The sequence below is a fragment of the Pseudomonas sp. MPR-R2A5 genome (assembly GCF_058793055.1).
On record NZ_JBXAFK010000003.1, the window covers coordinates 170,377 to 225,678 of the forward strand.

A 55,302-nucleotide genomic window follows, 5' to 3' on the forward strand; every position below is an offset into this window, starting at 1 on the left:
CGTTTGCCACATTAACCTGCGGCTCGCTGGTGTTGGCGGATGAACTGCAGGGCATGAGCCCGGCGGCTTCGTCCGCACCCACCCAAAGCCGCACACCGATCCCGGTACTGACCGACGCCGATCGCGCAGCGGTCTATAACGCGCCTGGCGGGCACAGTGTGCACGACAGCGCGATTCATTCGATGCTGCTGATCAACCAGTTGGAATGGCAAGGCGCCGACGATGGCAGTGCGCTGAACTGGGATATCAAGGGCTGGGCCGGCGGTGATATCGACCGACTGTGGCTGCGCAGCGAAGGCGAACGCAGCGCCGGCCGCACTGACAGCGCCGAAGCCCAGGTTTTGTGGGGGCACGCCATCAGCCCTTGGTGGGACTTGGTTGGCGGTGTGCGGCAGGATTTCAAACCCGGTCACAGCCAGCGCTGGGCAGCCTTCGGCATCCAGGGCATGGCGCTCTACAACTTTGAGGCCGAGGCGACGCTGTTTGTTGGCGAGTCGGGCCGCACCGCGGCCCGGTTGGAAGGCGACTACGACATTCTGCTGACCAACCGCCTGATCCTGCAGCCGACCGCGGAACTCAACTTTTATGCGCAAAACGATCCGCAGCGCCGCGTGGGCTCAGGCCTTGCGGAAAGCGAATTGGGCCTGCGGTTGCGCTACGAGGTACGCCGAGAGTTTGCGCCTTACGTGGGGGTCAGTTGGAACCGCACCTATGGGCAGACAGCACAGTACGCCCGCGCGGAGGATGAAGACGTCAGCCAACTGCGCTGGCTGGTCGGTGTGCGCCTATGGTTTTGACACTTTCCCTATACCTATAACTCGCCGCCTTGAGCGGCCTGGAGCCTTGCATGTCTCTGTTGAAAACTGCGTTAGCGGGTGGTGCGCTGTGGGCCGGATTAATCCTCAGCCTGCCGGCCGCGGCCCATCCGAAATTGCTCTCGTCCATTCCAGCCGCTGGCACCCAGGGCACGCCGCCCGCGGTCATAGAGCTGCGCTTCTCGGAGAACCTGCTGACGCAGTTTTCCGGCGCCAAGCTGACCATGACCGATATGCCCGGCATGCCCAACTCGCCGATGCCGGTCAAGGCCAGTGTGGCAGCGAGCACCGATCCCAAAGTGATGTTGATCAAGCCGGCTTCCGTGCTGAGCACCGGTACCTATCGGGTTGACTGGCGCGCGGTGTCGTCCGATACGCACCCGATCACCGGTAACGTAGTATTCAGCGTTCAGCCATGAGTGAATTGAGCCAAGTCGCCCTGCGGTTTGCCCTCTATCTTGACCTGATGTTGTTGTTTGGCTTCGGGCTCTTTGGGCTTTACGGGCTGAACGCTTCGCAGCGCACGCTACTGAACTTCAAGAGGCTGATGGGGTGGACGGCGGGCCTGGGGGTGTTGTTGTCCGTGGCGTCGCTGCTGTCCATGACCCAGGCCATGAGTGGTGCCAGCGATTGGCAGGCGTTATGGCCACATTTGCAGATGATGCTCTGGCAGACCGACCTGGGTGTGGCCTGGTGCCTGCGTATCGTGGCGCTGGTCCTGGCAGGGTGTACTACCCGCTTGCTGCCGGCCACGGTGTTGGGGGGCGTCGCGCTCGTGACACTGGTCTGGAGTGGGCACGGCGTGATGCACGAAGGGATGCTGGGCGCGTGGCACATCATCAGCGACGCGGCACATCTGCTGGCTGCGGGAGGCTGGGTCGGGGCGTTGGCGGCGTTTGGGCTGTTGTTGAGGCGCGCATTGTTTCGGGACCGTTATCGCGTCGAGGTGTTGGCCGGAGCACTTGCAGGGTTTGAGCGTATCGGCGCGGGATTCGTCGCGGTGCTGATCGTCACCGGTGGGGTCAATTATCTGTTGGTGGTGGGGCCGAACCTGGACGGCATCAACGGCAGTGTCTACGCGATCCTGTTGGGCCTGAAGCTCGGCGTTTTTAGCTTGATGCTGGGGCTGGCGGCACTCAATCGTTTCCATCTGGTTCCGTTTCTGCAACGGTCCCTGGCGGCGGGCGACACTGCCGCTGCGGGCCGCGTGCTGCGGCGCAGCATGGCCCTGGAGTTCGGCGCGGTGGTATTGATCCTGGGGCTGGTGGCTTGGCTGGGAACCTTGGCGCCGGGCTAGGGTTGCACGCTTTTCAGGCACTTGAGCGCCTGGAAGTCACTGCGGACCTTGTCGATTTTTTGCGAGAGTTTCAGCCGTTGCTGCACTGTGCTTTCAGCCGTCAGATCCACGAGCAGGCTACGGGCAGCTGTTTCAGTCTGGGCGTAGGCGACGCGATACTCTGGAGTCCATAGGCTTTCGCGGTTCACCAGCAATTGCTCGATTTTCTGCGGGAAATCGGTGCCGTCACGGTGTTGCACCGCTTCGATAAATTGCGCCTGCCAGCGGGCGCGGTTGCCGATCCACTGCTGGTTCTGTTCACCCAGGTCGATTGACCAGGTCATCACGCGGTTCTGCTGGCTGGCGCTGAGCGGGCCCATCCAGGTCTCCAGGCGCTTGTTCATGCGCTCGGCGCGTTCCTTGATCTGCTGGGGGAGGGGCGGCTTGAGGTATTCGTCCTGGCGTTTGCGCAGGTCTTTGGCCAGGGCTTGGTTCATGTCCTTGACCTGTTGGTCGTCCAGGCCTTGCAGCAATTGGATCGCTGACGGGGTGACCTGTTGCGCAATCTCGGCAATCGCCTGTTTGGCTTCGACGGTGCGGGTCTGTAGTGCGGCGTCGGTGACCTGGTGGTTGTCGACCATCTGTTGCAGGCGGTCGAGCCAATCCAGATAACCCGGCAGTTGTGTGGTGCAGTGCCAGGCCAGGTGTTCCTTGAGTGTGTCGTTGAACCAGGTCTTTTGCCCGGGGGTCATGTCCAGGTAGTCACTGAGGGTCCAGGGGATGATGACGTCGAGATTACGGTAGGCCAGGCCCACGCGATTGCAGCCGGCGAGCACCAGGCTCAGGGCCAGCAATACCAGCAGAAGTTTGAGCCGTTGCAACATGGGCGGGTCCTTGCGCGGGAGGGGTTAGTGCATGTGAACCCGCGGCAGGCACCACAGTTCAGCCCATCAATAAAACGACCGCGCGGCCTTCAAGGTCAACAGGCCATCGCATTGCGAATTGTGTCCGGAGTAGGCCGAGCAATCGCTGCCGGTAAGGCTGGAGCCGCTGTAGATCAGGTCTAGGTCAATGCCTTTCCAGGCGCGGGAAAACTGCACCGACCAGTCGCTGAAACTGCTGATGGCGCCGCCTTCCACCGACGCTGGCGTACCCAGTTGATGGGTGGTGTACTTCATGCTGACACCAATGCCGAAAGGCTGGGTGCCGCTGAGGTCGGCAAACAGCGTGCTGTCCTGGCGGTCGGGGTCGTTGCTGAAGGATGCACCGAAGCGGTTGCCCAACAGGTTCAGGCCGCCGTAGAACTCCTGGCTGTTCCTGAGGCTGAGCGTGGGGTAGCTGTAGTGGATCAGCCCTACTTCGTAGCCGAGGGTCTGGTCGAAAGGATGTTTGAAGCCCATGTAGGAATCGACCTCGAGGTTGCTGGTCGACGACAGGCCCATGTTCGGGGAAAACTGGCCGATGTACAGACCGCTGTCGTGACTGAGGTCCAGGCCGCCATGGAATGAATCACTGCCGGGCGATGTCGGCTTGACCAGGCCCTGGGCCATGCTGCGGCTGGGGGTGGTGCCCAATTTAAGGTCGAAGTCGCCCAATTCGCGCTGGAAGATCTGCGCTTGGGCAAGCGGGCTGGCGGCCAAGGCACTGACCAGGAAGATATAGGGTTTGAGCATGCTTCACTCCATGAAAAGCGAGGAGCAGTGACGGAAAAATCGGGCAGATGCCCGTGCTAGACGTGTGCAAGCATACCGGCGAATGCCAGGCGATGAGTCCCGTTCGTCGATTAACGTATTAGAGGATCAGGCAGGCGGGTATTTCGGGCTCTAGTCCTAGCGCCTTGAAGGCAAGACGCTTAGGGACCAGGTGCGTTGCGCGGGGGTTACTTCTTGCCCAGGCTGATTTGCTTGGACGGGCCGAAAGTCTGGCCGCTTACGCCCTTGGCAATCTGCTGGATTTCGCCACCGGATTTGAGGAACGCAGCAATCTGGCTGTTGATCGATTCGCTGGTTTCAACGGCGGGAGCTGGCTTTGCTTTGCTGTTGGATGCTTTTACGCGCATGGCGGCCACTAACCTGTAGAAAATTAACTTGGCCAGGCATCGTACAGGAAATACTTGACAATTGCTTGGTAAATATCCCCTTGGAATTATAAGTGGGCTGGAAAATCAGCTGGTTTTAACTTTGCAATAAGCGCCTAACTGACTGTTTTAACTCGTAACGCTGGGGGTGAAATGGCCGTTGTGCCGTGGAGCAATCGAGCCGTTTGATCTGACGAGCGGGGCGCTGCCAGTAGAACGCCATGCCAGCCGCGATTTTTCAGGCGCGCGCGCGTGCTGCACGCAACTCGGGTAGAATGCCGCCCACGCAATGAGGGTATTGGAAATGGCTTTAGTCGGGCGCTACAACAGCTTGCAAGTGGTTAAACACACTAACTTTGGTTTGTACTTGGATGGTGCGCAAGATGGTGAAATCCTCTTGCCTAATCGTTACATCCCCAAAGATATTCCCAGTGAAGATGAAGACTGGCTTAACGTTTTCATCTATCTGGACAGCGATGACAAACTTATCGCCACCACCGAAAAACCGAAAGTTCAAGTCGGCGAATTTGCCAGTTTGAAAGTCGTCGAAGTCAACAGTATTGGTGTGTTCCTTGATTGGGGCTTGCCCAAGGACCTGTTGCTGCCGTATTCGGAAGAAAAGCGCCAGTTGAGCGCCGGTGAATATTGCGTGGTGCACGTCTACCTCGATAAGCACACCAAGCGCATCACGGCGACTGCACGCCTGGATCGTTACCTGGACAAGACGCCGGCCAACTACCAGGTGGGCCAGGAGGTCGATCTGCTGGTGGCCGAAGCCACCGACATGGGTTTCAAGGCGATTATCAACAACAAGCACTGGGGCTTGATTCACAAGAACGAAGTGTTCAAGTTCCTGCGCCCGGGCAAGGAAGAGAAGGGCTTTATCAAGGAGATCCGCGCCGATGGCAATATCAGCCTGAGCCTGCAACCGGTTGGCCAGGAAGCGGCCTCCAGCCTGAACTCGAAGATCCTCGCCAAGTTGCGTGAAAACAACGGCAGCCTGCCGGTCAGCGACAAGAGCGACCCGGCGGTGATCAGCAACTTGTTTGGCGTGAGCAAGGGCAACTTCAAGAAAGCCATTGGTGCACTCTACAAGCAGGGCCAGATTGTGATTCACGCGGATCGCATTGAACTAAGCTGAGTTCGCTTGGCTCTCTGGTAGGAGCGAGCGTGCTCGCGAAAAAGGTACATCCGACGCAGCGATGCGCTTGGAATACATTCGCGAGCAAGCTCGCTCCTACAGAGGTTGTATCAATGTCCAAGACGTCTGTCTTCGCCTACCTCGGCACCTTGTTCGCCTTTCTGGTGCTCGACGGCCTCTGGCTCGGCGTCCTTATGGGCCCGACCTACAAATCCCTGCTGGGCCCACTGATGCTTGATCAGCCTCGCCTGTTGCCCGCCGTGCTGTTCTATCTCCTGTACGCCATCGGTTGCGTGGTCTTGGTGGTCCTTCCCAGCGCAAGCTGGCAACGCGCGGCGCGCCTGGGTGCTTTGCTCGGCCTGGTGGCCTATGGCACCTATGACCTGAGCAATTGGGCCACTTTGCAAGGCTGGTCGGCCGGCTTGGCGGTGATGGACATGGCGTGGGGCACTCTTCTGACCGCGGCGTGCTGCACGGTCGGGCACTTGTGTGCACATCGAGTGCACCGGTGATTGTGTACAGGATTTATGTGCACCGTTGCTGAGCGTCTTGCCAGCCTCTAGCCAAGCATAAATACCTTTGCAACCCCCGCTGCAGGGGGATTGTGTGCTATTGGCACGCATTCTGCTGACTCTATCGTATACAAACCATGCCGCCTCCCGTATGGATCCCGTTACGGCAGCGCAGGCCGGTATTTCGAGGAGCCCAGCGATGACCGAACAATTGCCCAAAGGCTACAGCCCCCGCCTGTATAACCAGGACCTGGGCCCGCAGCCGCAGAAGTGGACCTGGTACAACATCTTCGCGTTCTGGATGAGCGACGTGCACAGCGTCGGTGGCTATGTATTCGCCGCCAGCCTGTTCGCCCTCGGGTTAGCCAGTTGGCAGGTGTTAATCGCCTTGCTCGCGGGTATTTGCATCGTGCAATTGATTGCCAACCTGGTGGCCAAGCCCAGTCAGCAAGCAGCGGTGCCTTATCCGGTCATCTGCCGGCTGGCGTTTGGCGTGTTCGGTGCGAATATTCCTGCGGTGATTCGCGGCCTGATCGCCGTGGCGTGGTATGGCATTCAGACTTATCTGGCGTCCAGTGCCCTGATCATTGTGGTGCTGCGCTTTTTCCCGCAGATGGCCGTGTATGCAGAGCCGCACTTCGCAGGCCTGTCCTACCTTGGCTGGTTGGGTTTTCTGAGCCTGTGGGTGCTGCAGGCGGCCGTGTTCTGGGCCGGCATGGAATCCATCCGCCGTTTTATCGACTGGGCCGGGCCGGTGGTCTACGCGGTGATGTTCGTCCTGGCGGGTTGGATTGTGTGGAAGGCGGGTTGGGCGAATATCAGCTTTACCCTGTCGGAGAAATCCCTGTCGGGCTGGCAGGCGTTTGGCCAGGTCATTGTGGCGACGGCGCTGGTGGTCTCGTATTTCTCCGGGCCGACCCTGAATTTCGGCGACTTCAGCCGCTACTGCCGCAGTATGCATGATGTGCGGCGCGGTAACTTCTGGGGGTTGCCGGTGAATTTCCTGGCGTTCTCCCTGGTCACCGTGGTGATCGTCTCGGGTACCTTGCCGGTGTTTGGCGAAATGCTGCATGACCCGATCGCCACCGTGTCGCGAATCGACAACAGCATGGCCGTGTTGCTGGGGGCCTTTGCCTTTGTGACGGCGACCATTGGCATCAACATCGTTGCCAACTTCGTGTCCCCGGCCTTTGACTTTGCCAACGTCGCGCCAAGCAAGATCAGCTGGCGTGCCGGCGGGATGATCGCGGCGGTGGCGTCGATCTTCATTACGCCGTGGAACTTGTTCAATAACCCGCTGATGATCCACTACACCCTCGACATCCTCGCGGCATTCATCGGGCCGCTGTTCGGGATTCTGCTGGTGGACTTCTACCTGATCAAAAAGCAGAAGATCGATGTGGATGCGCTGTTCGATGACAGCCCCAGCGGGCGCTATTACTTCGACGGCGGTGTGAATTGGACAGCGGTCAAGGCCCTGTTGCCCGCGACGCTGGTGGGTGTCGCGATCACTTTTACCCCAGCCTTGCAGGGCATGGCCAACTTCGCCTGGTTTACCGGCTGCTTCCTGGGTGGGCTGTTTTTCCTGGTGCTGGCGCGGCGTGAGCAGGTTCGTGCGCCGGCACCGTTGGTCGCGGGCTGACCAACACCCCTCCCGCCACTAACAGGCCTGCACCGGCGATCAGCAACGCGGGTTGCAGGCCACCGCTCAGGTGGCTGCTCACCGACGCCAGCAACGGCCCACTCAATTGGCCGATGGCAAAGCTGGCGGTCAGCAGCCCGGTGTTGCGCTGATAGCCGTGGGGCGCAACGTCCCGCAGGCGCGCCATCACCAACTGCATGCAGGCCAGGAAGGGCCCGCCGCACAGCAACACCCCCAGCGCCAGACCCCAACCGTTACCCAGCAGGCAGGCAAATACGCCGGCCGCTTGCAGCCACAACGTGCTCATCAGCCAGCGGCGGGTGGTGTCCGGGTCCTTGCGCCGCAGGCTTGCGACCACCACGCCAATCGCCGCCGCCAAACCAAAGCAGGGCCAGAACAGATCGGCCTGCCAGGCGCCCTTGAATTGCGCGCTGGCCATCTGTGACAGGAACGTCGCCGGAATGATGTAGCCCAGGCCGAACAACACATAGATCCAGCACAGGTGGGTAATGCTGCCGTTGCTGGCTGTGTCGGCGTGGCTTGCAACAGGCGCAGTGACGGCGGACGGCTGAGGCAAGCATGGCAAGATTGCCAGCAGCATCACCAGCGCCACGACGCCATAGACCAGCCACAACGTTGCAGAGCTTTGGCCCAACAGGTTGGAGCCCAACGCCAGCAATCCGGTCAACAGAATCCCCAGCCCTGGCGCGGCGAACACCAGCGCCCCCAGGCGTGCACGTCCAGCGGCAATCGCCAGTGGCTGGCTCAGGCTGGTGATCATCACCAATACCCAGGCACTTGCAACGCCGGTACCGAAGCGCAACAGCAGGTGCGGCCAGAACCCATGTGCCCAGTACGAGGCCAGGGTCAGCAGCACGCACAACCACAGCCCGCCATACAGGCGACCACGCACATGGTGATGGCTACGGGCGAAGATCGAGTCCACCGCTCCCACGAAGTAACCCAGGTAATTGGCGGCGGCGATCAGCCCGGCGCCGGTCAGGTCGATCTGGCCTTCGCTGAGCAGATGGGGCATTTGCGGGGTGAGGGCGAAGCGGCCAATGCCCATGGCCATCATCAGGGCGATAAAGCTGGCGAGTAAGCGGATCAGCGCAGACATGGGCAGGCGTCCTGGACGAAAGCGAATGCCTGTAGGCTAAAGCGGATTGACTTTCTGTAAAAATGAATAATAGTGAGTAACTTGTTCAGTTTTGGAGAAAGGTGTGGAGTTCAGTCAATTGCGCATTTTCCAGGCCGTGGCGGAAGAGGGCTCCATCACCCGCGCTGCCGAGCGCCTGCACCGTGTGCCATCGAACCTGTCGACCCGGCTCAGGCAGATGGAGGAACAGCTCGGCGTCGAGCTGTTTGTGCGCGAACGCCAGCGTTTGCAGCTTTCTCCGGCGGGCAAGGTGTTGCTGGACTACAGCACCCGTCTGCTGGCGCTGCACGATGAAGCCCATGGCGCCGTGCAAGGCGGGCAACCGGCCGGCGACTTTGTACTGGGCAGCATGTACAGCACGGCGGCGGTGCACTTGCCGAAGCTGTTGGCGCGTTATCACAAGGCGTACCCGATGGTGAACTTGCAGGTGCAATCGGCGCCCAGCGGTGAATTGCTCGAAGGGTTGATTACCGGTCGCCTGGATGCTGCTTTTGTGGACGGGCCCATCACCATCGCCTCGTTGGACGGTTTAGCCCTGTGCGAAGAACGCCTGGTGCTGATATGCGAAGCCGATCACCCGCCGGTGCGCGGCCCCCAGGACGTTGCTGGCCGTTCGGTGTTCACTTTCCGACGCAGCTGCGCCTATCGCACGCGCCTGGAAACCTGGTTTTCCCACGAGCACGTCGCCATGGGCCGGGCGATTGAGATCGAGTCTTACCAGGGCATGCTCGCCTGCGTCATCGCCGGTTCTGGTGTGGCCTTGATGTCTGAATCCATGCTCGACAGTCTGCCGGGCAAGGACGGTGTGTCCGTTCATCCGTTGACAGGGCATTTTGCCACTGCGACCACCTGGCTGATGTGGCGAAAGGGTATGCTCGGCGCTAACCTCAATGCATGGATCGACCTGCAGCAAGAGGGCAAGGCCGAGTCCCTGCCAGGCACGCGCGCGATTGCTTGAGCGATCCGTCAGGATTGGGATCGATTCGGTAATAGTTCGTTGTGGTTTCGTTCAAGCAATACGTAGGACTTAGGGCTACTATCAATGTAGGAAAGGGCGACAGAATTTGCGCCTACCCGCATTACCCTCAAAGGGGGCAACCATGAAAGAGAAAATCCAAAATTGGCTCCACGACCTCGGCGTTGCACTGGGCTTGATCGAGCCACCGCTGCAACCGGTGCCGATTCGTACTGATGACGAGCAGCGTCGGCCGCGTCGTCGGTAAGACTTGGGAAGCGCTCACACGAAGCACGTTACGAGCTGTGTGAGCGTTGCGGAGTAAAGGTCTGTATAGGTGTTATTTAGAGCGGGTGATTTTTGTCTTCCCGAAGCTGCGATCATCCTCATTAACCGGGCTGTTTGGGGCGTACTCTCCAACGACGGAAAACTCGCCGGTGTAATTGGGATCGACTTGAAAGTAAATTTCATGAGCGTAGTTGCGGCTTATAGACAGAGGAAAAGCGAGGCTTCCTGTTGCGTTATTGAATAGGAGCCTACATAGGCCGGAGTAGACTTCCACATTTTTTCCGTTCAGATGCACCCTGTCACCGGTTTGCAAGTTGGCGGGTACTGTAGGTCCGGGTGGATGTGAAGCTTTCGGATTTTTCATTTCAACACCTCGTTCCGTAAAGGTAACTATAAGCCCAGCTGTTTCCAGCTTGACATTGCAGTGTCAAGCTAATGCTGCGTTCAGCCTCATATCTACTGTCAGAAATACCAGTCCAGACCAACGGAAACTCCAAAATCCACGCAAAAAAAACGGGTGCAACATCCGACGTCGCACCCGCTGAAGAAACCGCTCTAAACCCGTTATTTCTTACAACGCCCGAGCCACCTCCGCCTCCGGCTGGCGCGACAGCAAGCTCACCAGCACAAAGCTCACCAACGCCACCGCCAGGCTGTAGTAGATCGGCGTGTTCGCATCCAGCCCATCCTTGAACATGAACACCAGCGCCGTCACGAAGCCCAGGGTCATGGACGTGATTGCCCCCGATGTGGTTGCCCGCTTCCAGAAGATCGCGCCGATCAGCGGGATCAGCATGCCACCCACCAGCAGGTTGTAGGCCAGGGTCAGGGCGCTGATCACGTCATTTACCACCAGTGCGATACCCAGCACGACGATACCGGTCAACATTGTGAACAGGCGGTTGATTGCCAGGCTCGATTGTTTACCACCGCGTAAACGTGGCAGCAGGTCTTCGGTCAATACGGTGGCCGCCGCCAGCAAGCCCGCGCTGGCGGTGGACATCATCGCCGCCAGTGCCGCCGCAATCACCAGCCCGCGAATCCCATCCGGCAGCGACGCTTTGACGATCGCCGCAAACGCGTTATTGACGTTATCCAGATCCGGGATCAGCACGTGCGCCGCCATGCCGATCAAGGCACACGCCAGGCCATAGAGGATGCAGTAGAAACCAGCGAAAGTGCCTGCGTACTGGGCGACCTTTTCGTCCCGGGCGGTGAACACCCGCTGCCAGATGTCCTGGCCAATCAGGATGCCGAAGAAGTAGATCATGAAGTAGGTGATGATCGTGTCCCAGCCGATCGTGGTGAAGCTGAAGCTCGATGCTGGCAGCTTGGCCACCAGCTCATCCCAGCCGCCCACGCGGTACAGGCAGATCGGCAGCAGGATAAACATCAGGCCGACGGTCTTGATCACGAACTGCACGATGTCGGTGAGGGTCAGCGACCACATGCCGCCGATGGTCGAATACACCACTACCACGCCACCGCCCAACACCACCGAGATCCAGAACGGCAGGCCAAACAGCACTTGCAGCACCGTGCCGATGGCCAGGATCGAGGTCACGCCGATCATCAGCGCGTAGGCCAGCATGATCACCGCACTGGCCTGGCGAGCCATGGGGTTGTAGCGTTTTTCCAGGACCTGGGTCACGGTGAAGATCTTCAGCTTCAACAGCGGCTTGGCCAAAAACAGGTTCAGCGCGATGATCCCCATGCCCAATGCGGCACACAGCCAGAAGCCAGAGATGCCGTGCACATAGCCCAGGCGCACGGTACCGACGGTGGACGCGCCGCCCAGTACCGTGGCGGCCATGGTGCCCATGTACAGCGATGGCCCCAGGTTACGCCCGGCCACCAGGTAGTCTTCGTGAGTCTTGGCGCGGCGCATGCCGTAGTAGCCGAGCACAAGCATGCCGGCGGCGTAGATGAGTACGACGAATAAATCCAAAGCCATGACGGCGAGTCTCCGATTATCTTTTTTATTGGGGTCAGGCGGTCTGTTGCTGCGCTGATTGCGCGCGCGCGTCAGTGCGCTGGCTGCGAGGGTCCGTTGGCCCATAGACGGCAGCCGGTTCCGGGAACAGGCGAAGCAAGGTCAGGTACACCACCGAGGCCAGCCCCAGCGTCACCGGCAGGCTGATATCGATACCCTCGGCCAAGTTGCCCAGCGGCCCGACAAACTGCCCAGGCAAGTTGACGAAGCACAGGCCCACCAGCGCACTCGGGATCCAGGCTCCCAGCCCGCGCCAGTTCCAGCCATGGCTGAACCAGTAGCGGCCACCGGTTTCGCCGCGGGTGAACACCTGCAGGTCATCCGGGCAGTAGAAGCCTCGGCGTACGATCAGGCCGATGATCATCATCACCATCCACGGCGTGGTGCAGGTGATGATCAGCACGGCGAAGGTCGACACGCTTTGCACCAGGTTGGCGGCGAAACGTCCGATAAAGATGAAGGCAATCGACATCACCCCGATCAGCAGCGTGGCCTTGACCCGCGACAAAACGCGCGGAAACACGCTGGACATGTCCAGCCCGGTGCCATACAGCGACGTGGTGCCGGTGGACATGCCGCCGATCACTGCAATCAGGCACACCGGCAGGAAGAACCAGCTAGGTGCCACCGCCAGCAAGCCGCCGACATAGTTGTTGGCCGCGATGTAGTCCGGCGCCTTGATCGCCACGATGGTCGCGGTAGCCAGGCCAAACAGGAACGGAATCAAGGTGGCGACCTGCGCCAGGACCACGGCCAGCATGATCCGGCCCTTCGGGGTTTCCCGCGGGATATAGCGCGACCAGTCACCCAGGAACGCCCCGAAGGAGATCGGGTTGCTCATGGCCACCAGCGCGGCGCCGATAAAGGCCGCCCAGAAACCGCTCTGGCCCATCGCGACGGTGCCGGCGAAGTGGCTGTCGAAGGTTGGCGCGAACGCGAAGATGCCCAGCAGGAACAGCAGGCTCGCCGCCCACACGGCAATGCGGTTGACCCACAGCATGAAGCGAAAGCCGTAGATGCACACCGTCAGTACGAGAACAGCGAATACGCCGTAGGCCAGGCCCAGGGTCAGGTCGGTTTCCGGCAGGCCGATCAGGCGTTTCGCACCGCCGACCAGGGCATCGCCGGAACTCCACACCGACAGTGAGAAGAACGCAATCGCGGTCAGCAATGACAAAAACGAACCGACAATTCGCCCATGCACGCCAAAGTGCGCGCCGGAAGACACGGCGTTATTGGTGCCATTGATCGGCCCGAACAGGCCCATGGGCGCCAAAATCACGGCCCCCACCAGCACGCCCAGCACAATCGCCCAGACCCCAGCCTGGAACGACAAGCCGAACAACACCGGAAAGGAACCCAGCACGGCGGTGGCAAAGGTATTGGCACCGCCGAAGATCAGGCGAAACAGATCCTTGGGCCCCGCGGTACGTTCGTGGTCCGGGATCTGTTCGACCCCGTTGGTTTCTATTTTGCGAATACTGTTGTCGTTGTTTTTATTATTCATGATCAGCTCCGATCACATTGGCTAAGGGGGCGGCAGCCCTTCCGGCATAGCGGACAAATGTTCGTGACAGGCCAGCCATAGGCCTTCTTGTTGTTCTGCGCGCAGCCCTTGCCGTTTGAAGACAATGGTCTCGCGTTCCTGGCTAAAAAATTGCTCCCCGTTCATGCGCAGCTCGGTGGCCACGTCATGCATGAAAATCGCCACGTCGCCTTGCAGGCTGACAAAGGCGTTGCTCGAGGTGCAGGACAGCACTTCGAATCCCTCGTCCCGCCGCCAACTGTCCCACAACGCCTGGTAGGCATCGCGACTGAGCAGCGGCTGGGGGAGGGTGTAGAACACGAAGCTGGCATCGGCGCTGAACGCGCCGAAGTAAGCCTCGCGATCATTGCGCGCGAAGGCTGACACCAAGTCGGCCGCAGCTTTCAACACTTCATGGGCGCTCATCAGCGATGGGCCACGCCGGGCAGTACGCAGAGCATTTCGTACAGCAGGTTGGCGCCCAGCAGCGAGGTGTTGCCGGTGGTGTCGTAGGGCGGCGAAACCTCGACCAGATCGCAACCAATCAGGTCTAGGCCCTGGCAACCACGGATGATCTCGATTGCCTGGATCGTGGTCAGCCCACCAATTTCTGGAGTGCCGGTACCAGGTGCCCAGGCTGGGTCGATACCGTCGATGTCGAAACTCAGGTACACCGGGCCGCCACCGACTTTTTCGCGTACTTCGGCCATCAACGGTGCGAGGGAGTGGTGCCAGCATTCTTCGGCCTGGACCACCCGGAAGCCCTGCTTGCGGCTCCAGTTGAAGTCTTCGGCGGTGTAGCCCTGGGCACGCAGGCCGATCTGCACCACACGGTCACAATCGAGCAGGCCTTCTTCCACCGCGCGGCGGAAGGTGGTGCCGTGGGCGATTTTCTCGCCGAACATGTGGTCATTGACGTCAGCGTGGGCATCGATGTGCACCAGCCCGACCTTGCCGTGTTTCTTGTGGATCGCCCGCAGGATCGGCAGGGTGATGGTGTGGTCGCCACCCAGGGTCATGGGGATCACGTTGTGTTCGAGGATTTCGTCGTAGGCTTCTTCGATGATGCGCACGGCGTCGAGCAGGTTGAAGGTGTTGATCGCCACGTCGCCGATGTCGGCCACCGACAACGAATCGAACGGTGCGGCGCCGGTGGCCATGTTGTAAGGACGGATCATCACCGATTCGGCGCGGATTTCACGCGGCCCGAAGCGGGTGCCGGCGCGCAACGACGTGCCGATGTCCAGCGGTACGCCGATAAACGCGGCGTCCAGGCCCTTGGCCGACTGTAGGTGGGGTAGTCGCATCATGGTGGCGATGCCGGCGAAGCGCGGCATTTCGTTGCCGCCCAGTGGTTGGTGGAAAATCTTGTCCACAGGATTGCCTCAGCGTTGTTTTGTTTATTAGGGGTCGATTCTGCGAAAAGCCAGGGGAGGGAAGAATCGCCAGGGGCAAATACTTAGTTCAGATTTTTCTAAACTAATGGCTGAGGTAGACTCTGACGATTCTTGTAGGTGCGAGATTGCTCCTACAGTTACTGCGTTTTTGGAGGCCCGATGGCCAACGCCTTGCCCGACCTGAAACTCCTGCGCATCTTCGTCAGCGTCGTGCGCCACCAGGGGTTCGCCAATGCCCAGCACGAACTCAACCTGTCCACCTCGGCCATCAGCACCTATATGAGCCAGTTGGAATCGGCGTTGGGCCTGGTGCTGTGTCATCGCGGCCGGGGCGGGTTCAGCCTGACCAGCAAGGGCGAGCTGTTCCACCAGGAAACCCTGCGCCTGCTCGGCGAACTGGAAGGCTTCGAGCAATACGCCGCCGCATTGAAGGGTGAGTTGCGCGGTACCCTCAAGCTCGGCGTGCTCGACTCTACCGTCAGCGACAAGGCCCTGCCGTTCGCCGAAGTCATCGGCGCCTATAGCCTGGAACACCCGGCGGTGCATTTGCATTTGTCGGTGATGAGCCCGTACGAACTGCAACTGGGCGTGCAGGACAATCGCCTCGACCTGGCCATCGGTGCCTTCTCCAATCGCATGAGCGGGCTGGTCTACATGCCGCTGTACCGCGAGCAACACTGGCTGTATTGCAGCACTCGCCACCCACTGTTCAACGAGCGGCGTATCCCCGAACAAGTGATTACCCAGCAACGCATGGTCGGGCGCGGCTACTGGAGCCAGGCGGAACTGGCGCGCCATGGTTTCAAGCACAGCGCCGCCACGGTGGAAAGTATGGAGGCACAGTTGATCCTGGTGCTGTCCGGCGCCTATATCGGCTACCTGCCCGAGCACTACGCCCAGGCCTGGGCTGACAAGGGTGACCTGCGCGTATTGCTGCCGGCGACCTTCGGCTACCAGGCGCCGTTCTCGATGATCATGCGCCGTGGCCGCAGTCGCGAACCGCTGATCCAGACCTTCCGCGATTTACTCAAAGCCCAGCTCAACCAGGCCTGAAGAACCATGTCCCGACCCCAATGTTCCCGCTGCCACAGGCCCGCTGCCCATTGCCTGTGCGCGCTGATCCCCCGCCTCGACAGCCGTACCCGTGTGTTGCTGTTGCAGCATCCGAGCGAGGTCAACCATGCGCTCAATACCGCGCGGCTGGCGGCGTTGGGTTTGAACAATGCGCAACTGGTGGTGGGGGAGGTCTTTGATGATCTGCCGACGCTATTGAACCCGCCAGGCTATCAGGCGCGGCTGTTGTTCCCCGCCGACGACGCCCAGCCGCTGCAAGCCTATGCGCCCGACGATCAGCCGCTGTTGCTGGTGGTGCCCGATGGCACCTGGCGCAAGGCGCGCAAACTGCTGCACCTCAACCCTTTATTGGCGGCGTTGCCCCGGGTGGCCCTGGCCGAGGGTGGCGTGTCGCGTTATCGGCTGCGCAAGGCGCCGGGGCCGGGGGCATTGTCGACGGTCGAAGCGATCGTGCAGGCGTTGCAAGTGCTGGAGGCGCCAGTTTCGTTTGAGCCGTTGCTCAAGCCGTTTGATGCATTGATCGAAGGGCAGATTGCGGCGATGGGAGAGGAGGTCTTTCAGAAAAATCATGGTGACGGGCATTTGGGCTAGGCGGGTTATCGAGGTGCGGCTATCGGGGGCAAGCCCCCTCCCACAGTTGACGGAGTTCCTGCATGAGAATGCGGTCCAGTGTGGCAGGGGGCTTGCCCCCGATTGCGTCCGCCCAGCCGCCACCTCCCTCGCTTATTCCTATAAGCCATAAGCACCACACTTTGCGTGATATGGCGCGCCTGGCTTTCCCGGTATGATGTTCGCCCCCGCAGTCTGGATTGCGAATACGCCATGACCTTGCAGTACCCTACAATCGCCGATTGCGTCGGCAATACGCCCCTGGTCCGCTTGCAACGCATGGCGGGTGAAACCAGCAATACCCTGTTGCTCAAGCTCGAAGGGAACAACCCGGCTGGTTCGGTCAAGGACCGCCCGGCGTTGTCGATGATCACTCGCGCCGAGCTGCGCGGGCAGATCAAGCCGGGCGATACCCTGATCGAAGCCACCTCGGGTAACACCGGGATTGCCCTGGCCATGGCCGCGGCGATCAAGGGCTACAAAATGGTGCTGATCATGCCCGACAACGGCAGCGCCGAGCGCAAGGCGGCGATGACCGCCTATGGCGCCGAACTGGTGCTGGTCACCCAGGAAGAAGGCATGGAAGGTGCCCGCGACCTTGCCGAGCGCATGGCCGCCGAAGGCCGTGGCCAGGTACTGGACCAGTTCGCCAACGGTGATAACCCCGAAGCGCACTACACCACCACCGGACCGGAAATCTGGCGCCAGACCCAAGGCACGATTACCCATTTCGTCAGCTCCATGGGCACTACCGGCACCATCATGGGCAACTCGCGCTACCTCAAGGAGCAGAATCCTGCGATCCAGATCATCGGCCTGCAACCGATGGAAGGCGCGGCGATCCCCGGTATCCGGCGCTGGCCCGAGGAGTATCTGCCGAAGATCTACAACGCCTCGCGGGTGGATCGCATCATCGATATGGCCCAGCGTGAAGCCGAAGACACCACCCGTCGCCTGGCCCGTGAAGAAGGTATCTTCTGCGGCGTGTCGTCCGGTGGGGCCGTGGCCGGCATGCTGCGCCTGTCCAAGGAAGTGGAAAACGCGGTGATCGTCGCGATCATCTGTGACCGAGGCGACCGTTACTTGTCGACCGGCATTTTCGACGAACCCAACTGATGGCCAAGCACGAGAGAGGCCTGCGCTTCCAACCGACGGGCGGCAGCCGGGCCCCGCAGATTCCTGTAGGCAAGAAGCAGCGCCTGACCATCGAGCGCCTGGCCAATGATGGCCGTGGCATCGTGTTCTTTGAGGGGCGCACCTGGTTCGTCAACGGCGCGTTGGCCGGCGAAGAGGTGGAAGCGCGGGTGCTGGGCGCCCACGGTAAGGTGGTCGAGGCGCGTACCGAGCGGGTGTTCAAGGCCAGCGAATTACGCCGCCCGGCACCGTGCGCGCACTTTGGCCGCTGCGGCGGTTGCAGCGTGCAGCACTTGCCCCATGACGAACAACTCGCCCTGAAACAGCGCATGCTCGCCGAGCAACTGTCCCGTGTGGCCGGTGTCGAACCGCAAGAATGGGCTGCGCCGTTGAGCGGGCCGGAGTTTGGCTATCGGCGTCGCGCCCGAGTGGCCGTGCGTTGGGATGCCAAGGCCAAGAAACTGGAAGTCGGTTTCCGCGCCGTGGCCAGCCAGGACATTGTTGCCATCGACGATTGCCCGGTGCTGGTACAGGCCTTGCAACCGATCATGCAGCGTCTGCCGAACATGCTGCGTCGCTTGAGCAAGCCTCAGGCATTGGGGCATGTGGAGGTGTTCAGCGGGTCGTCCAGCGCCGTGTTGCTGCGGCATATGGCGCCGTTGTCGGATGCGGACCTGCTGATCCTGAAAGAATTTTGTAACTTCCATGAAGCCCAGTTGTGGCTGCATGGCGAAGGCCAGCCGGAGCCTGTCGAGCCTGATCAGTCGCTGGGTTTTCGATTGGACGCATGGGACTTGGAGTTGGCGTACCGACCAGGGGATTTTGTCCAGGTCAACGCCGGGGTCAACGAGGCGATGGTTGCCCAGGCCCTGAACTGGCTGGCACCACAACCCGATGAGCGGGTGCTGGACCTGTTTTGCGGCCTGGGCAACTTCGCCCTGCCGCTGGCGAAACAGGTGCGCGAAGTGGTGGCGGTGGAAGGCGTGCAGGCCATGGTGGACCGGGCTGCACGGAACGCCATCAGCAACAATTTGCATAATGTGCAGTTTTTTCAGGCCGATTTGTCCCAGCCTTTGAATGACGTGGAATGGGCCAAACAGGGCTTTTCTGCGGTACTCTTGGACCCACCCCGCGATGGTGCCCTGGAGGTTGTGCGCAAGCTCGCCACCCTGGGGGCCAAGCGCCTGGTGTATGTGTCCTGTAACCCGGCGACGCTGGCGCGGGACACGGTTGAGCTGGTCAAGCAAGGCTACCGGCTAAAACGTGCCGGGATCCTCGACATGTTTCCGCAGACAGCGCATGTCGAGGCCATGGCGTTATTTGAAGCGGGCTAGGATGCCCGTTTAATCCGACTGGCCTGCGATCTCCAAGGCCTATGACCTGCCACGGAGTTCGCAGTAAAAAGGTCGGCGATGATTCTGGCGCATCGAAGGTGCGTCGTAGGGAAGGTAAGCAAGATGGTACAGGTGAGAGCACACCAGCCGATCAACACCGACGGCAGTATCAATCTCGAGGCATGGCTGGATCATGCCGTCAGTGTCGACCCGGCACTGGACCGTGAAGCCTTGAAAGCAGCCTGCGAGTTCGCTCGTGAGTCTGAACAGCAAGACAATGCGGCCAAGAACCTGTGGGCGGAGGGCACTTCCAGCTTTCGTACCGGGTTGGAAATCGCTGAGATCCTCGCCGATCTCAAGCTGGACCAGGATTCGCTGATCGCCGCCGTGCTCTATCGCGGCGTGCGTGAAGGGCACATCCCGTTGGCTACCGTTGGCCAGCGCTTTGGTTCGGTGGTGGCCAAGCTGATCGACGGCGTGCTGCGCATGGCCGCCATCAGTGCCAGCCTCAGCCCGCGCCAATCGATGGTGCTGGGCACCCAGGGCCAGGTGGAAAACCTGCGCAAGATGCTGGTGGCGATGGTCGACGACGTGCGTGTCGCGCTGATCAAGCTGGCCGAACGTACCTGCGCGATCCGTGCGGTGAAGACCGCTGATGACGAGAAGCGCAACCGCGTCGCCCGCGAAGTCTTCGACATCTACGCGCCCCTGGCCCACCGCCTGGGTATCGGCCATATCAAGTGGGAGCTGGAGGATTTGTCCTTTCGCTACCTTGAGCCCGACCAATACAAACAAATTGCTACCCTGCTGCATGAGCGGCGGCTCGACCGTGAGCGCTTCATCACCGACGTGATGGGCCAATTGCGGGCCGAGTTGCAGGCCACGGGTGTGGATGCCGACATCAGTGGCCGCGCCAAGCATATCTATTCGATCTGGCGCAAAATGCAGCGCAAGGGCCTGGCCTTCAGCCAGATCTACGATGTGCGTGCAGTGCGCGTGCTGGTGCCGGAAATGCGCGATTGCTACACCGCGCTGGGGATCGTCCACACCCTGTGGCGGCACATCCCCAAGGAATTCGACGACTACATCGCCAACCCCAAGGAAAACGGCTATCGCTCGCTGCATACGGCGGTGATTGGCCCCGAGGGCAAGGTGCTGGAAGTGCAGATCCGCACCCACGCCATGCACGAAGAGGCAGAGCTGGGTGTGTGCGCGCATTGGCGCTACAAGGGCACCGACGTCAAGGCCGGGTCCAACCAGTACGAGGAGAAAATCTCCTGGCTGCGCCAAGTGCTGGAGTGGCACGAAGAACTCGGCGATATCGGCGGCCTGGCCGAACAGCTGCGCGTGGATATCGAGCCGGACCGGGTCTATATCTTCACCCCCGACGGCCACGCCATTGACTTGCCCAAAGGCGCCACGCCGCTGGACTTTGCCTACCGCGTACACACCGAAATCGGCCACAACTGCCGTGGCGCCAAGATCAATGGGCGCATCGTACCGCTCAACTACAGCCTGCAGACCGGTGAACAGGTCGAGATCATCACCAGCAAGCACGGTACGCCGAGCCGCGACTGGCTGAACCCGAACCTGGGCTACATCACCACGTCGCGGGCGCGGGCGAAGATCGTCCACTGGTTCAAATTGCAGGCGCGCGACCAGAACGTCGCCGCCGGCAAGACCCTGCTCGAACGCGAATTGGCGCGCCTCGGCCTGCCCCAGGTGGACTTCGACAAGCTGGCCGAGAAGGCCAACATGAAGGTCGCCGAAGACATGTTCGCCGCCCTCGGGGCTGGCGACCTGCGCCTGGCGCAACTGGTCAACCTGGCCCAGCAGTTGGTGGAGCCGGAGCGTGGCAACGAGCAACTGGAGCTCATCCCGCGCAAGGCCACCGGCTACAAGCCTGGCAAACGTGGCGATATCCAGATCCAGGGCGTGGGCAACCTGCTGACGCAAATTGCCGGTTGCTGCCAGCCTCTGCCGGGCGACGCCATCGTCGGCTACATCACCCAGGGCCGTGGCGTGAGCATTCACCGCCAGGACTGCGCTTCGGTGCTGCAACTGGGCGGGCGCGAGCCGGAGCGGATTATCCAGGTCAGTTGGGGCCCGGTGCCGGTGCTCACCTACCCGGTGGACATCATCATCCGCGCCTACGACCGTTCCGGTTTGCTGCGTGACGTCTCGCAAGTGCTGCTCAACGAGCGGATCAACGTGCTGGCGGTCAACACCCGCTCGAATAAAGAGGACAACACGGCGTTGATGTCCCTGACCATCGAGATCCCGGGGCTGGACGCGTTGGGGCGGTTGCTGGGGCGGATTTCCCAGTTGCCGAACATCATTGAGACGCGGCGCAACCGTACCCCATGAACGTCTGGATGAACACAGTCTGAAATGTGGGAGGGGGCTTGCCCCCGAAAGCGGAGTGTCAGGTACCAGATTCTTGGTTGACCCACCGCAATCGGGGGCAAGCCCCCTCCCACATTTGATCGGCGGTGTTCATACCTGATCGGAAATAGAATGATGTATTCACTTGAAGACCTGCTGCACCTGATGAGCCGCCTGCGAGACCCGCAATACGGGTGCCCGTGGGATATCAAGCAAACCTACGCCACCATTGTCCCGCACACCCTGGAAGAGGCCTACGAAGTGGCCGACGCCATCGAGCGCGGCGATTTCGATCATCTGCAAGGTGAGTTGGGCGACCTGTTGTTCCAGGTGGTGTATTACAGCCAACTGGCGCGGGAAGAGGGGCGCTTCGAATTTGCCGGGGTGATCGACAGCATCACGCGCAAGCTGATTCGCCGTCATCCCCATGTGTTCCCGACCGGCGATCTGTATGCGCCACTGGATATTCCTCAGCTGAGCGAAGAACAGGTAAAGGAACGTTGGGAGCAGATCAAGGCCGAGGAGCGTGCGGAAAAATCCGACGCGCCAGAGCAACTGTCCTTGCTCGACGATGTGCCGACGGCCTTGCCGTCCTTGTCCCGTGCCGCCAAATTGCAGAAGCGCGCCAGCCAGGTCGGTTTCGACTGGCCGGCGGCCTTGCCGGTGGTGGATAACGTGCGCGAAGAGTTGGACGAAGTGCTCGAAGCCATGGCCGATAACGATCCGGCGGCCATCGCCGATGAAGTCGGTGACCTGCTGTTTGCGGCGGTCAACCTGGCTCGTCACCTCAAGGTCGACCCGGAAACCGCCTTGCGCGGCGCCAATGCCAAATTCGAGCGACGTTTCCGATTTATCGAACAGGCATTGCGCGATACGCGCCAATCCATGGAAGATTGCACCCTCGAAGAGTTGGACGCCCTGTGGGGCGAAGCCAAACGCCAGGAAAAGAACGTGTCCAGCTGCGGTTGAGCAGTTGCCTAAGTGAGTAAGCACCATGAGCCTTTCCCTTCGCGACCAGTTGCTTAAAGCAGGTCTGGTCAACCAAAAGCAGGCCAAGCAGGTCGGCAAAGAGAAACAGAAACAGCAGCGCCTGGTCCACAAGGGGCAGGCCGAGGCCGATGACACCCAGGCGCGCCTGGCCCAGGAAGCGATGGCCGAGAAGGTCAAGCGTGACCAGGAGTTGAACCGTCAGCAACAGGAAAAAGCCGAGGCCAAGGCCCGTACGGCCCAGGTCAAGCAACTGATCGAGACCTCGCGCCTGCCCAAGCTGACCACCGAGGACTACTACAACTTCGTGGATGACAAGAAGGTCAAGCGCCTGTCGGTCAATACGTTGATGCGCAACAAGCTGAGCAACGGTTCCCTGGCGATCGTGCATCACGGTGGCGGCTATGAGGTGATCCCGCGCGAAGCGGCGCTGAAGATCCAGGAGCGCGCACCGGAGCGTATCGTGCAGCTCAATATCCTCACCGAAAGCCAGGTGCCGGACGAGGACGATCCGTATGCGGCCTATCAGATTCCTGATGATCTGATGTGGTAAGGCTGTAAAACAACAAACCCCGCTCAAAAGGCGGGGTTTGTGTTTTAGCGCGCAGCGTCAGGTGGTTACCAATCCACGGCGTAACTCATGCTGAAGGTGCGACCCTCGGCATTCGGGTAAGGCGCGCGGGCGTTGGCCTGGGCGAACATGTTCTGGTAGTTGCGGTTGCTGAGGTTGTACACCGCACCTTCCAGGCGACCCACCGGCAGTCTCACGGAACCCAGCAGGTCGACCAGCGTGTAGCCTTGGATATCGCGGCCGTTGTTGTCTTTGAACGCCGCGTCGTAGTCGGCCAGGCGCATGCCTTGCAAGCGCACGCTGTAGTCGCCGCGGTCATAGCCAACAAAGGCCGTCGTCTTGGCGGGGGCAATACGTGTCGCCGGCAAGTCGATCCATTGTCCGTTCTGGCGGGTTTCGCCTTTGGCGTAAGCGTAAGTCCCACCCACCGACCATTGATCGGTGACGTTGTACGTCAGGCTGGTTTCGATGCCGCGCACGCGCTCTTTCTGGTTCACCAGGCGCAACACACGATCATTGGCATCGTAGAACTGAGTGACATCCGAGGTGTTTTCATACGCGGTGACGTTCGCCAGCCACTTGTCCCAATTCCCACGCCAGCCCAGCTCGTAGCTGTCGACCTTCAGGGCCTGGGCATTCAGTTTTTGAATGTCGTAAGTGCTGCTGACGTCGCGCAGGAAGCGCTGGATGTCCGGCAGGGAAAAGCCCTGGCTGAAGTTGACGAATACATCCTGGTTTTCGCTCAGGTGGTACACCGCCCCGAGGTTGTAGAGGGTGTCATCGTATTTGAGAGTGCCCCCTGGCAGGGTCGCGCGATTACCGGTCTGGACGATTTCGCCGTATGCAATGCTGTCGGCAATGTCGCTTTCGATCCACTCGCGACGTACACCGCCACGCAGGGTCCAGTCATCGATGTCGTAGGACAGTTGGCCAAAAATAGCTTTGGTGGTGGTCTGGATGTCCGGCCCCAGTTCGAACGTGGTACCGGTCTTGGTGTAGGTGAGGCCGTTGACCCGGTACTGGTCGCCACGCTGACGTGAGGTTTCATGATCATAATCGGCACCCCACACCAGGTTGCCGGTCGCTGTGCCAATGTCCGGCATTGGCGTGTCGATGGCCGCTCGCAGGCCGTAAACATCTTGCACGCTGTTGTTGTCGGACACGCCCGCGCGGCCCCTGGACAGGTCGGGGAAGAACAGCGCGTCGGCACGCCGCCAATAACTTTCGACCTGCAGGCTTTGGCCGTAGAAATCCTGATCGGCGTAATTGAGGTTTACTGCCTGGTTGTGGGTGAACGGTTGATCGTCCAGGTCCAGGCCTTTTACCGCGACTGCGGTGTTGGTGACGCGTGGATTCTTGGTGTAACGCGTGTCTTGTTCGTCCTTGTAGTCTTGCAGGGACAGCGTGATTTTCTTGTCGTCATCCAGCTCGTAGCCGAAGCGACCTTGCAGGTCGTAGGTGTCGGTGTCCATGTTGCTGCCCTGGGACGTGTCCTGGGGAATGCGCTTGCCGTTACCGTCGAACTGGTCGTTGCGTTGCACAGCGTTGGCCGAGAGATACCAATCCACCGGGCCACTGCGGCCCGTGGCGCTTTGGAACGCTTCGTAGGAGAAACCTTTATGGCTGAAGTTGTTGCCGGTGGTCATGCCGATCTTGCTGCTCAACGCCAGCTCTTCACCTTTGTTGCGCTTGGTGATGATGTTGATGATGCCGCCTGACGCGCCCGCACCGTAGACACTGCTGGCACCGGAAATGACTTCGATACGCTCGATGCTTTCCGGCGCGACGCTGTTGAGCTGGCGGAAGTTGTCACGTGTGGCGTTCTGGGATACCCCGTCGATCAGGATCAGGGTATTGCGCCCACGAAGCGTCTGGCCGAAGTTGCTCATGCCGCCGCTGGAAGGGGCGATGCCTGGTACCAATTGCCCGAGGATGTCTGCAACCCGGCGACCGGCACCCGCTTGCTGGCGGATCTGCTCTTCGCTGATCACCTGCACCGAGCCTGGAATCGCCGCGATGCTGGTTTCACTGCGGGTGGCCGACACGACCGTGGCCTGCAGTTGCAGGTTGGTGGGTGCGGCTTGCGTACCTTCGCTCTCATCGGCCCAGGCGGGCACGCTTATCGACCCTAGAAGCGGCAGCAGAACTGCCAGTTGCGATTTGTTCATGACCTTGCCTTTCAGTTGTTAGAAGTATTGACAGAAAAACCGGATGTCTCGGGTGTTCGGGTGAACGAACGAATCGCGCGGATGCCCAGGGCGGCCAAGGCGTACGTGAGTGCCACCAGCCAGAAGCTGTGCGCCAGGCCCACGATGCCCATGCCGATACCGCCGATCAGCGCGCCACACAGCGCACCGGCTTTGGCGGCGCTGTTGCCCAGGCCCAGGGCAAAGCCCTGCTGGCTGGGCGCAACGGTGTTGGCGATCAATGTGTAGGCGACTGGCAGCAATGCACCCTGCCAAACGCCCCACAGGAGCCGGCTGGCGAGGAATCCCAGCCATTCGCTGGCCAGTGCCGTAAACGCCAGCGTCAAGGCACAGGACCACGTGACCCACTCGATGATGCGCAGCGTGTGCGCCGGTTGATGGCGGTCGAACAGGCGCCCCCATAACGGTGCGGACAGCGCCAGGGTCAGTGCGCTGGCGGCATAGCTGGCGCCGATCAGCCACGCAGGAGCGTGTAGCACGTCGGCGACGTACAAGGCGTAAAACGGCTGGGGCATCATCTTGGCCGCCTGGATCAACACGATGATTCCCAGCATCGCACCGAGCCAGCCTTTGGGCAGCGCGGTCGGCGTTGCGCTGCGTGTTGGTCGTGATCGTGGTGCGTCGGTGGGCAAGAACAGGCTGATCACCGCGCACAACACGCACACCGCCGTGGCGCTGTAGCACAGCAGTGCAAAGCCCGAGACATCCATCAACCAGCCGCCCAACACCGGTCCGGCCAGCGAGCCCACGGCAGTCGCCGATTGCAGTCGAGCCAGAATGTGCCCGCGCCCGCCGTCGCCGCAGCAGGCCAGTGCATAGGCTTGCGCCGCGGCGATAAAACCGGCCAGTGCCCCTTGCGCGACCCTGATTGCCACGAGCAGCCAAGGATCGAAGGTCACGGCGGCCAGGCCCTGGCACACCGCCAACGCCAGCAACGCCCGGATGATCATTGGCTTGTGCCCGGTGTGGTCACCCAGTCGCCCCCACATGGGGGTCAGGATCATCGCCGCCATCATCGGCCCTGCGTACACCAGCGAGGACAGCAGGCCGGTGTATTGGGCATTGGCGACGCCGAGCAGCTTCTGGATTTGCAGCGGCCAGAAAGGTCCACTCATTTCCATGGCGCCCATCGACACCAACTGAATCACTACCAGCAGCCGCAGTGCGGTGTTGTTAGCCGGCATTGGCGGCGGCGCTCAGCGGGTTCGGCAAACGCCCGACGATATCGGCATGGCTCTCCAGCAGACGCATGCGCATGAACGACTTGGCTGGCCAGTCCTGCTCCAGCAACGCTTTGCGCTCGGTCTCCCAGCGCTGTGGTTCGACCTCGTTGCGCAAGTCGTCGAAGCACTGGCTGACCTGTGTCGACAGTTCGTTCCAGAGCAGCACTTGGGGCACGTCGAAGTGGCGTGCGCTGAGCAACACGAGTTCGCCCAGGTGGCACATGAATACGGTGTGCAGCAGTTTGTCGCGCACGAACCCGGCATCGTCGTACAGGGTCATTTTGGGATCGTGCAGTTCGATGTCCAGGCCATGGGCGTGCAAGGCCTTGCGGTCGATCCGGATATCACCGAAATCACGCAAGAGCAGGCGGCTCAACTGCCCGTCAGCCGCCATGACCATGAAGGAGTTCTGCTGATGAGCTTCGAAGGCCACGCCATAACGTAAATACATGCCCAGCAGCGCCGGTACGGCAATCGCGGCGTAGTCCCGAAAGAACGCGAGCAGGGCAGCTGTGTCGTCCTTGCCTTGGCTCAGTCGCACCCATTGGCGCAGCAGCGGCTGCCCGTGCTGGTCGATCGCGAACAGACTGCCGACCGGCACGGCCATTTCACCCGGTTGGAGCAGGCTCTGGGGGGCGTCACGGTACAGTACGGCCAGGTGGCGGGAGTGTTCATCATTGGCCGGTTGCGGCTTGAAATGCACGCCGATCCGCTCGGGGACGATGCTGAGGATCTGCTGGATCGAAGGCTCGCGCTCGAGGATCGCCAGCAGCAGGTGGCTGATCCGCGGGCCCATGCGCGCCGAACGTGGCGAAACAGTGCGCTGCACACTGGTCAGGCGCAGTGAAACCGGGAGTTTCACCATCGGTGCATCACACCGGCCTTCAGGCAGCACGGTCCTGAACGACATGGTCGGGTGGGCGGTGAACGCAACGATATCGGTCAGCACCAACAACCGGTCTCCAATTTCGTTGGCGAACAATTGCGGTAACTCTTGGCGGGCCTGCCAAGGGTGAGCCGGCAGCGGCAGATAATCGCCAGCCTCAAGGCCTTGAGCGGTCAACTGCGCCGTCAGCTGCCGGGCGGCCTGGGGGAAATGATGTTGCCACCATTGCCAGTAATCCGCGGTGCCCGCCAGCCTTTCCACATGGGCGAATTGGCGATGCAGGGCGCACAGGAACACCGGAAAACGGGCTTCGAATTCCGGTGAGAAATCGATGACCTGGTGGGTATTCAAACCCAGTTTGGTCTTGTAATTGGGGTGCCAGGGATGGCCCAGCGTGCCCCATTGCTCAAGCGTAGAGGTCGGATTGGTCACACTGGGGTCATGCTTGAGGTGGCTCAAAAGGTTGCTTTGGTGCATCGGGTCCATTGCCGCATGGAGCTTGAGTGTCCATTGCTCATGAAAGGCGAGGCACAGCGTATCGTTGACAAAGCTGTCGTCGATTTCGGTGTTGAGGCGGCCCAGGACGTCCGGGTCGGCAGGTGATTCGAGACTGCTGTTGAGCAGCGTCAGTAGCTGCGACGGGAACTGAATATTCCGGTCAGGATGATCATCACGCAGCAGGGTGACCCGGCCACGCACGTCCCAGCTGGCCATGCGGCCGGGGAGCAGGTGATCGAAACGCAGGCGGCTCTGGTCAGGCAGCGCGAGCCAGCAGTGTCCGTGTTCGTCATAGGTGCGGGTGCTGGGGGCCAGCAGGCCTTCACGAAACAGTGCTTGGATCAAACGTTGAAAGCTACGCTCGGCGGCGGGGGCCAGGGCGTTGATCAGAGCGTCGAGGGTGATGTTGTTAGCCTGAAATTGCGGGGTAGCAAGTGCTTCGCTCCAACGTTCAAGCAACAATTGTTCTGGGGTACGGCTGTGTCCGCGCATCAAGTGGAGTTCCCTGTCCGTGAGCCTGAGTGAAAAGCGGCTGAATGTTATCGAGAACTATTACCAATTGTCTATTTATTGTTACCTTTTTGCTGAAAGGTTTATTCAGAGGCTCGGGGGGAGAGGTGGGGCGCGAACGATTCGGGTGGTCAAAAGCACGGCAAGGGGCGTCGAGGCCTGTGTAAAGGGCTGCTTCAACGTTGTGATAGGGGGGGCGGGAGGTGGGCTGGGGCGGCGTGAAATATGTATTTTTCGATACAGTTGTCGAGGCTGAGGCAAAGACGGTCACGATTAAAAACGGCAAACCCCGCTCAATGACGGGGTCTGTCGTGTGTAGACGGCCTGGCTGCGTGGGCCGGCGCCTACTTGATTTCAGTGTTTCAGGAGCTCTGGGCCTGGCGTTTCATTTCAAGCGATTCGAGCTCGTTTTTATAGTTATGAGCGTCGCTCTCGTTGTGAAACATGCCGACCAGCAGGTCTTGTTGGTGGACATCCCAGATGTGAATCCCATGGCCCAGCGCTTCGTGGGACATATGTTCGTCGTCGCGTTCAGTCACTTTTACAGTCATCTGCTTGCTCCAATCTCTGGTTGATCTGCGGCAAGTCGTCGCAGGCCTTTGTTATATGTTTTGTTAGCTTGCTAAGTAAACTGATTTTCCCTGCAACAATTAATTGCAGGAAACGCAACAATCCCGCAGGCCCCGTAAACCGCGACATTGCGTCGCAGGGCGCTGGGTTTTATGACAAAAGTTTCATGTCTGGGTCAGGCTTTGACTGCTTTATTGACCCAGCCGCCCGCCATCGGAGGCAAGCCCCCTCCCACATTTGGAATGCGTTCCCAGTGGGGGAGGGGGGGGCGGGCGCTTGCCCCCGATGGCGATAGCGGCCCGGCGTGAAAAGCCAGGCGAAAAAAAGCCCCGCATCAGCGAGGCTCCTTTATTGAACATCAGCTCATCAGCTGCCTTTGACAGACTTGCCGTCAACGGTGCCATCTTGCAGCATGATGTTGTATTCCTTGCCGTCGGTTTCCACCTGGCGCAGGGCGACCAGAAGGCCGCCCCAGTCCTTGGCGAACCACATCTGGGTGATGCGCTTGCTTTGGGTTGGGTCACGCACTCGCTCGACCTTGATCGCGTCGATGGAGCCGGCTTTGGTCTGGACTTTTTCCGGGCCGATCACGCGGAAGTCGTAGGTGTCGACATCGGTGCCTTCAACCACGTTGTAGCTCATGCTTTTCTTGCCGGCAGCGACATCCCGCTGCAGGGCCAACTGGTAGGTCGACTTATCAAGCATGCCGCTTTGCAGGGGCACGTTGACCGGGTCCTTGTTTTCAAAACCGGTGACTTTCTTGGTCGTCTGGTCGAAGTCCAGGTTGATCTTCTTCGCCCTGCCCAAGCCACCCCGTTCGAAGGTGTAGCTCTTGGGTTGCAGGGTGTCCTTGTCAAACAGGATCACGCTGGTCTCGGTCAGGCTGGCGATCATCATGGACGCCTTGAAGTTCAAGGTCCAGGAGCCGTCGCCGTTCTTGGTCAGGCTGCGTTCGGCCGACCCACTCATGGGCAACTGTTTCCAGTCGGCGGTGTAGCTGGCGGAGAACGGGTGTAGGTCTGCCGCTTGCACGGCGGGCAAGGCGAACAGCGCAAAAGCGAAGAGCAAGGCGCGACGCATAAAATCTCCTAGGTTCGAATCAAGTGGCCGCTGGCCGCAAGTAACTGGCCGTCCAATAATGCACCCTGGTCACCAAGAATCAACCGCCCCTCGGCAAACCAGCGAACAGCCAGCGGGTAAATCCTGTGTTCCTGGGTATGAACCCGTTGCGCAAGCGTCTGCGCCGAGTCGTCAGACTCTACCGGAACCACTGCCTGTACGACCAGAGGCCCGCCATCGAGTTCCTCGGTGACAAAGTGCACGCTGCAGCCATGCTCGCTGTCGCCGGCGTCGAGGGCGCGTTGGTGGGTGTGCATACCTTTGTACTTGGGCAGCAGGGAAGGGTGGATATTCAGCAGGCGCCCTGCATAGTGCCGCACGAAGTCAGCGCTGAGGATGCGCATGAAGCCGGCAAGGACCACGAGTTCAGGGTTGAAGGTATCGATCAGTTCGATCAAGGCGCTGTCGAAGGCCTCGCGACCTTCGAAAGCCTTGTGATCCAGGGTGCGGGTTTCAATGCCCGCATCCCTGGCGCGTTGCAGGCCGTAGGCGTCGCTGCGGTTGGAGATCACCGCAGCGATGCGCACCGGGCTATCGCCGGTACGCGTGCTGTCGATCAGGGCCTGCAAGTTACTGCCGGTGCCGGAAAGCAGCACCACGACATCACAGGTCTGGGACATCAGTGAGCCTTGAGGTTCTTCAGTTCAACCTGCGCAGCGCCTTCAGGGGCGGTGGCGATCTGGCCGATGACCCAAGGCTGCTCGCCCGCTTCACGCAGAACGTTCAGCGCGGTTTCAACGTGCTCTTGCGCCACGCAGATCACCATGCCGACGCCGCAGTTCAGTACGCGGTGCATTTCGGTTTCATTGACGTTGCCTTTCTCTTGCAGCCAGTCGAAGACCGCCGGACGCTGCCAGCTGGCCACGTCGACAATCGCCTGGGCGCCTTTGGGCAGTACGCGCGGGATGTTGTCCAGCAGGCCGCCACCGGTGATGTGGGCCATGGCCTTGACCGCGCCGGTGTCCTTGATCAGCTTGAGCAGTGGCTTGACGTAGATGCGTGTCGGAGCCATCAGCAGGTCGGTCAGCGGTTTGCCGTCGAGCTGGGTGTTCTCGATGTCGGCGCCGGACACTTCGATGATCTTGCGGATCAGCGAGTAGCCGTTGGAGTGCGGGCCGGACGATGGCAGGGCGAGCAGGGCGTCGCCGGCAGCCACTTTGGAGCCGTCGATGATCTCGGCCTTCTCTACCACGCCAACGCAGAAGCCGGCCAGGTCGTAGTCTTCGCCTTCGTACATGCCCGGCATTTCAGCGGTTTCGCCGCCGACCAGGGAGCAACCCGACAGTTCGCAGCCTGCGCCGATACCGGTCACCACTTGTGCAGCGGTGTCTACGTTCAGCTTGCCAGTGGCATAGTAGTCGAGGAAGAACAGCGGCTCGGCGCCGCACACCACCAGGTCGTTGACGCACATGGCGACCAGGTCGATGCCGATGGTGTCGTGCTTGTTCAGGTTCAGTGCCAGGCGCAGCTTGGTGCCCACGCCGTCAGTGCCGGAGACCAGCACGGGCTGCTTGTAGCCGGCCGGGATCTCGCAGAGGGCGCCAAAACCGCCCAGGCCGCCCATGACTTCGGGGCGCGCAGTGCGCTTGGCGACGCTCTTGATGCGTTCGACCAATGCTTCACCGGCGTCGATGTCTACACCGGCGTCCTTGTAGCTCAGGGAGGGTTGCTTGCTCATGATCCAGGCCTTTAGGGGGGATTCAGGGGTAACGACCGAGCTGGCGAAGGCTTTCATGAAGAGGCCCAGCCGTTGACGGTCTGCGAAGGCGCGCGATTTTATCAGGCTTGAGGGGCAGCGGCCATCCTCGGGCCGACGGGCAGGGCCACATAGATAAAAAAAGCGGGTTAAAAAAATGCTAACCGCGCCTGCCCAGGCACGTATTAAGGTATAGCCTTTAACTCGCTATCGTTATGACAGTACGAAAACTTACCGAGACTCCGTGAATGTTTTACCGGTCGCTGTGGTCACAGCCTTGGGAAACCGGGTTCGCGCGGTCTGTTCCAGCCGCTAAATTTGTCGTTCGGGAATCTTCCATGCGTCTGTGTAAATTCTTTTTTGTAGGCTGCCTGTCATTGGCCAGCCTGGCGAGTCATGCCGAAACCCTCAATGGCCTGTATCAAGTACTTGAACCGGTCAGCAGTCAGTCCCCGCAAGAGCGTGACCAGGCGACCCAGCGCGCCGTGCAGACCTTGGTCATCCGCCTCACCGGTGATGCCAAGGCCGCCGACGGCCCGAGCCTGGCGGCGGTGCGCAAGGACCCGCAGCAAATCATCAGCCAGTATGGCTACGACGCCGGCCCACCGGAAAGCCTGCAAGTGGATTTCGACCCGGTCAGCACTGATCGCGCCTTGCGTGAAGCCGGCCTGCCGATCTGGGGCAGCAACCGGCCATCGATCCTCGGCTGGTGGTTGAACGACTCCACCGACGGCAGCAGCCTGGTGGGCGATGGTCAGGCCGTCGCCCAAGCGCTACGCCGTGCGGCCCAACATCGTGGCTTGCCATTGCGCCTGCCGCTGGGCGATCTGGATGAGCAGGTCGTCGCCACTGCGCCGAATCTCGAAAGTGCCGATGCCACGCCCCTGCGCGCGGCCTCCGAACGCTATGGCGCCGACGCTTTGCTGGCGGTGCATGCGCGTCAGGACGGCAACCAGTGGCAAGCCAAATGGCGCCTGTGGCTGGGCGACAAGAGCGAGCAGGGCACCGCGCAAGGGGCCGATACCGCCGCCGTCGCCGATGCCGTGATGCTGGCCGTGAGCCAAAAACTGGCTCCACGCTTTGCGGTCAAGCCGGGTGTCAGCACAGAACAATTGTTGGAAGTGCAGGGGATGAACCTGGAGCGGTATGCCGCCCTGGGGCATCTGCTGGAGCCGTTCGGTGGCCAGCCGCAGCTCGTTGACGGCAATCGTATTGTGTATCGCGTCAACGGCAGCGCCGATCAGTTGCGTACCCAGTTGAGCCTGGCCAAGTTGCAGGAGATTCCTGCCGCAGAGGCGCCGGTTCAGCAGCCCGTGGCAGATGGTACCCGGCCGGCTGTGGTAGCCCAGCCTCAGGCGCAACTGCGTTTTCGTTGGTAAATGTTCTTCCTGCTCTATATAGAAGCAGGAAGCAAATGACAGATGGAGTGGTTTATGGCGGATGCGCGTCGTTGGGTGTGGCTTGGCGGGATCGTCCTGCTGTGCGTTTTTGTGTTCCTGCTGCATTCGATCCTGACGCCGTTCCTGGTGGCGTTACTGCTCGCTTACCTGTTCGATCCGGTGGTGGATCGCCTGGAGAAAGCCGGGCTGTCGCGCACCTTGGGCGTGGTAGCGGTGTTTGCGCTGTTTACGTTGATCATTACCGCGCTGGTGTTGGTGCTGGTGCCGATGCTGGCCAAGCAACTGTTTCGCCTTTATGAGTTGGCGCCGCAGATGCTCGACTGGCTGCAGCATACGGCGATGCCGTGGGCCCAGGCCAAGCTCGGCCTGGCGGATGGCTTCTGGAAGTTCGACAAGGTCAAGGCGGCGATCAGCGAGCATATGGGCCAGACCACCGATATCGTCGGTGTCGTGCTCAGCCAGGCGACGGCTTCCAGCTTGGCGCTGATCGGCTGGCTGACCAACCTGGTGTTGATCCCGGTGGTGGCGTTCTACCTGTTGCGGGACTGGGACATCATGATGGCCAAGATCCGCAGCCTGCTGCCGCGCGACCGCGAGGAGCGCATTGTGTCCCTGGCCGGGGAGTGCCACGAGGTGCTTGGCGCGTTCGTGCGTGGCCAGTTACTGGTGATGCTGGCCCTGGGGGTTATCTACGCCGCCGGATTGATGGCGATCGGCCTGGAGCTGGGCCTGTTGATCGGCTTGATCGCCGGGCTCGCCGCGATCGTGCCCTACATGGGCTTCGTGATTGGTATCGGCGCGGCGCTGGTGGCCGGGTTGTTCCAGTTTGGCGGCGAGTTGTACCCGATGCTGGGGATTGTCGCGGTATTCATGGTTGGCCAGGCCCTGGAAGGCATGGTGCTCACGCCGCTGCTGGTGGGGGACCGTATCGGCCTGCACCCGGTGGCGGTGATCTTTGCGATCCTGGCGGGCGGTGAGTTGTTCGGTTTTACCGGCATCCTGCTGGCGCTGCCGGTGGCGGCGGTGATCATGGTCCTGGTGCGCCATCTGCATGATCTGTACAAGGATTCGGATGTGTATACGGGTGTCGAAGACCCCGAGTTGTAATTGCAGTGTCACAAACCCGGTCGATGGCCGGGTTTGTTGTTTCTGGCGCCTGCGTGTCAAATATTCCGCTTGAATCCAACAAGTTAACGCAAACCTTTGATTTTGCTTGTGGTCTGTTGCATTGTGCGCCCGGCGTCACGGGTATAAACTTTGCAAACTTTACACAGAGGCCACTAACGGTTCGATTGGAGCCGTTCAGTCAGCATGAAACCGATTCAGCTGCCCCTAGGTGTGCGTCTGCGTGATGACGCCACCTTTATCAATTACTACCCAGGCGCCAATGCCGCTGCACTCGGCTATGTCGAGCGGCTCTGCGAAGCCGACGCCGGGTGGACTGAAAGCCTGATCTATCTGTGGGGCAAGCATGGCGTGGGGCGGACCCACCTGTTGCAAGCCGCATGCCTGCGCTTCGAGCAAATGGGCGAGCCGGCGGTTTACCTGCCCTTGGCCGAGTTGATGGACCGCGGTATCACGATATTCGACAACCTTGAGCAGTATGAGCTGGTGTGCCTGGATGACCTGCAGGCGGTTGCCGGCAGAGCTGATTGGGAAGAGGCGCTGTTTCATCTGTTCAACCGCCTGCGCGACAGCGGCCGCCGCCTGCTGATTGCCGCGTCCACCTCGCCCCGTGAGCTACCGGTCAAGCTGGCCGACCTGAAATCGCGCCTGACCCTGGCACTGATCTTCCAGATGCGCCCCCTGTCCGACGAAGACAAGTTGCGAGCCCTGCAATTGCGCGCGTCCCGTCGCGGCCTGCACCTGACCGATGAGGTGGGGCACTTTATCCTCACCCGTGGCACGCGCAGCATGAGCGCATTGTTCGATCTGCTCGAACAGCTCGACCAGGCCTCTTTGCAGGCCCAGCGCAAGCTGACCATTCCCTTCCTGAAAGAAACCCTCGGCTGGTAGTCAGCCCTTGTTTTTCGGGGCTTTCGGCAAATTCCAGGCGCCAGAAAACCTGCGTTTTGGCCGGTTTGGCCACGCAAAAGGCACGTATAGGGTATTAAGGGCTTAGATGTCATGGCGCAAACAGTAAGTCACATAGAGCGCGATTGAATTTGCAAATCGATGTGATAGAGGGCATAGTCTCGACTTCTTTACACATCAGCCACGGTCGTGCCCATGCTAAATCGCTTCGCACCCCTCGTGCCTCTCGCACTCGTTACCCTGTTGTTTGGTTGCGCCTCCCACCCTCAACAAGTGGCTGAGCAGCACAAAAGCCAACAGCAATCCCAGGCAAAATTTGTTGCTGCACAGTCTTCTACCGTTTACGAAGAAGAAGTGGCAACCGAAAAGGAACTGGCCGACTTTGCCGGCAGCAAGCCTTATCAGCTTCCCGTTCTGGCCGACAGCATCCTCGAACGCGGCATGTCCCTGATCGGTACCCGTTACCGTTTCGGTGGTACCTCTGAAGCCGGTTTCGACTGCAGCGGTTTCATCGGCTACCTGTTTCGTGAAGAAGCTGGCATGAACCTGCCACGCTCCACTCGCGAAATGATCAACGTGAAAGCACCGTTGGTCGCGCGCAACAACCTCAAGCCCGGTGATCTGCTTTTCTTCAGTACTGCAGGCCGTGGTCGTGTCAGTCACGCCGGTATCTACTTGGGCGATAACCAGTTTATCCACTCCAGCAGCCGTCGCAGTGGCGGTGTTCGAGTCGACAACCTGGGTGACAGCTACTGGAGCAAAACCTTTATCGAAGCCAAGCGCGCACTCGCCATGGCCCCGACAACGGTTACCGCCAGCAAGTAAAGTTAAAGTGATACTTGAAGTTTGACGTGTAAGCGCTAGAATCCCTGGATATTGTTGTAATCCGTTCGCGCAAGCTTTGCTTGCGCGTTCTGGTTTTCAGCGTTCGGCAGCGAAAGCCGCATCCAGACCAGGATTGTTCTGCACATGTCGACCTCGGCCCGCCTGATTCTTATTGTTTGCGCCGCGCTCCTCAGCGCCTGCGCAAGCCGCACACCGCCACCCGCTCACGTAGCGGCCAAGCCTAAGCCGGTGTTCAACTATTCCAGCCAAAGTTTCTCGCCTGCTGCTGAAGATGTGCTCTTCCGCGCGCTGGGCCTGGTCGGCACGCCTTACCGATGGGGCGGCAATACGCCGGATTCGGGTTTTGATTGCAGTGGCTTGATCGGCTTCGTCTACCGCGATGCCGCTGGCATTTCCCTGCCGCGCACCACCCGCGAATTGATCGTGATGCGCGCCCAGGATGTCAGCGAAGAAAACCTGCAGACCGGTGACTTGCTGTTCTTTGCCACCGGTGGTGGGTCACAGGTCAGTCATGCCGGGATCTATGTAGGCGAAGGGCGCTTTGTGCATGCGCCACAAACGGGCGGTACGGTGAAGCTGGACACCTTGTCCAAAGCCTATTGGCAGAACGCCTACCTGAGTGCCAAGCGCGTGTTGCCGGCTGAGCACTTGGCCCGCAATCCCTAAGCCAGAAACCGAACCCAATGTGGGAGGGAGCAAGCTCCCTCCCACATTTTTTGTGGTGGTCTTGAGAAAAGTTACTTAACAGCAGACACCCGCCACACCTTATTCCCCACATCATCCGCCACCAGCAGGTCCCCCTGCTGATCGATCACCACACCCACCGGCCGGCCCATGGCGTTTTCATCCTTGTCGAGGAACCCGGTCAGCACGTCCACTGGCTGCCCCTTGGGCTTGCCACCTTCGAACGGCACAAAGATCACCTTGTAGCCACTGTGCGGCTTGCGGTTCCATGACCCGTGCTGGCCGATAAAGGCGCCGTTGACGAACGGTGCAGGTAATTTGCTGCCTTCGGCGAAGGTCAGCCCCAGCGAAGCGGTATGCGGGCCGACGGCGTAGTCTGGCGCGATCGCCTTGGCGACCAGGGCCGGGTCCTGTGGTGTGACACGCACATCCACATGTTGCCCGTAGTAGCTGAATGGCCAGCCATAAAACGCGCCATCCTTGACCGAGGTGATGTAGTCCGGCACCAGGTCGCTGCCGATCTCATCGCGCTCGTTGACCGCGGTCCACAGCTTGCCGCTCTGCGGTTCCCAGGCCATGCCGTTGGGGTTGCGCAGGCCCGAAGCGAAAATCCGGTGCTGGCCACTGGCGCGATCGACTTCCCAGATCGCCGCCCGACCTTGTTCCGCTTCCAGGCCGTTCTCGCCGACGTTGCTGTTGGAACCGACGCTCACATACAACTTGCTGCCGTCCTTGCTGGCTACCACGTTTTTCGTCCAGTGGTGGTTGATGCTGCCGCCCGGCAGGTCGACCACCGTGGTGCCGGCCTGCGTGATTGCGGTTTCGCCCGGTTGATAGGGAAAGCGCAGCAGCTTGTCTGAGTCGGCCACGTAGAGGTCGTTGCCCACCAGGGTCATGCCGAACGGCGAGTTGAGATTTTCCAGGAAGACCGTGCGGGTCTCGGCGACGCCATCGTGATCGGCATCGCGCAGCAAGGTGATGCGGTTCGGGCTGGGCACGCCGGCACCGGCACGGCCCATGACCTTTTCCATTACCCAGCCGCGAATGCCCTTGGCGTCATCCGGCTTGGGCGGCGCATTGGTTTCGGCCACCAACACATCGCCATTGGGTAGCACATACAGCCAGCGAGGGTGATCCAGGCCTTCGGCGAACGCTGTCACTTGGGTGCCCGCGGCGGCGGTTGGCTTCATGCCATCAGGCCAGCCAATGGCTGGGGCGATATTCACGGTGGGGATCAGGGTCTTGTTGGGCTCTGGCAGTTGGGGCGAAGGGCCGGTGCCATCCGATACCTTCAAGGTCGAGCTTTCTCCGCAGGCAGCGAGGGTGCCTGCGACCATGATCAGTAGGGCGAGTCTTGTTTTATGCATGGTTTTCTCCTGAATGCCTGTAAGGGTAGAGGAGTGCTGCGGCACGATGGTTCAAGTGCAAGGCCAGCTTTAATTGACGCTCCCCCCCCAACCCACTAACCTTCGCGACTTGTTTCAGGTGCTCTGTGACCCAAGGGTCGACTGAGTGAAACAGGGAAGCCGGTGAGTGAGCGCACTTGTACACAGTGTTGCCGCAATTCCGGCGCTGCCCCCGCAACGGTAAATGAGTCAAGACGGTGCTATTGGCCACTGTATCGCGCTGCGATATGGGAAGGCGCAGCGTCGGCCTGCTTTCTATAAAGCGAGCCACTCATGAGTCCGGAGACCGGCCTGGATCATCCAACAGCATCACGGTGGGCGATGCTTGGCTGTCTGTTTTTGTTTTTTCCTGCCCGCCGTTTTTGTCCAGCCCCAACGGAGAGCTGCCATGACCGATTCCCCCGACCGCGACGAACGCCACCTGGCGCGCATGCTGCGCAAAAAAGCCGTGATTGACGAGCGCATTGCCAATTCCCCGAACGAATGCGGTTTGCTGCTGGTGCTGACCGGCAACGGCAAAGGCAAAAGCAGCTCTGCGTTCGGCATGCTCGCGCGCGCCATGGGCCACGGCATGCAGTGCGGCGTGGTGCAGTTCATCAAAGGCCGTAACAGCACCGGCGAAGAATTGTTCTTCCGGCGTTTCCCCGAACAAGTGCGCTTTCACGTCATGGGCGAAGGCTTCACCTGGGAAACCCAGGACCGCCAGCGCGACATCGCCGCCGCCGAGGCCGCCTGGGCCGTGTCTCGCGAACTGCTGCAAGACCCGAGCATCGGCCTAGTGGTGCTGGATGAGCTGAACATCGCCCTCAAGCATGGCTACCTCGACCTGGACCAGGTACTGAGCGACCTGCAAGCCCGTCCGCCGATGCAGCACGTGGTGGTTACCGGCCGTGGCGCCAAGCCGGAGTTGATCGAGATGGGTGACACCGTCACCGAAATGGGCATGCTCAAGCACGCGTTCCAGGCCGGTATCAAGGCACAGAAGGGCGTCGAACTTTGAATCAGCCCCGTCATTGTCCGGCCGTACTGATCGCCGCACCGGCGTCCGGCCAGGGCAAAACCACGGTCACCGCTGCGCTGGCCCGTTTGCACCGCAACCTGGGGCGCAAAGTACGCGTGTTCAAATGCGGCCCGGACTTCCTCGACCCGATGATCCACGAACGCGCCAGCGGTGCGCCGGTGTATCAGTTGGATATGTGGATGGTTGGCGAGCAGGAAAGTCGTCGCTTGCTGTGGGAAGCGGCAGGGGAGGCCGACCTGATCCTGATCGAAGGCGTCATGGGCCTGTTTGACGGTACGCCGTCCAGCGCCGACCTGGCGCGGCACTTCGGTGTGCCGGTGCTGGCGGTGATCGACGGCACCGCCATGGCCCAGACCTTCGGTGCCCTGGCCCTGGGCCTGGCGCGTTATCAGCCGGACTTGCCGTTTGCCGGTGTGTTGGCCAACCGTGTCGGCACCTTGCGCCATGCGCAACTGCTCGAAGGGAGCCTCACCGAAGGCCTGCGCTGGTACGGCGCGTTGTCCCGTGAAACCGGGATTGAGTTGCCCAGCCGCCATCTTGGCCTGGTGCAAGCCAGCGAACTGAATGACCTCGACGTACGCCTGGACGCCGCTGCCCAGGCCCTGGGCAACAGTTGTGAAGTTGCCTTGCCGCCGCCGGTGACCTTCGCCGCGCCTGAAGTGATCGAAGCCGAACCGCTGCTCGCCGGTGTGCGCATCGCCGTGGCCCGTGACGAAGCCTTTGCCTTCACCTATGGCGCCAGCCTGGATCTATTGCGGGCGATGGGGGCCGAGTTGCGCTTTTTCTCACCGATTCATGATCGCCAAGTGCCCGAGGCCGACAGCCTCTATCTGCCAGGCGGGTACCCGGAGCTGCATCACCAGGCGCTGGCGGAAAACACCTCGATGCTCGATGCCATCCGTGCCCATCATGCTGCCGGTAAACCCTTGCTTGCCGAGTGTGGCGGCATGCTCTACCTGCTGGACTCGCTCACCGATGTCGACGGCACCCGTGCCGAGCTGGTCGGCCTGTTGCAGGGGGATGCGGTGATGCAGAAGAAACTGGCGGCCCTTGCCCTGCAAAGCGTCGAGTTGCCGGAAGGCGTATTGCGCGGGCACACCTACCACCATTCCCTGACCAGCACCGACTGGCAACCGATCGCCCGTGGCTTGAGCCCCAACGGCGGGCGGGGTGCCGAGGCGGTGTATCGGCAAGGGCGGATGACCGCTTCCTACGTGCACTTCTACTTCCCCTCCAATCCCCGTGCGGTTGCTGCGCTGTTTGCGCCCGACCTTGAGTCAGCCCAGTCCCATGAGTGACAACGCTTTCCCCCCGGCCGAGCGCGACGCCGTTTACCGCGCCATCGCCGAACGCCGCGACATGCGCCATTTCACCGGCGGCACGGTGGCCCCGCACTTGCTGCATCGCCTGCTCCAGGCCGCGCACCAGGCGCCCAGCGTCGGCCTGATGCAGCCCTGGCGCTTTATCCGCATCAGCGACCGCCAGCTACGAGGGCAGATCCAGCAACTGGTGGAGGAAGAACGTATACGCACCGCCGAAGCCTTGGGCGAGCGCTCCGATGAATTCATGAAGCTCAAGGTCGAAGGCATCCATGACTGCGCCGAAGTGCTGGTGGCGGCGCTGATGGACGATCGCGAGCGGCATATCTTCGGGCGACGTACCTTGCCGGAAATGGACATGGCCTCCCTGGCCTGCGCGATTCAGAATCTGTGGCTGGCCGCGCGCGTCGAGGGCTTGGGCATGGGCTGGGTCTCGCTGTTCGAACCCCGGGCCCTGGCCGACCTGCTGGGTTTGCCGCCTGGCGCGAAACCCCTGGCGGTGCTGTGCCTGGGGCCGGTCGACGCCTTCTACCCGGCCCCGATGCTGCAGCTCGAAGGCTGGACCGAACCGCGTCCGCTGAGTGACATGTTGTATGAGAATGTGTGGGGAGCAAGTCAATGAGTGTGGCCTTGCTGTGTGTCGCCGCGGTGGCGCTGGATGCGCTGCTGGGTGAACCCAGGCGCTGGCATCCGCTGGTGGCGTTTGGCAATTTCGCCGGACGCATCGAGCAACGTTTCAATAGCGGTGGCCGTGGCTGGCGCAGCCACGGTGTGACCGCGTGGGTGATTGCGGTGGTGCCGTTGACGCTGTTGGCCACTGCGTTGTCGTGGGCACCCTATATCGGTTGGGTGTTGGAGGTGCTCGCACTGTACTGCGCCCTCGGCATGCGCAGCCTTGGCGAGCATGTGATTCCGGTGGCCCAGGCCCTGCGCAGCGATGACCTGGATGAGGCCCGCAAGCGCGTGAGCTACCTGGTCAGCCGCCAGACCAGCGAACTGGACCGTACTGAAGTCGCCCGTGCCGCCACCGAGTCGGTGCTGGAGAATGGCAGCGACGCAATATTTGCTGCGCTGTTCTGGTTCGTGGTGGCCGGCGTGCCGGGTGTGGTGCTCTACCGCCTGAGCAACACCCTCGACGCGATGTGGGGCTATCGCAACGAACGCTTCGAACGCTTCGGCTGGGCCGCGGCGAAGATCGACGATGTACTCAACTATGTGCCTGCGCGCCTGGTGGCCTTGACCTACGCGTTGCTGGGCAAGACTCGACTGGCGCTCAAATGCTGGCGCATCCAGGGGCCGACCTGGGACAGCCCGAATGCCGGGCCGGTGATGGCCGCTGGCGCAGGCGCCTTGGGCGTCGAGTTGGGCGGTGCGGCGATTTATCATGGTGAGGTGCACCAGCGCCCTCAGTTGGGAGAAGGTCCACCGGCCGATGCCGACGCCATCGACCGTGGCTGGCAACTGGTGCAACGCGGCGTATGGTTGTGGTTGCTGATCCTATGTGCAGGGGCGCAATTCTATGCTTGAACACGGCGGCCGCCTGCGCAAGGCGGCGATTCAATACGGCATTGCCGAAGCCGATTGGCTCGACCTGTCCAGTGGCCTGGCGCCATGGCCGTGGCCGATCCCCGAGATCCCACTGCGGGCCTGGGCACGCTTGCCGGAAACCGACGACGGTCTGGAGCAGGCCGCGAGCGAATATTACGGGGTGGCGCACGTATTGCCGGTGGCGGGTTCCCAGGCGGCAATCCAGCTGCTGCCGCGCCTGCGGCGTGCCGGCAAGGTCGGCGTGCTGTCGCCGTGTTATGCCGAGCACGCCGAGGCCTGGCGCCGCGCGGGTTACGTGGTGCGCGAAGTGCAGGAACAAGAGGTCGATTTCTTTCTCGACAGCCTTGATGTGCTGGTGGTGGTCAACCCTAACAACCCCACGGGCCTGAGCCTGGCGCCGCAACGCCTGCTCGACTGGCATACACGGCTGGCCCAGCGTGGCGGTTGGCTGGTGGTGGACGAAGCCTTTATGGACGTGACCCCGCAGTTGAGCCTGGCGGGCCAGGCCCATCAGGTCGGCCTGATCGTGCTGCGCTCGTTCGGTAAATTCTTCGGCCTGGCCGGCGTTCGACTGGGTTTTGTGCTGGCCGAACGCAAGTTGCTCAAGCTATTGGCCGAACAGGTCGGACCTTGGGCCGTCAGCGGTCCGACGCGAGTACTGGGCCAGGCCTGCCTGCGCGACACCGCCGGGCAGGTTCAACAGCGCGCGCGTTGCATTGAAGCCGGCCAGCGCTTGTTCGCATTGTTGGAGCGGCATGGTTTTCAGCCCCAGGGCGGTTGCGCCCTGTTCCAGTGGTTGATCACCCCACACGCCGAACGGCTGCACGAATTCATGGCCCAGCGCGGCATCCTGCTGCGTCTGTTCGTACACGACAGCAGCCTGCGCTTCGGCCTGCCAGACACGGAAGCAGACTGGCTGCGCCTGGATGAAGCGCTGACCGCCTATAAGGACGTTGCATGAGTACGCTGATGGTGCAGGGCACCACCTCCGATGCCGGCAAAAGTACCTTGGTGACCGCGCTATGCCGCTGGCTGGTGCGCCAGGGCGTGGCGGTCGTGCCGTTCAAGCCGCAGAACATGGCCCTCAACAGTGCCGTGACGGCCGAAGGCGGCGAGATCGGTCGCGCCCAGGCGGTGCAGGCCCAGGCGGCGAACCTGGCGCCCCACACCGACATGAACCCGGTGCTGCTCAAGCCCAACAGCGACACCGGCTCCCAGGTCATCATCCATGGGCGCGCGGTGACCAGCATGAACGCGGTGGCCTATCACGACTACAAAGCCATCGCGATGCAGGCAGTATTGGCCTCCCATGCGCGGTTGAGCGCAGCCTACCCGGTGGTGATGGTGGAAGGCGCGGGCTCCCCGGCAGAGATCAACCTGCGCGCCAATGACATCGCCAACATGGGCTTTGCCGAGGCGGTGGATTGCCCGGTGCTGCTGATCGCCGACATTAATCGGGGTGGAGTGTTCGCCCACCTGGTCGGCACCCTCGAATTGCTGTCGCCCAGCGAACAGGCCAGGGTCCAGGGTTTTATCATCAACCGTTTTCGCGGCGATATCGCGTTGCTGCAACCAGGACTGGACTGGCTGGAAGCACGCACCGGCAAACCGGTCGTGGGCGTCTTGCCCTATGTGATGGACCTGCACCTGGAGGCCGAGGACGGCATCGACCAGCGCCAGATCGACAAGGCGGCGCAGGTGCTCAGGGTGGTGGTGCCGGTGCTGCCGCGCATCAGCAACCACACCGATTTCGATCCGTTGCGCCTGCATCCCCAGGTGGATTTGCAGTTTGTCCGCCCAGGCCAGGCGATTCCGCCGGCCGACCTGATCATCCTGCCGGGCTCGAAAAGCGTTCGCAGCGACTTGGCCTACCTGCGCGCCAACGGCTGGGACGCCGCCGTGACACGGCACTTGCGCTATGGCGGGAAGGTGCTGGGGATATGCGGCGGTTTGCAAATGCTCGGCGAGCAGGTCCACGACCCACTGGGCCTGGAAGGGCCTCCCGGTTCCAGTGACGGCCTGGGGTTGCTGGCGTTCAGTACGACCCTGGAAGCAGAGAAACAACTGCGCAATGTGCGCGGGCGCCTGCTGCTGGAGGATGCCGAAGTCAGTGGCTATGAGATCCACGCAGGCGTGACGTCGGGCAGTGCGCTGGAGCGCGCCGCGGTACGCCTGGAGGATGGCCGCTGCGACGGTGCCCAGAGCGCGGACGGACAAATCCTCGGCACCTATCTGCATGGCGTGTTCGAGACGCCCGCCGCCTGCAGTGCCTTGTTGCGTTGGGCCGGTTTGCAGGCGGTACAGGCCGTGGATTACCACGCGTTGCGCGAGCGCGATATCGAGCGATTGGCGGACTTGGTGGAGCATCACCTGGATACCGGGTTACTGCGCCGTTTATGTGGAGTCGCGCCATGCGCCAACTGATTCTCGGCGGTGCGCGCTCCGGCAAAAGCCGCCTGGCTGAAAAACTCGCCAGCGACAGCGGCCTGCCTGTCCTCTATATCGCCACCAGCCAACCCTTGGACGGCGAAATGCACGACCGAGTCGCCCTGCATCGCCAGCGTCGCCCCGACACCTGGGGGCTGATCGAGGAACCACTCGAACTGGCCCGGGTGCTGCGCCACAACGCCGCGCCCGGCCGCTGCCTGCTGGTCGATTGCCTCACGCTCTGGCTGACCAACCTGCTGATGCTCGACAACCCCGAGCGCCTGGTCTTGGAACGCGACCAACTGCTGGACACCCTGGCCTCGCTGCCAGGTGAAATCATTTTTGTCAGCAACGAGACCGGTTTGGGTGTCGTGCCGCTGGGCGAATTGACTCGCCGCTATGTGGATGAAGCCGGTTGGCTGCATCAAGCCTTGGCCGAGCGTTGTCAGCGTGTTGTCCTGACGGTGGCCGGCCTGCCCCTGACGTTGAAAGGTACTGCGTTATGACTGACACCTGGTGGCTTAATCCCTGTAAGGCGATTGACGCTCAAGCATACGAACAAGCACTGGCACGCCAGCAGCAATTGACCAAGCCGGCCGGTTCCCTGGGCCAGCTGGAAGCGCTGGCCGTGCAGTTGGCGGGCCTGCAAGGCCGAGTCAAGCCGTCGGTCGAACACCTGTGGATCGCCATCTTTGCCGGCGACCACGGCGTGGTGGCGGAGGGCGTGTCGGCCTATCCCCAGGCCGTTACCGGCCAGATGCTGCATAACTTTGTCAGCGGCGGCGCGGCGATCAGTGTGTTGGCGCGGCAGCTGGATGCGCAGTTGGAAGTGATCGACCTGGGTACCGTGACGACGTCGCTGGCACTGCCCGGCGTGCGTCACTTGAATATCGGTGCGGGCACGGCCAACTTCGTCAACGCCCCGGCGATGACTGAAGCGCAGGGGCGCCTGGCGTTGCAAGCCGGGCGGGATAGCGTCCAGCGCGCCGTGGAGCACGGCACCCAGCTGTTTATCGGCGGCGAGATGGGCATCGGCAACACCACCGCCGCCAGTGCGTTGGCCTGCGCCTTGCTCGATTGCCCGGTGAGTGACCTGACCGGTCCGGGGACGGGCTTGAATGCCCAAGGCGTGAGCCACAAAGTGGCGGTCATCGAGCGCGCCCTGGCCCGGCATGCCGGGCAGCGCGATGATGCATTGCACACCCTGTTCAACCTCGGTGGTTTTGAGATCGCGGCGCTGGTCGGGGCCTACCTGGCGTGTGCCCAGGCCGGCATCGTGGTGCTGGTAGACGGGTTTATCTGCAGCGTCGCCGCGCTGGTCGCCACACGCATGAACCCAGCCTGCCGCGAGTGGCTGGTGTTTGGCCATCGTGGCGCCGAGCCCGGCCATCGCCATGTGTTGCAACGCCTCGAGGCGCAGCCGTTGCTGGACCTCGGCCTGCGCCTGGGCGAGGGCAGCGGTGCGGCGCTGGCGGTGCCGTTACTGCGCCTGGCCTGTGCGTTGCACGGGCAGATGGCGACATTCGCCGAAGCCGCTGTGGCAGACCGCCCGGCATGACCTTGCACCTGGACCTGCTGCGCCACGGCGAAACCGAATTGGGTGGCGGCCTGCGCGGTAGCCTCGATGATGCGCTCACCGATAAGGGGTGGGCGCAGATGCACGCCGCGGTGCTGGGGCAGGGGCCGTGGGACCGCGTGATCAGTTCGCCGCTGCAACGCTGTGCGCGTTTTGCCCAGCAATTGGGTACGACGCTTAACCTGCCGGTGAGCCTGGAAAAAGGTCTGCAGGAACTGCATTTCGGCGCCTGGGAAGGGCAGAGCGCGGCGGCGCTGATGAAGACCGATGCCGAAGGGCTGGGATTGTTTTGGGCCGACCCTTACCGCTTTACGCCGCCTGATGGCGAGCCCGTCAGTGACTTTTCTGCGCGGGTCCTGGGCGCCATCTCACGCTTGCATCAGGCGTATGCCGGCCAGCGCGTGCTGTTGATCAGTCATGGCGGTGTGATGCGTTTATTGTTGGCGCGCGCGCGTGGCCTGCCACGTGAGCAACTGTTGAACGTCGAGGTCGCGCACGGTGGCCTGTTCAGCCTGCAGGTCGGCGCCGACGGCGCGTTGAAGGAAGGTACCTGAAGATGCTGCCGTTCTGGATCGCCCTGCAGTTCCTCAGCAGCTTGCCGGTTCGCCTGCCGGGTATGCCGCAGCCGCAGGAATTGGGGCGATCGTTGCTGTTTTACCCGGTGGTTGGCTTGTTGTTCGGGTTGCTGCTATGGGCCCTGAATGTGGCATTGGCCGGGGCCCCGTTGTTGCTGCATGCCGCGCTGTTGCTGACCGCCTGGGTGCTGCTCAGTGGTGGTTTGCACTTGGATGGCCTGGCGGACAGCGCGGACGCCTGGCTCGGTGGTTTCGGCGATCGCGAGCGCACGTTGACGATCATGAAGGACCCCCGCAGCGGGCCGATTGCCGTGGTCACGCTGGGCTTGGTGTTGCTGCTTAAATTCGCTGCACTGGTGGCGCTGATCGAGCAGCACAATGGCGCGGCGCTGATCCTCGCACCGCTGATCGGGCGGGCGTCGATGCTGGCGCTGTTCCTGACCACGCGCTATGTGCGCGCCGGTGGCTTGGGCCAGGCGCTGTCGGATCATCTGCCCAGGGTGGTCGGCCAACAGGTGCTGATCCTCAGTGGCCTGGCCTGCATCCTGATCGGCGGCTTCAACGGCGGGATCGCCGTGCTGCTGGCGGCGCTCTGCTTCGTGGGCTTGCGCCACCTGATGGTCAAGCGCCTGGGCGGAACCACCGGCGACACCGCAGGTGCCCTGTTGGAGCTGCTGGAAGTGGTCGTCTTGGTTGGCCTGGCGCTGTAACACTTTCTTGCATTTCGTTAATCGCGGGTATATACACGCTCCATGCTTGCCTCCCAATGTTTATGCACCAACCTGCGACGCGCCGCCCGTGGCGTCAGCAGGCATTACGACGGCGCTCTCGACGGCTTCGGGATCAACGTTGCCCAGTATTCTTTGCTGTGTAACTTGCAGCGCCTGGATCAACCGAGTATTTCCAGCCTGGCCGAAGCCATGGGCCTGGATCGCAGCACGTTGGGGCGTAACCTGCGGGTACTGGAGGGCGAGGGCCTGGTACGGTTGATCGAAGGGGATGACCAGCGCAACCGCCTGGTGTTGTTGACCGAAGCGGGTGAAGCACGATTGGCCGCCGCCTTGCCGGCCTGGGAAGCGGCACAGCAAAAACTGATCGATCAATTGGGCGCGGAAAAACGCGAAACCCTGTTGGCCTTGCTGGATGAACTCGCCTGAACGCGGGTTTGTTCGACTATAAGCGGGTATATACCCGCGAGCGGAGAATAAGAAATGACCTCGATGTGGCGCACCAGTGGCTGGATTCTTGTGGGGAGTGCGCTGATCCTGGCGTTGTCCTTGGGCGTGCGGCATGGCTTCGGGCTTTTCCTGGCGCCGATGAGCGCCGAATTCGGCTGGGGTCGTGAGACCTTTGCCTTTGCCATCGCCTTGCAGAACCTGATCTGGGGCCTGGCGCAACCCTTTACCGGGGCCCTGGCCGACCGCTTTGGCGCGACCAAGGCTGTGTTCATCGGCGGGGTGCTGTACGCCGCGGGGCTGGTGTTGATGGGCATGTCCGATTCGGCATGGTCGCTGTCGCTGAGTGCGGGGTTATTGATCGGTATTGGTCTGTCCGGCACATCGTTCTCGGTGATTCTTGGGGTGGTGGGCCGCGCCGTTCCGCCGGAGAAACGCAGCATGGCCATGGGCATTGCCAGCGCCGCGGGGTCTTTCGGCCAGTTCGCCATGGTGCCGGGTACCCTGGGCTTGATCAGTTGGCTGGGCTGGTCAGTAGCCTTGCTGGCGTTGGGCTTGATGGTCGCGTTGATCCTGCCGCTGGTGGCCATGCTCAAGGACCGTCCACTGCCGACCCTGGCGGGCCAGCAAACCTTGCGGGAAGCGTTGAAGGAAGCCTGTTCCCATTCCGGATTCTGGCTGCTCGCGTTCGGTTTTTTCGTCTGTGGTTTCCAGGTGGTGTTTATTGGTGTGCATCTGCCGGCGTACCTGGTGGACCAGCACCTGCCCGCCACGGTCGGTACGACGGTACTGGCGTTGATCGGCCTGTTTAATATCTTTGGCACCTACACCGCCGGTTGGCTCGGTGGGCGCATGTCCAAGCCGCGCTTGTTGACGGGGCTGTACCTGTTACGCGCGGTGGTGATCATGCTGTTCCTGTGGGCGCCGGTGACGGAAATCACGGCCTACCTGTTCGGCATGGCCATGGGCTTTTTGTGGCTGTCGACCGTACCGCTGACCAATGGCACGGTGGCGACGTTGTTCGGTGTGCGAAATCTCTCCATGCTCGGCGGGATCGTGTTCCTGTTCCACCAGCTCGGTTCGTTCCTCGGTGGCTGGCTGGGCGGGGTGGTCTATGATCGAACCGGCAACTACGATTTGATCTGGCAGGTGGCGATTCTGTTGAGCCTGCTCGCCGCCGCCCTGAACTGGCCGGTACGCGAGCGGCCGGTGGCGCGCTTGCAGGCGCAGATGGAGGCGGCATGAGTGTAGCGTTACGTGGTCTGATCCTCGTCGCGGGGTTGATCCTGGTGCTGCTGGCCTGGTGGGGCTGGCAGCATGGCGGGCTGGCGTTGATGCAACTGGGTATGGCGATCTGTTAAGTTCGTGGTCTGAATATTTTTAAGGACACACGACATGCAGATGCGTTGGCTCGCTGTACCCGTCCTGATGGCCATTGGCAGTGCCGCCCTGGCCGCCAGTTGTCCGCCGCTGCTGGAAGGCCAGTTGCCCAAGCTGCGCGCCAAGGAATCCATCGACCTGTGCCAGCGCTTTGCCGGCAAGCCCCTGGTGATCGTCAACACCGCCAGCTTCTGCGGGTTCGCCCCGCAGTTCAAAGGCCTCGAAGCGTTGTACCAACGCTACAAGGGCCAAGGGCTGGAAGTGATTGGCGTGCCGTCCGATGACTTCAAGCAGGAAGCCAAGACCGGCGAAGAGACCGCCAAGGTCTGCTACGTGAATTACGGCGTGACCTTCACCATGACCGAGCCGCAGAAGGTCAAGGGGCCGGATGCGGTGCACCTGTTCAAGGTGCTGGCGCAACAGACCAACGCGCCGAAGTGGAATTTCTACAAGTATGTGGTGGATCGCCAGGGCAAGGTGATTGCCAGCTTTTCCAGCCTGACCAAGCCGGACAGTCCGGAGTTGATCAAGGCAGTGGAAGAGGCGCTGGCGTCGAAACCCTGAGCATTGCCCATTAAAAAGCCCCGCCTCCTTTACAGGAGAGCGGGGCTTTTTAATGAGCGTTGGATCAGAACTTGTACGTCACACCCAGGCCGAAACCGTTGGCGCTGTTTTCGTACTTGGCGCTGTAGGAGCCCAGCTGGTTGGATTTATTCACTTTGACCGGCTCTTCCTTGAGGTAGGAGTAAGCCAGGTCAACAGTCATGTTATCCATCACCGCGTAACCCAGGCCAACACTGAAGATAGTCCGGTCGCCGGTTGGGATGCGTGGTGAACGGTCGGTGTTGTTGGTTGGCGATTGGTCGAAGGTCAGGCCGGTACGCAGTACCACCTGCTTGGTGACCTGGTACGAGGTGCCCACGGCGTAGGCCCAGGTGTCGTGCCAGTTCTGCGGTTCAGTGATCGTTCTGACGAGCGTAGGTGCAGCTATGCCACCGCTGGCCGCTGTCACACCTTCGTTGTTGATGGTGATGTCTTTCAAGCGACTCCAACGAGTCCAGGTCGTACCCGCATACAGCTTCCAGGCGTCATTGAGGTCTTGAGTGACCGACAAGTCCCAGGATTCCGGGGTATCCACTTTCAACGACGCATCGTAACGGTTGTTGGCCAGTACGACCGATGGCACTGTGGCAGCCTTGGTGACTTCGGTGTGGCCTTCGAGCTTGTACTTCACTTTCGAGTGATAGGTCAGGCCAACGCGCGTGGTATCAGTGGCTTGCACCAGGATACCGGCGTTAAAGCCCAGGGCGGTATCGTCGCCTTTGACTTTGACTCTGTTGTCGCCCGGGAAGCCCAGGCCGGCCAGGCTTGGCTGCGATTCCAGGGTGCCGTCGATGCGGTTGATGGTCGGACCAAAACCGATGGAAACTTTGTCGTTGAAGGCGTAGCTGACGGTCGGTTGGAAGGTGATAACCGACACTTCGCTCTTGTTGCCAAAGCCACGACCTTGGAAACCGCTTTCGTAGTCGGTCTTCAGCCCGAACGGTGCATACACCCCGAAGCCGATAGCCCATTGATCGTTAAGTTTGTTGGTGTAGAAACCGAATGGCACGGCAGTAAAAGGCACCATGTCGCCTTTGTTGGACCCGCTGGAGCGGCCGCCGGTATTTTTGATATCGGTCGAAGCATCGATCGCTGCAACACCACCGGTAATTTGCTGGCCTTCAAGGCGGGCCATACCGGCAGGGTTACCAAAGACAGTGCTTGCGTTTTCGGCAGAGGAGGAACGTCCTGCGAAACCTGTCCCCATTCCTGCGACGTCTTGTTCGTTAAGGGCAAAGCCACTTGCGAAGACGTGGGAAGAGGCCATGGCAACGGCGAGGCTAAGTGTGGTCTTGAGCATTACTTTTTTCATTATTAGAACTCCGTGGTGATCACCGCTGCGGAAAGTATCAATAAAATTAACATCGCGCTATAGGCTGTAATGCAGGAGATAGAGCCGTTTTGTAGGACAATCCGACCAAAATTCCGGTTTTTTGCCGAATCTTGCAAATTGCCCGGTCAGCAGGCCACGTGATTCATGGGTGAAACACAGGTTTGCCAGGCTTGGGCGAAATCGCGCAGCCTTCCTTGAGGGTGAAATATTTCTTTCCAGATACGTGCCATTCCCAGCACATCGCCGGGCGGTGGTAAGGCTGGGCGATGTTGTTCCACCAGCAGCCAGGCGATGGCGGTGGCGTAACGCAGGTTAACCGTTAATTCCAACTGGGGCGCACTGAGGAACGCATGTTGACTGGCCAGCCCGCGTACGAGGCTGGCGCGTTCGGGGTCCAGCGCCAGGTAGTCGTCCCAGAGCGCGCGGTGGCGGGTTTCGGTGATGCTGTACAGGCCATGGCCGCGTCGATCATGCAGGGCGGAACCCAATTCCGACTGGCTGGCGGCAATCCCCAGCAGGAGGGATTCAGCGCTCGGGTGAGGGTGGCCAAGATAAAATAACGTCGGCCTGATCACATAACGACACAATTCACTGGCGGCGATACCCATACAAGCCTCAATCCGTGAAAGTGGTCGACGATGCCTGGGAAGGGGGGGCTTGGCAGCAGTGAATCGGATCCCAGGCTCGTCGTAAGCGGATCATGCCGCTTGAGTTGAAGTGTAGTGTCATATTCGTGATGTAAAAGACTGTTTTTAAAACATCTTCTCTAATCAGTTATAACGGTTATATCTATTTGAGCTTAATCCGCGAGCGTCGGGTTCGAATTCCGGGCAATAAAAAACCCTGTGTTTTAGACAGGGTTTTTGTATTTCAGCGACTCGGGTCGATCAGGCAACCAGTGCCTGACGGGTACGCTCGATCACGGCCTGCAGCGGCTCTGCGCTGGAGTATTGATCGGGGTACAGGCGTTCGCTGTGACGAGCGATACCGTGTTCGTTGACCAGGGTGAAGCTGAAGCAGCCTTTGCGAGCGGCCATGATCAGGCAGTTCATTGGAGCAAAAGCGTTGGTAAGGGTGCGAATGGCATCCTGAGTATGGATAGTGGACATATTATTGGTGTTCCTACAAATGACACGGTTAAGAACCGTGCAACGTTAAAACGTTCCAGTGACGTTGATCACCATTGATCGAACGAAGAACCCGACTGGAACAAAGCAGCCAGTTTGAAGCGCTAATAAGTTAGGCGCGCTTGGGCTGGCAGGTAGGTACTTAGGAGGGCAGGCAACACAACAGGGGCAAAGGTTCTGGGCCCAGGGTGAAGATCCTGATCAATTTGCAGGCTGGTTCGGTCAGAGTATTGAGTCTTCGCGACACCCTTTGCTTGTTCAAAGGCCGTGTCGTCGCAAGGAATACCTGGAAACCATCGAGGTGGTCGATCCCGTGTTGTACAGGGGAGTTGTTCGACCAGAATTGACTTTCAGCTTGGTACTAACGCCGCGGATAGTAACGGATTGAAACAGGGAAAGGAAGTGTGCTAGCGAAAAAACTTTAATCAGCCGCCCAGCAGCCCGCGATATACCAGCACGGTAACCGCGGCGGCCAGCGAGCATCCCAGGCCATAGGTGGCCAGCGTCAGGCGCAGGGACTTGCCGGTTTCCACCACCTTCATCACATCGCGCATATCGTTGATCCGGCCTTCACCCAATTCGATGCACAGACTCACTGCCGTAAACGCCGCCGACAACAGGATCGCGATGGCAAACAGTGCGCCATCCGGGGAGGGCAGCGCTGCGTTGATCCCAAGCGACGTCGCGCAAATGGTCAGTAACAGTAAGGCGAACAACAGAATTCCTTTCATCGGTTCGTACACGGCTGCGCTTTAGGTGTGGGGAGTGTGGCGACCGCGGATGATTTTGAAAAGTCCCTTGGGTTGTCGCAGCGGTAACAGTTCTGGGCGAGATCGAATCAAAAAAACAGGCGATATAACCAATGGATGTGTACTTGTACACATTGGTTGCGTGATGTGTAACCTGGCTGTCAAGTGTCTTGCTGCGCCGCCATTTGCCTGGGATGAAAATTTAAGTCAATGAAAAATATCGCTTTTTTTTATTGGTGAAAAAATCGTCAGTTTGACTGCGGCCCCCGTTCCATGGGCCTTTGCGCGAGTTAAAGATGGGTTGTCCACTGAGTTATCCACAGCTTCTGTGGATTGTCCCGAGCGCTTGCTCTAGCACGGGCGTGCAGAGTTTTTTCAGCTTTACGTGTACGAAAAAAAGAGTAGAGTGGCGCGCCCTCCGGTTTGTCCCACAGTGCTTTATGAAGTTTCGCTCAGTATCACCTTCTGTTACCAGCACGCCCCCGACTGTTACCGCACCCAAGCGTTTTTCCTTGAAGGTCGCCTTGTGGCTGCTCGATAGCCCACGCCTGGGGCACAGCACTAACGTCAAGCATTTTGCCGGGCGTCTGCTGAAACAACCTGCGCGAGATGGCGTGGTGGTTGCGCAAAGCCGTCTGGGCCAACTGATGTGTCGCGAATGCGGCAGCGCCCGTGACCGCCGTATCGGCCATGACCTCTTGCGCCTGGCTGCGCGTGCCGGGGACCGGCGCGCCCAACGCGAATTGGGTCAGCTCAAAGACTGAGCTGTCTTCCGGCCCTGCGCTTGGTTAACCTTCCTCTTTTCGGTAATGACAGGAATGGCTATGGCTTTTGACTGGACCAGTATTGCCCTGGGCCTCGCCGGGGCCGCAGTGCCGCTATTGGCCGTGTGCTGGCAGCTCCAGCGGCGGTTGGTCGCGCGCATGGCCGGTTGGGAATTGCTCGAAGAGCGCCTGGCCACCGCGCAACTGGCCCAGGAAGGCCTCGCGGCTCAACTGGATGCCAGCCGCGACGAGATCAGCGACCTGAGCCAAGCCAATGCCGCCAAGCAAGCTGACCTGGCTGCCGTGCGCCGCGAAGTCGAGTTGTTGCAGATCGATCGCGACAACGCCCGTGACGCCGCCCACGCCTGGAACCTCGACCGCAGCGCCAAGGAAACCGAACTGCGCCGTCTCGACGCTTTGTCGGCTGCCCTGCGCGCCGAACTGCGCGAGCAGCAGGACAGCCATCAGCAGCGCCTCGCTGATCTACAGGGTTCGCGAGATGAGCTGCGCGCGCAGTTCGCCGAACTGGCCGGCAAGATCTTCGACGAGCGCGAGCAGCGCTTTGCCGAAACCAGCCAGGAACGTCTGGGCCAGTTGCTCGATCCACTCAAGGAGCGCATCCAGTCCTTCGAAAAACGCGTCGAAGAAAGCTATCAGAACGAGGCCCGCGAACGCTTTTCCCTGGCCAAGGAGCTTGAGCGCCTGCAACAACTGAACCTGCGTCTGTCGGACGAAGCGACAAACCTGACCCGCGCCCTCAAGGGCCAGAAAACCCAGGGTAACTGGGGTGAGCTGATCCTTGAGCGCGTGCTGGAGCATGCCGGCCTGGAGAAGGGCCGCGAGTACCAGACCCAGGTCAGCCTCAAGGGCCCGGACGGCGAGCGCTTCCAGCCGGACGTGCTGATCATGTTGCCCGGCGATAAGCAGGTGGTGGTGGACTCCAAGGTCAGCCTGACGGCCTATCAACAATACGTGGCGGCGGATGACGAGGTGATTGGCCAGGCGGCGTTGAAGCAGCATGTGCTGTCCCTGCGCAATCACGTCAAGGGCTTGGCCGGCAAGGATTACAAACGCCTGGAAGGCTTGCACAGCCTGGATTTCGTCTTGCTGTTCGTGCCGATCGAAGCGGCGTTTTCAGCGGCATTGCAGGCCGAGCCGAACCTGTTCCAGGAGGCATTCGACCGCCATATTGTCATCGTCAGCCCCACCACCTTGCTCGCCACCCTGCGGGTGATCGACAGCCTGTGGAAGCAGGAGCGCCAGAGCCAGAACGCGCGGGAAATCGCCGAGCGTGCCGGCTGGCTTTACGACAAGTTCGTACTGTTCATCCAGGACCTGGACGAAGTAGGGAGTCGGTTGCAGCAGTTGGATAAGGCTTACAGTGCGGCGCGCAACAAGCTGACAGATGGGCGCGGCAATCTGGTCAGTCGCACCGAGCAATTAAGATTGCTCGGTGCCCGCGCCAGCAAAAGCCTGCCGGCGGATTTGCTGGAGCGCGCGATGACCGACTCCGACGGCGTAGCGCACCTTCCCGAATAAACGTCATCCGAAATGTGGGAGGGGGCTTGCTCCCGATGGCGTGGGATCAGGCACGGAGGGTGTGACTGAGGCTCCGCTATCGGGAGCAAGCCCCCGCCACATTTTTAAAGCGGCAAATGCCGACTCAGCAACGCCCGCAACGCCGCCGGCTTCACCGGCTTGGCCAAGTAATCCAGCCCCGCTGCATGCACCTCGGCCACCATTTCCGGGCGG

The 55,302-nt window shown here is 61.0% G+C and carries 57 protein-coding genes and 1 riboswitch (2 of these 58 cut by a window edge); of the genes, 35 read left to right on the plus strand and 22 right to left on the minus strand.

Features of this window, described 5'->3' with window-relative positions; all coding sequences use genetic code 11:
* The 3 genes in view from AC1Q6I_RS03495 to copD are tightly spaced (at most 50 nt apart) and all read left to right on the plus strand, a layout consistent with a single transcriptional unit that may run on beyond the window.
* Positions 1-797, plus strand: partial view of a copper resistance protein B gene (locus AC1Q6I_RS03495; RefSeq protein WP_102623545.1) — the 3' portion only. Its footprint begins 31 nt before the window's first position; 797 of the gene's 828 nt are visible here — the last part of the coding sequence; the start codon falls outside the window, past its left edge; it ends in the stop codon at positions 795-797.
* A 50-nt stretch (positions 798-847) separates the two neighbouring features.
* Positions 848-1,234, plus strand: a complete 387-nt coding sequence (copC, locus tag AC1Q6I_RS03500) for a copper homeostasis periplasmic binding protein CopC (RefSeq protein WP_069076818.1) — start codon at positions 848-850, stop codon at positions 1,232-1,234.
* Positions 1,231-2,112: a copper homeostasis membrane protein CopD gene (gene copD / locus AC1Q6I_RS03505; RefSeq protein ID WP_069076819.1), complete on the plus strand. Its 882-nt coding sequence runs from the start codon at positions 1,231-1,233 to the stop codon at positions 2,110-2,112. The genes copC and copD overlap by 4 nt, the downstream gene beginning before the upstream one ends.
* On the opposite strand, the gene AC1Q6I_RS03510 is transcribed toward copD, so the two are convergent.
* The 3 genes from AC1Q6I_RS03510 to AC1Q6I_RS03520 form a co-directional block, all read right to left on the minus strand.
* Positions 2,109-2,975 (minus strand): DUF6279 family lipoprotein, encoded by an 867-nt coding sequence (locus AC1Q6I_RS03510; protein WP_102623515.1) that lies wholly within the window; start codon positions 2,973-2,975, stop codon positions 2,109-2,111. The genes copD and AC1Q6I_RS03510 overlap by 4 nt on opposite strands.
* Before the next feature lie 66 nt (positions 2,976-3,041).
* Positions 3,042-3,764, minus strand: a complete 723-nt coding sequence (locus AC1Q6I_RS03515) for a TorF family putative porin (protein ID WP_069076820.1) — start codon at positions 3,762-3,764, stop codon at positions 3,042-3,044.
* A 206-nt stretch (positions 3,765-3,970) separates the two neighbouring features.
* Entirely contained in the window at positions 3,971-4,150 is a 180-nt protein-coding gene (locus tag AC1Q6I_RS03520; protein WP_003193095.1) for a PFL_1563 family small protein, read from the minus strand.
* Positions 4,151-4,472: 322 nt separating this feature from the next.
* On the opposite strand from AC1Q6I_RS03520, the gene AC1Q6I_RS03525 reads away from it, so the two are divergent.
* From AC1Q6I_RS03525 to AC1Q6I_RS03535, 3 genes are all read left to right on the plus strand, one after another.
* The gene (locus AC1Q6I_RS03525) at positions 4,473-5,309 is read left to right on the plus strand and encodes a CvfB family protein (RefSeq protein WP_010208634.1); all 837 of its coding nucleotides are present in this window, start codon (positions 4,473-4,475) and stop codon (positions 5,307-5,309) included.
* A gap of 113 nt (positions 5,310-5,422) precedes the next feature.
* Positions 5,423-5,821, plus strand: a complete 399-nt coding sequence (locus AC1Q6I_RS03530; RefSeq protein WP_024076793.1) for a DUF2177 family protein — start codon at positions 5,423-5,425, stop codon at positions 5,819-5,821.
* Positions 5,822-6,020: 199 nt separating this feature from the next.
* Positions 6,021-7,463, plus strand: coding sequence for an NCS1 family nucleobase:cation symporter-1 (locus AC1Q6I_RS03535; RefSeq protein ID WP_102623514.1), 1,443 nt, complete (start codon positions 6,021-6,023; stop codon positions 7,461-7,463).
* Here the strand turns inward: AC1Q6I_RS03535 and AC1Q6I_RS03540 are convergent.
* Positions 7,375-8,583: an MFS transporter gene (locus AC1Q6I_RS03540; protein WP_102623513.1), complete on the minus strand. Its 1,209-nt coding sequence runs from the start codon at positions 8,581-8,583 to the stop codon at positions 7,375-7,377. The two genes, AC1Q6I_RS03535 and AC1Q6I_RS03540, sit on opposite strands and share 89 nt — an antisense overlap.
* 103 nt (positions 8,584-8,686) lie before the next feature.
* On the opposite strand from AC1Q6I_RS03540, the gene ptrR reads away from it, so the two are divergent.
* Both ptrR and AC1Q6I_RS03550 read left to right on the plus strand, forming a co-directional pair.
* A complete protein-coding gene (gene ptrR, locus AC1Q6I_RS03545; protein ID WP_024076790.1) occupies positions 8,687-9,580 on the plus strand; it encodes a putrescine utilization regulator PtrR in 894 nt (297 codons plus the stop codon).
* Between the two features lie 142 nt (positions 9,581-9,722).
* On the plus strand, positions 9,723-9,845 hold the full coding sequence (locus AC1Q6I_RS03550) for a PA1414 family protein (RefSeq protein ID WP_003193089.1): 123 nt from the start codon (positions 9,723-9,725) through the stop codon (positions 9,843-9,845).
* Between the two features lie 72 nt (positions 9,846-9,917).
* Here AC1Q6I_RS03550 and AC1Q6I_RS03555 read toward each other — a convergent pair whose 3' ends face one another.
* The 5 genes from AC1Q6I_RS03555 to speB form a co-directional block, all read right to left on the minus strand.
* Entirely contained in the window at positions 9,918-10,229 is a 312-nt protein-coding gene (locus AC1Q6I_RS03555) for a hypothetical protein (protein ID WP_024076789.1), read from the minus strand.
* Positions 10,230-10,436: 207 nt separating this feature from the next.
* On the minus strand, positions 10,437-11,819 hold the full coding sequence (locus tag AC1Q6I_RS03560) for a sodium:solute symporter family protein (RefSeq protein ID WP_102623512.1): 1,383 nt from the start codon (positions 11,817-11,819) through the stop codon (positions 10,437-10,439).
* Between the two features lie 34 nt (positions 11,820-11,853).
* Positions 11,854-13,365, minus strand: coding sequence for a purine-cytosine permease family protein (locus AC1Q6I_RS03565; RefSeq protein ID WP_102623511.1), 1,512 nt, complete (start codon positions 13,363-13,365; stop codon positions 11,854-11,856).
* A gap of 21 nt (positions 13,366-13,386) precedes the next feature.
* Complete coding sequence (locus AC1Q6I_RS03570; protein ID WP_024076786.1) at positions 13,387-13,809, minus strand: YybH family protein; 423 nt, start codon at positions 13,807-13,809, stop codon at positions 13,387-13,389.
* A complete protein-coding gene (speB, locus tag AC1Q6I_RS03575; RefSeq protein WP_017845302.1) occupies positions 13,809-14,759 on the minus strand; it encodes an agmatinase in 951 nt (316 codons plus the stop codon). Before speB ends, AC1Q6I_RS03570 begins: the two co-directional genes overlap by 1 nt.
* A gap of 180 nt (positions 14,760-14,939) precedes the next feature.
* On the opposite strand from speB, the gene AC1Q6I_RS03580 reads away from it, so the two are divergent.
* The 7 genes from AC1Q6I_RS03580 (at position 14,940) to AC1Q6I_RS03610 (ending at position 22,856) form a co-directional block, all read left to right on the plus strand.
* Complete coding sequence (locus AC1Q6I_RS03580; RefSeq protein ID WP_024076785.1) at positions 14,940-15,833, plus strand: LysR family transcriptional regulator; 894 nt, start codon at positions 14,940-14,942, stop codon at positions 15,831-15,833.
* 6 nt (positions 15,834-15,839) lie between these two features.
* Positions 15,840-16,445, plus strand: coding sequence for a tRNA-uridine aminocarboxypropyltransferase (locus tag AC1Q6I_RS03585; RefSeq protein WP_102623510.1), 606 nt, complete (start codon positions 15,840-15,842; stop codon positions 16,443-16,445).
* 231 nt (positions 16,446-16,676) lie between these two features.
* Positions 16,677-17,579 carry a cysteine synthase CysM gene (cysM, locus tag AC1Q6I_RS03590; protein WP_024076783.1) on the plus strand — a complete coding sequence of 301 codons (903 nt, stop codon included), beginning with the start codon at positions 16,677-16,679 and terminating at the stop codon, positions 17,577-17,579.
* Complete coding sequence (gene rlmD, locus AC1Q6I_RS03595) at positions 17,579-18,931, plus strand: 23S rRNA (uracil(1939)-C(5))-methyltransferase RlmD (RefSeq protein ID WP_102623509.1); 1,353 nt, start codon at positions 17,579-17,581, stop codon at positions 18,929-18,931. The genes cysM and rlmD overlap by 1 nt, the downstream gene beginning before the upstream one ends.
* A 123-nt stretch (positions 18,932-19,054) precedes the next feature.
* A complete protein-coding gene (gene relA, locus AC1Q6I_RS03600) occupies positions 19,055-21,298 on the plus strand; it encodes a GTP diphosphokinase (RefSeq protein WP_024076781.1) in 2,244 nt (747 codons plus the stop codon).
* Between the two features lie 153 nt (positions 21,299-21,451).
* Entirely contained in the window at positions 21,452-22,285 is an 834-nt protein-coding gene (gene mazG, locus AC1Q6I_RS03605; RefSeq protein WP_069076826.1) for a nucleoside triphosphate pyrophosphohydrolase, read from the plus strand.
* A 25-nt stretch (positions 22,286-22,310) separates the two neighbouring features.
* Positions 22,311-22,856: a DUF2058 domain-containing protein gene (locus AC1Q6I_RS03610; protein WP_024076779.1), complete on the plus strand. Its 546-nt coding sequence runs from the start codon at positions 22,311-22,313 to the stop codon at positions 22,854-22,856.
* Between the two features lie 65 nt (positions 22,857-22,921).
* Here AC1Q6I_RS03610 and AC1Q6I_RS03615 read toward each other — a convergent pair whose 3' ends face one another.
* The 7 genes from AC1Q6I_RS03615 to purM all read right to left on the minus strand — a co-directional run bounded on the left by AC1Q6I_RS03615 (position 22,922) and on the right by purM (position 31,565).
* Positions 22,922-25,042 (minus strand): TonB-dependent receptor, encoded by a 2,121-nt coding sequence (locus tag AC1Q6I_RS03615; protein ID WP_024076778.1) that lies wholly within the window; start codon positions 25,040-25,042, stop codon positions 22,922-22,924.
* An 11-nt stretch (positions 25,043-25,053) separates the two neighbouring features.
* Complete coding sequence (locus tag AC1Q6I_RS03620; protein ID WP_024076777.1) at positions 25,054-26,265, minus strand: MFS transporter; 1,212 nt, start codon at positions 26,263-26,265, stop codon at positions 25,054-25,056.
* Positions 26,255-28,180, minus strand: a complete 1,926-nt coding sequence (locus AC1Q6I_RS03625) for an IucA/IucC family protein (protein WP_024076776.1) — start codon at positions 28,178-28,180, stop codon at positions 26,255-26,257. The genes AC1Q6I_RS03620 and AC1Q6I_RS03625 overlap by 11 nt, the downstream gene beginning before the upstream one ends.
* A 380-nt stretch (positions 28,181-28,560) precedes the next feature.
* The gene (locus AC1Q6I_RS03630) at positions 28,561-28,749 is read right to left on the minus strand and encodes a hypothetical protein (protein ID WP_003175379.1); all 189 of its coding nucleotides are present in this window, start codon (positions 28,747-28,749) and stop codon (positions 28,561-28,563) included.
* A 385-nt stretch (positions 28,750-29,134) separates the two neighbouring features.
* The gene (locus AC1Q6I_RS03635) at positions 29,135-29,848 is read right to left on the minus strand and encodes a DUF3108 domain-containing protein (RefSeq protein WP_024076775.1); all 714 of its coding nucleotides are present in this window, start codon (positions 29,846-29,848) and stop codon (positions 29,135-29,137) included.
* Between the two features lie 8 nt (positions 29,849-29,856).
* A complete protein-coding gene (purN, locus tag AC1Q6I_RS03640; RefSeq protein ID WP_024076774.1) occupies positions 29,857-30,507 on the minus strand; it encodes a phosphoribosylglycinamide formyltransferase in 651 nt (216 codons plus the stop codon).
* Positions 30,507-31,565 carry a phosphoribosylformylglycinamidine cyclo-ligase gene (gene purM, locus AC1Q6I_RS03645; RefSeq protein ID WP_069076830.1) on the minus strand — a complete coding sequence of 353 codons (1,059 nt, stop codon included), beginning with the start codon at positions 31,563-31,565 and terminating at the stop codon, positions 30,507-30,509. The genes purN and purM overlap by 1 nt, the downstream gene beginning before the upstream one ends.
* Before the next feature lie 356 nt (positions 31,566-31,921).
* Here purM and AC1Q6I_RS03650 point away from each other — a divergent pair, with 356 nt between their 5' ends.
* From AC1Q6I_RS03650 to AC1Q6I_RS03670, 5 genes are all read left to right on the plus strand, one after another.
* A complete protein-coding gene (locus AC1Q6I_RS03650; protein ID WP_102624202.1) occupies positions 31,922-32,962 on the plus strand; it encodes a DUF2066 domain-containing protein in 1,041 nt (346 codons plus the stop codon).
* Between the two features lie 54 nt (positions 32,963-33,016).
* A complete protein-coding gene (locus tag AC1Q6I_RS03655) occupies positions 33,017-34,090 on the plus strand; it encodes an AI-2E family transporter (RefSeq protein WP_102624203.1) in 1,074 nt (357 codons plus the stop codon).
* Between the two features lie 204 nt (positions 34,091-34,294).
* Positions 34,295-34,999, plus strand: coding sequence for a DnaA regulatory inactivator Hda (gene hda, locus AC1Q6I_RS03660; protein WP_102624204.1), 705 nt, complete (start codon positions 34,295-34,297; stop codon positions 34,997-34,999).
* A 213-nt stretch (positions 35,000-35,212) separates the two neighbouring features.
* Positions 35,213-35,842 (plus strand): C40 family peptidase, encoded by a 630-nt coding sequence (locus AC1Q6I_RS03665; protein WP_102624205.1) that lies wholly within the window; start codon positions 35,213-35,215, stop codon positions 35,840-35,842.
* A gap of 144 nt (positions 35,843-35,986) precedes the next feature.
* Entirely contained in the window at positions 35,987-36,529 is a 543-nt protein-coding gene (locus AC1Q6I_RS03670) for a C40 family peptidase (protein ID WP_024076768.1), read from the plus strand.
* Between the two features lie 71 nt (positions 36,530-36,600).
* Here AC1Q6I_RS03670 and AC1Q6I_RS03675 read toward each other — a convergent pair whose 3' ends face one another.
* Positions 36,601-37,914 (minus strand): PQQ-dependent sugar dehydrogenase, encoded by a 1,314-nt coding sequence (locus AC1Q6I_RS03675; RefSeq protein WP_102624206.1) that lies wholly within the window; start codon positions 37,912-37,914, stop codon positions 36,601-36,603.
* Between the two features lie 99 nt (positions 37,915-38,013).
* Positions 38,014-38,262, plus strand: a riboswitch (cobalamin riboswitch).
* A 79-nt stretch (positions 38,263-38,341) separates the two neighbouring features.
* Between AC1Q6I_RS03675 and cobO the strand changes: the two genes are divergently transcribed.
* The 13 genes from cobO to AC1Q6I_RS03740 all read left to right on the plus strand — a co-directional run bounded on the left by cobO (position 38,342) and on the right by AC1Q6I_RS03740 (position 49,538).
* A complete protein-coding gene (cobO, locus tag AC1Q6I_RS03680) occupies positions 38,342-38,953 on the plus strand; it encodes a cob(I)yrinic acid a,c-diamide adenosyltransferase (RefSeq protein WP_010208674.1) in 612 nt (203 codons plus the stop codon).
* A complete protein-coding gene (locus AC1Q6I_RS03685; protein WP_024076766.1) occupies positions 38,950-40,272 on the plus strand; it encodes a cobyrinic acid a,c-diamide synthase CobB in 1,323 nt (440 codons plus the stop codon). Before cobO ends, AC1Q6I_RS03685 begins: the two co-directional genes overlap by 4 nt.
* Positions 40,265-40,915 (plus strand): 5,6-dimethylbenzimidazole synthase, encoded by a 651-nt coding sequence (gene bluB / locus AC1Q6I_RS03690; RefSeq protein ID WP_024076765.1) that lies wholly within the window; start codon positions 40,265-40,267, stop codon positions 40,913-40,915. Before AC1Q6I_RS03685 ends, bluB begins: the two co-directional genes overlap by 8 nt.
* Positions 40,912-41,820, plus strand: a complete 909-nt coding sequence (gene cbiB / locus AC1Q6I_RS03695) for an adenosylcobinamide-phosphate synthase CbiB (protein WP_102624207.1) — start codon at positions 40,912-40,914, stop codon at positions 41,818-41,820. The genes bluB and cbiB overlap by 4 nt, the downstream gene beginning before the upstream one ends.
* Positions 41,813-42,802 carry a threonine-phosphate decarboxylase CobD gene (gene cobD, locus AC1Q6I_RS03700; RefSeq protein WP_102624208.1) on the plus strand — a complete coding sequence of 330 codons (990 nt, stop codon included), beginning with the start codon at positions 41,813-41,815 and terminating at the stop codon, positions 42,800-42,802. Before cbiB ends, cobD begins: the two co-directional genes overlap by 8 nt.
* A complete protein-coding gene (locus AC1Q6I_RS03705) occupies positions 42,799-44,265 on the plus strand; it encodes a cobyric acid synthase (RefSeq protein WP_102624209.1) in 1,467 nt (488 codons plus the stop codon). The genes cobD and AC1Q6I_RS03705 overlap by 4 nt, the downstream gene beginning before the upstream one ends.
* Positions 44,253-44,774: a bifunctional adenosylcobinamide kinase/adenosylcobinamide-phosphate guanylyltransferase gene (gene cobU / locus AC1Q6I_RS03710; protein WP_102624210.1), complete on the plus strand. Its 522-nt coding sequence runs from the start codon at positions 44,253-44,255 to the stop codon at positions 44,772-44,774. The genes AC1Q6I_RS03705 and cobU overlap by 13 nt, the downstream gene beginning before the upstream one ends.
* Positions 44,771-45,826: a nicotinate-nucleotide--dimethylbenzimidazole phosphoribosyltransferase gene (gene cobT, locus AC1Q6I_RS03715; RefSeq protein ID WP_024076760.1), complete on the plus strand. Its 1,056-nt coding sequence runs from the start codon at positions 44,771-44,773 to the stop codon at positions 45,824-45,826. Before cobU ends, cobT begins: the two co-directional genes overlap by 4 nt.
* Positions 45,823-46,398 (plus strand): alpha-ribazole phosphatase family protein, encoded by a 576-nt coding sequence (gene cobC, locus AC1Q6I_RS03720; RefSeq protein ID WP_102624211.1) that lies wholly within the window; start codon positions 45,823-45,825, stop codon positions 46,396-46,398. The genes cobT and cobC overlap by 4 nt, the downstream gene beginning before the upstream one ends.
* A gap of 2 nt (positions 46,399-46,400) precedes the next feature.
* Entirely contained in the window at positions 46,401-47,129 is a 729-nt protein-coding gene (locus AC1Q6I_RS03725; protein ID WP_024076758.1) for an adenosylcobinamide-GDP ribazoletransferase, read from the plus strand.
* Positions 47,130-47,171: 42 nt separating this feature from the next.
* On the plus strand, positions 47,172-47,576 hold the full coding sequence (locus AC1Q6I_RS03730) for a MarR family winged helix-turn-helix transcriptional regulator (RefSeq protein WP_024076757.1): 405 nt from the start codon (positions 47,172-47,174) through the stop codon (positions 47,574-47,576).
* Between the two features lie 63 nt (positions 47,577-47,639).
* The gene (locus AC1Q6I_RS03735) at positions 47,640-48,839 is read left to right on the plus strand and encodes an MFS transporter (RefSeq protein WP_162163611.1); all 1,200 of its coding nucleotides are present in this window, start codon (positions 47,640-47,642) and stop codon (positions 48,837-48,839) included.
* Between the two features lie 150 nt (positions 48,840-48,989).
* Entirely contained in the window at positions 48,990-49,538 is a 549-nt protein-coding gene (locus AC1Q6I_RS03740) for a glutathione peroxidase (RefSeq protein WP_024076754.1), read from the plus strand.
* Positions 49,539-49,602: 64 nt separating this feature from the next.
* Here the strand turns inward: AC1Q6I_RS03740 and AC1Q6I_RS03745 are convergent, their stop codons facing one another.
* From AC1Q6I_RS03745 to AC1Q6I_RS03760, 4 genes are all read right to left on the minus strand, one after another.
* Complete coding sequence (locus AC1Q6I_RS03745) at positions 49,603-50,889, minus strand: OmpP1/FadL family transporter (protein ID WP_024076753.1); 1,287 nt, start codon at positions 50,887-50,889, stop codon at positions 49,603-49,605.
* A gap of 146 nt (positions 50,890-51,035) precedes the next feature.
* Positions 51,036-51,518, minus strand: a complete 483-nt coding sequence (locus tag AC1Q6I_RS03750; RefSeq protein WP_024076752.1) for a hypothetical protein — start codon at positions 51,516-51,518, stop codon at positions 51,036-51,038.
* A gap of 279 nt (positions 51,519-51,797) precedes the next feature.
* A complete protein-coding gene (locus AC1Q6I_RS03755) occupies positions 51,798-52,019 on the minus strand; it encodes a hypothetical protein (RefSeq protein WP_024076751.1) in 222 nt (73 codons plus the stop codon).
* 443 nt (positions 52,020-52,462) lie between these two features.
* The gene (locus AC1Q6I_RS03760) at positions 52,463-52,768 is read right to left on the minus strand and encodes a hypothetical protein (protein ID WP_069077446.1); all 306 of its coding nucleotides are present in this window, start codon (positions 52,766-52,768) and stop codon (positions 52,463-52,465) included.
* A 458-nt stretch (positions 52,769-53,226) separates the two neighbouring features.
* On the opposite strand from AC1Q6I_RS03760, the gene AC1Q6I_RS03765 reads away from it, so the two are divergent.
* Positions 53,227-53,550 (plus strand): SEL1-like repeat protein, encoded by a 324-nt coding sequence (locus AC1Q6I_RS03765; protein WP_024076749.1) that lies wholly within the window; start codon positions 53,227-53,229, stop codon positions 53,548-53,550.
* Between the two features lie 174 nt (positions 53,551-53,724).
* Positions 53,725-55,089 (plus strand): DNA recombination protein RmuC, encoded by a 1,365-nt coding sequence (locus tag AC1Q6I_RS03770; RefSeq protein WP_168233204.1) that lies wholly within the window; start codon positions 53,725-53,727, stop codon positions 55,087-55,089.
* A 104-nt stretch (positions 55,090-55,193) separates the two neighbouring features.
* Here AC1Q6I_RS03770 and AC1Q6I_RS03775 read toward each other — a convergent pair whose 3' ends face one another.
* A protein-coding gene (locus AC1Q6I_RS03775; RefSeq protein WP_024076747.1) for a hybrid sensor histidine kinase/response regulator crosses the window boundary here: on the minus strand, positions 55,194-55,302 show its end. Its footprint extends 3,362 nt past the window's final position; the window shows 109 of its 3,471 coding nt (coding positions 3,363-3,471); its start codon lies off the right edge, out of view; the stop codon is at positions 55,194-55,196.

Coding starts and splice junctions, on each gene's coding strand:
- copC (WP_069076818.1), top strand. CDS start 848: ATGTCTCTGTTGAAAACTGCGTTAGCGGGTGGTGCGCTGTGGGCCGGA.
- copD (WP_069076819.1), top strand. CDS start 1,231: ATGAGTGAATTGAGCCAAGTCGCCCTGCGGTTTGCCCTCTATCTTGAC.
- AC1Q6I_RS03510 (WP_102623515.1), bottom strand. CDS start 2,975: ATGTTGCAACGGCTCAAACTTCTGCTGGTATTGCTGGCCCTGAGCCTG.
- AC1Q6I_RS03515 (WP_069076820.1), bottom strand. CDS start 3,764: ATGCTCAAACCCTATATCTTCCTGGTCAGTGCCTTGGCCGCCAGCCCG.
- AC1Q6I_RS03520 (WP_003193095.1), bottom strand. CDS start 4,150: ATGCGCGTAAAAGCATCCAACAGCAAAGCAAAGCCAGCTCCCGCCGTT.
- AC1Q6I_RS03525 (WP_010208634.1), top strand. CDS start 4,473: ATGGCTTTAGTCGGGCGCTACAACAGCTTGCAAGTGGTTAAACACACT.
- AC1Q6I_RS03530 (WP_024076793.1), top strand. CDS start 5,423: ATGTCCAAGACGTCTGTCTTCGCCTACCTCGGCACCTTGTTCGCCTTT.
- AC1Q6I_RS03535 (WP_102623514.1), top strand. CDS start 6,021: ATGACCGAACAATTGCCCAAAGGCTACAGCCCCCGCCTGTATAACCAG.
- AC1Q6I_RS03540 (WP_102623513.1), bottom strand. CDS start 8,583: ATGTCTGCGCTGATCCGCTTACTCGCCAGCTTTATCGCCCTGATGATG.
- AC1Q6I_RS03550 (WP_003193089.1), top strand. CDS start 9,723: ATGAAAGAGAAAATCCAAAATTGGCTCCACGACCTCGGCGTTGCACTG.
- AC1Q6I_RS03555 (WP_024076789.1), bottom strand. CDS start 10,229: ATGAAAAATCCGAAAGCTTCACATCCACCCGGACCTACAGTACCCGCC.
- AC1Q6I_RS03560 (WP_102623512.1), bottom strand. CDS start 11,819: ATGGCTTTGGATTTATTCGTCGTACTCATCTACGCCGCCGGCATGCTT.
- AC1Q6I_RS03565 (WP_102623511.1), bottom strand. CDS start 13,365: ATGAATAATAAAAACAACGACAACAGTATTCGCAAAATAGAAACCAAC.
- AC1Q6I_RS03570 (WP_024076786.1), bottom strand. CDS start 13,809: ATGAGCGCCCATGAAGTGTTGAAAGCTGCGGCCGACTTGGTGTCAGCC.
- AC1Q6I_RS03580 (WP_024076785.1), top strand. CDS start 14,940: ATGGCCAACGCCTTGCCCGACCTGAAACTCCTGCGCATCTTCGTCAGC.
- AC1Q6I_RS03585 (WP_102623510.1), top strand. CDS start 15,840: ATGTCCCGACCCCAATGTTCCCGCTGCCACAGGCCCGCTGCCCATTGC.
- cysM (WP_024076783.1), top strand. CDS start 16,677: ATGACCTTGCAGTACCCTACAATCGCCGATTGCGTCGGCAATACGCCC.
- rlmD (WP_102623509.1), top strand. CDS start 17,579: ATGGCCAAGCACGAGAGAGGCCTGCGCTTCCAACCGACGGGCGGCAGC.
- relA (WP_024076781.1), top strand. CDS start 19,055: ATGGTACAGGTGAGAGCACACCAGCCGATCAACACCGACGGCAGTATC.
- mazG (WP_069076826.1), top strand. CDS start 21,452: ATGTATTCACTTGAAGACCTGCTGCACCTGATGAGCCGCCTGCGAGAC.
- AC1Q6I_RS03610 (WP_024076779.1), top strand. CDS start 22,311: ATGAGCCTTTCCCTTCGCGACCAGTTGCTTAAAGCAGGTCTGGTCAAC.
- AC1Q6I_RS03615 (WP_024076778.1), bottom strand. CDS start 25,042: ATGAACAAATCGCAACTGGCAGTTCTGCTGCCGCTTCTAGGGTCGATA.
- AC1Q6I_RS03620 (WP_024076777.1), bottom strand. CDS start 26,265: ATGCCGGCTAACAACACCGCACTGCGGCTGCTGGTAGTGATTCAGTTG.
- AC1Q6I_RS03625 (WP_024076776.1), bottom strand. CDS start 28,180: ATGCGCGGACACAGCCGTACCCCAGAACAATTGTTGCTTGAACGTTGG.
- AC1Q6I_RS03630 (WP_003175379.1), bottom strand. CDS start 28,749: ATGACTGTAAAAGTGACTGAACGCGACGACGAACATATGTCCCACGAA.
- AC1Q6I_RS03635 (WP_024076775.1), bottom strand. CDS start 29,848: ATGCGTCGCGCCTTGCTCTTCGCTTTTGCGCTGTTCGCCTTGCCCGCC.
- purN (WP_024076774.1), bottom strand. CDS start 30,507: ATGTCCCAGACCTGTGATGTCGTGGTGCTGCTTTCCGGCACCGGCAGT.
- purM (WP_069076830.1), bottom strand. CDS start 31,565: ATGAGCAAGCAACCCTCCCTGAGCTACAAGGACGCCGGTGTAGACATC.
- AC1Q6I_RS03650 (WP_102624202.1), top strand. CDS start 31,922: ATGCGTCTGTGTAAATTCTTTTTTGTAGGCTGCCTGTCATTGGCCAGC.
- AC1Q6I_RS03655 (WP_102624203.1), top strand. CDS start 33,017: ATGGCGGATGCGCGTCGTTGGGTGTGGCTTGGCGGGATCGTCCTGCTG.
- hda (WP_102624204.1), top strand. CDS start 34,295: ATGAAACCGATTCAGCTGCCCCTAGGTGTGCGTCTGCGTGATGACGCC.
- AC1Q6I_RS03665 (WP_102624205.1), top strand. CDS start 35,213: ATGCTAAATCGCTTCGCACCCCTCGTGCCTCTCGCACTCGTTACCCTG.
- AC1Q6I_RS03670 (WP_024076768.1), top strand. CDS start 35,987: ATGTCGACCTCGGCCCGCCTGATTCTTATTGTTTGCGCCGCGCTCCTC.
- AC1Q6I_RS03675 (WP_102624206.1), bottom strand. CDS start 37,914: ATGCATAAAACAAGACTCGCCCTACTGATCATGGTCGCAGGCACCCTC.
- cobO (WP_010208674.1), top strand. CDS start 38,342: ATGACCGATTCCCCCGACCGCGACGAACGCCACCTGGCGCGCATGCTG.
- bluB (WP_024076765.1), top strand. CDS start 40,265: ATGAGTGACAACGCTTTCCCCCCGGCCGAGCGCGACGCCGTTTACCGC.
- cbiB (WP_102624207.1), top strand. CDS start 40,912: ATGAGTGTGGCCTTGCTGTGTGTCGCCGCGGTGGCGCTGGATGCGCTG.
- cobD (WP_102624208.1), top strand. CDS start 41,813: ATGCTTGAACACGGCGGCCGCCTGCGCAAGGCGGCGATTCAATACGGC.
- AC1Q6I_RS03705 (WP_102624209.1), top strand. CDS start 42,799: ATGAGTACGCTGATGGTGCAGGGCACCACCTCCGATGCCGGCAAAAGT.
- cobU (WP_102624210.1), top strand. CDS start 44,253: ATGCGCCAACTGATTCTCGGCGGTGCGCGCTCCGGCAAAAGCCGCCTG.
- cobT (WP_024076760.1), top strand. CDS start 44,771: ATGACTGACACCTGGTGGCTTAATCCCTGTAAGGCGATTGACGCTCAA.
- cobC (WP_102624211.1), top strand. CDS start 45,823: ATGACCTTGCACCTGGACCTGCTGCGCCACGGCGAAACCGAATTGGGT.
- AC1Q6I_RS03725 (WP_024076758.1), top strand. CDS start 46,401: ATGCTGCCGTTCTGGATCGCCCTGCAGTTCCTCAGCAGCTTGCCGGTT.
- AC1Q6I_RS03730 (WP_024076757.1), top strand. CDS start 47,172: ATGCTTGCCTCCCAATGTTTATGCACCAACCTGCGACGCGCCGCCCGT.
- AC1Q6I_RS03735 (WP_162163611.1), top strand. CDS start 47,640: ATGTGGCGCACCAGTGGCTGGATTCTTGTGGGGAGTGCGCTGATCCTG.
- AC1Q6I_RS03740 (WP_024076754.1), top strand. CDS start 48,990: ATGCAGATGCGTTGGCTCGCTGTACCCGTCCTGATGGCCATTGGCAGT.
- AC1Q6I_RS03745 (WP_024076753.1), bottom strand. CDS start 50,889: ATGAAAAAAGTAATGCTCAAGACCACACTTAGCCTCGCCGTTGCCATG.
- AC1Q6I_RS03750 (WP_024076752.1), bottom strand. CDS start 51,518: ATGGGTATCGCCGCCAGTGAATTGTGTCGTTATGTGATCAGGCCGACG.
- AC1Q6I_RS03755 (WP_024076751.1), bottom strand. CDS start 52,019: ATGTCCACTATCCATACTCAGGATGCCATTCGCACCCTTACCAACGCT.
- AC1Q6I_RS03760 (WP_069077446.1), bottom strand. CDS start 52,768: ATGAAAGGAATTCTGTTGTTCGCCTTACTGTTACTGACCATTTGCGCG.
- AC1Q6I_RS03765 (WP_024076749.1), top strand. CDS start 53,227: ATGAAGTTTCGCTCAGTATCACCTTCTGTTACCAGCACGCCCCCGACT.